Source organism: Lentzea sp. NPDC003310 (genome assembly GCF_040610935.1).
Lineage (GTDB): Bacteria > Actinomycetota > Actinomycetes > Mycobacteriales > Pseudonocardiaceae > Lentzea.
This window is the reverse complement of the sequence record NZ_JBEXNC010000012.1, coordinates 178,385-236,055: the sequence shown is the minus strand read 5'-3', so window position 1 is coordinate 236,055 and position 57,671 is coordinate 178,385. Positions and strand designations below refer to the sequence as shown.

The window sequence follows — 57,671 nt, the reverse complement described above, 5'->3', positions numbered from 1 at the left end:
CCTGGAAGGCGAGTCTGGCCAGCAGGAACTCCCGGACGGCGCCGAGCCGCTCCAGGCAGGCGTCCACCTCGGCGAGCTTGCGCCGGTAGACCTCCCGCGAGTCCGGGCACGAGTCGCCGGACTCGTGGCCCGCGCGCAGGCACGCGACGAACGGGCGGGTGTCCTCCAGGGACAGGCCCACCGCCTGCAGCGACTGGATCTCGCGCACGAGCCGCAGGTGGTGTTCGTCGTACTCGCGGTAGCCGTTGGGCGTGCGCGGCGCGTCGAGGAGCCCTTCGGACTCGTAGAAGCGCAGCGCGCGCGTGGTGGTGCCGGCTCGCTTGGCCAGTTCGCCGATCCTCATGCCCGGAACGCTAAACCTTCACGTGCGCGTCAAGGCAACTCCGGAAAATATTCCCGCTCCCGAAGGGAGTCCCACCCAGTGGCCGCCTCAGCGCGACGACCCGGAACGCCCACAGAATGCGGGGAAACGACGAGGAGGGGGACCTGTGGGAACCCGACTGCACCTGGCCGCCGCGCTGCACGCGACCGGCGAAGAGGCTTTCACCGCAAGGCGTTGGGCGGAGCTCGTGCGCGAGGCCGAACTCGGCACGCTCGACTTCGTGACGTTCGGCGACTCGCTCGGCGGCCGGCCGGGCCTCGACGCGGTGCTCACGGCCGCGCGCGTCGCGCCGCTGACCACGCACGTCGGCCTGGTGCCGACCGCGGTGGTGACGCACACCGAGCCGTTCCACCTGTCCAAGGCGATCGCGACGCTCGACCACGTCGGCAGGGGACGCGCGGGCGTCGAGCTGACCGTCGCGCCCGACGCCGCCGACGCGCGGCACTTCGGGCGCCGCACGGTCGGTCCCGAGCCCGAGCTGTGGGAGGAGGCGCGCGACTACGCCGAGGTCCTGCGCCGGTTGTGGGACAGCTGGGAGGACGACGCGGAGATCCGCGACGAGGCCACCGGGCGGTTCGTCGACCGCGAGAAGCTGCACTACATCGACTTCGAGGGCCGGTGGTTCAAGGTGCGCGGGCCGTCCATCACGCCGCGCCCGCCCCAGGGCCACCCGCTGATCGCGGCCACCGAACCGCTGGGCGACGTCGTGTTCTCCGACGACGCCTCGGCCTCCGACAGGCTCGTGTTCCGAGACGTCGACGCCACCACGTCCGCGGACCAGCTGATCGCCTGGCACGAACAGGGTTTCGCGGGCTTCCGGCTGCACGGCGACCTGCGCCGGATCACCCGCGAACTGGTGCCGGAGCTGCGGGAACGGGGCGTGTTCCGCACCGAGTACGAGCACACGACGTTGCGCGGCCACCTCGGCCTCGCCCGGCCCGCCAACCAGTTCGCCTAGAGGAGCGCGGAGATGACCAAGCAGATCCACCTCGCCGCGCACTTCCCCGGCGTGAACAACACGACCGTGTGGAGCGACCCCCAGGCGGGCAGCCACATCGAGTTCGACTCGTTCGTCCACTTGGCACAGACGGCCGAGCGGGCGAAGTTCGACTTCTTCTTCCTGGCCGAGGGACTGCGGCTGCGCGAGCAGGGCGGGAAGATCTACGACCTGGACGTCGTCGGCCGCCCCGACACGTTCACCGTGCTCGCCGCGCTGGCCGCCGTCACCACGCGCCTGGGCCTCGCGGGCACGATCAACTCCACCTTCAACGAACCGTACGAGGTGGCCCGGCAGTTCGCCTCGCTCGACCATCTGTCCGACGGCCGCGCCGCCTGGAACGTCGTGACCTCGTGGGACGCCTTCACCGGCGAGAACTTCCGGCGCGGCGGATTCCTCGCCCAGGAGGACCGCTACACCCGCGCGGAGTCGTTCCTGCGCACCGCCTGGAAGCTGTTCGACACGGGCGTGGGGCCGTTCGAGCACCGCGACCAGCACTTCGACATCGGCGGCACGTTCGGCGTCCCGCGCTCGCCCCAGGGCCGCCCGGTGATCCTCCAGGCCGGGGACTCCGAGGAGGGCCGCGAGTTCGCCGCCGCCACCGCCGACGCGATCTTCTCCCGGCACGGCACCCTGGAGGCGGGCCAGAAGTTCTACCGCGATGTCAAGGGCAGGCTCGCGAAGTACGGCCGCACGCCCGACCAGCTGAAGGTGCTACCTGCGGCCACGTTCGTGCTGGGCGACACCGACGCGGACGCGCAGGAGAGGGCCGCGGTGGTCCGGCGGCAGCAGGTCAGCGGGGCGACCGCGATCCGGTTCCTGGAGCAGGTGTGGAACCGCGACCTGAGCGGCTACGACCCGAACGGCCCGCTGCCCGACGTCGAGCCGGTGACGGGGGAGAACACGATCGCGCAGGGGCGGGCGAGCGTGCGGATGTTCAAGGACCCGGCGCAGACCGTGCGGGAGTGGCGGGAGAGGGCCGCAGCCAAGAACCTGTCCATCCGGGACCTCGTGATCGACGTGAGCGCGCGGCAGACGTTCATCGGGTCGGCGGACAGCGTCGCCACGCAGATCGACGACCTGGTGCAGCAGGACGCCGCCGACGGCTTCATCCTCGTGCCGCACGTGACACCGGGCGGGCTCGACGAGTTCGCCGACACCGTCGTGCCGCTGCTGCAGGAACGCGGTGTCTTCCGGTCCGAGTACTCAGGTCCGACGTTGAGGGATCATCTCGGTATCCGATAGTTGTTCAACCTTTGGACGTCCTTGCCCGGCAGGTTCTCCGAACCTAACGTGAGCGTCGTTGAGTGAGTGCTCCTCAAGAGCGCAGGGAAGGGAGGACAGGATGACCGCCCTGTCCTCCCGCTGTCTCATCAGCTGTACGAGCTGACTCCGCTCGCTCGTCCCACGTTCCCCGCCGCAGCAAGGACTCGCCATGACCTCTGGCACGCTGACTCCACCGTCCACAAAGGACGACGATCTCTCCGCGTTACCCGTCGTGCCCGCCCGCCACCCGTGGCGCTGGGTCGGCGTCGCGTTCGTGCTGGTGCTCGCCGCGCAGTTCGTGCACGGCCTGGTCACGAACCCCGCCTGGGACTGGCCGACGTTCGCGCGGTACTTCACCGCCGAGTCGATCGTCACCGCCGTTGGCACGACGATCTTCCTGACCGTGTCCGGCACCGCGCTGGGGTTCGCGCTCGGCATCGTCGTCGCGGTGCTGCGGATGTCGAAGAGCCCGTTCCTGAGCGCCGTCGGCTGGACCTACATCTGGGCGTTCCGGTCGATCCCGCTGATCGTGCAGCTGCTGTTCTGGTTCAACATCTCCTACCTGTACCAACGGCTTTCGCTCGGCATCCCGTTCGGGCCGGAGTTCGTGAGCTTCGAGACGATCTCGCTGATCAGTCCGATGGGCGCGGCCGTGCTCGGCCTCGCGCTGCACCAGGCGGCGTACGCGGCGGAGATCGTCCGGTCCGGCGTCATCTCGGTCGACCGCGGCCAGCTCGAAGCCGCCGCCGCACTGGGCATCCCGAGGTTCCGCCAGTTCCGCAGGATCGTGCTGCCGCAGGCGATGCGCTCGATCCTGCCCAACGCCGCCAACGAGGTGATCAGCCTCTTCAAGGGCACGTCGGTCGTCTCCGTGATGGCCATCGGCGAGCTCTTCTACCAGGTGCAGGTCATCTACGGCCGCAACGCCCGCGTCGTCGCGCTGCTGATGGTCGCGACCGTCTGGTACATCATCCTGACCACCCTGCTCTCGATCGGCCAGCACTACGTCGAGCGCTACTTCGCGCGAGGAGACCGCCGGTGATCGAGGTTCTGGGCGTGCACAAGAGCTTCGGGACGCTCGAGGTGCTGCGCGGGGTGTCGCTGGAGGTCGCGGCGGGCGAGGTCGTCGTGGTGCTCGGGCCGTCCGGGTCCGGCAAGTCCACGTTGCTGCGCACCATCAACCACCTGGAGAAGGTCGACCGCGGGTACATCACGATCGACGGCGACCTGATCGGCTACCGGCGTCGTGGCGGGAAGCTCCACGAGCTGAAGGAACGCGAGATCCTCAAGCAGCGCAAGGACATCGGGTTCGTCTTCCAGAACTTCAACCTGTTCCCCCACCTGACCGCGCTGGAGAACATCGCCGAGGTCGCGGACCTCGCCGACGCGCGGCACTTCCTCGGCCGCGTCGGGCTCGCGGACAAGGAGGACGCCTACCCGCGGCAGCTCTCCGGCGGCCAGCAGCAACGCGTCGCCATCGCGCGGGCACTGGCCACCCGCCCCAAGGTCGTGCTGTTCGACGAACCGACCTCCGCGCTTGACCCGGAACTGGTCGGCGAGGTCCTCGACGTCATGCGCGACCTCGCCCGGTCCGGCACCACGATGGTCGTCGTCACGCACGAGATCGGCTTCGCCCGCGAGGTGGCCGACCGGATCGTCTTCATCGACGGCGGCGTGATCGTCGAGCAAGGAGCACCCGACCAGGTGCTCGACCACCCCGTCCAGGAGCGCACCCGCGCCTTCCTGTCCAAGGTCCTGCAGTAAGGAGCTCGTCGTGCGGAAACTACTTCTCGCCGTGCTGGCGTTCGGTCTGGCCGCGTGTGGCACCGCTGGTGGTGAGGAGCAGGCGGGGTCCGACCCGGGCGTCAACCTGACCCCGCAGCAGAACCGCGTCACCGCGACCAAGGACGACAAGATCGCCGCGAAGGTCCCGGAGAAGTTCAGAACCAAGGGGGAGCTGACAATCGGCGGCTCCGCCGGCACCGCACCACCACTGCGGTTCTACGCCACCGACGACAAGACCGTCATCGGCGTCGAGACCGACATCGCCACGCTGGTCGCCGACGTGCTGGGCCTCAAGGCCAAGCTGGAGGTCTCCTCCTGGGAGAACCTCTTCGTGGGCCTCGACAGCGGCGCCTACGACCTCGGCCTGTCCAACATCACGGTCACCGAGGCGCGCAAGGAGAAGTACGACTTCGCCACCTACCGCCTCGACACCCTGGCGTTCGAGGCTAAGAAGGGCGGCACCTGGAAGGTGAAGGAGCCCAAGGACGTGGCGGGCAAGGTGATCGCCGTGACGTCCGGCACCAACCAGGAGAAGATCCTCGTCGACTGGAGCGCGCAGAACGTCGCCGCCGGGCTGCAGGCCACCGACATCAAGTACTTCCAGAACTCCTCGGACTACTACCTCGCGCTGCAGTCCGGCCGCATCGACGCCTACCTCGGCCCGAACCCGCCCGCCGCCTACCACGTGAAGACGTCCGGGCAGACCGAGGTGATCGGCAACTTCTCCGGCGGCGCCACCGTGCAGGGCAAGATCGCCGCGACCACGAAGAAGGACAGCGGGCTCGTCGGCCCCGTCCAGGAGGCGCTCAACCAGCTGATCGCCAACGGCAAGTACGCCGAGGTGCTCCAGCGCTGGGGCCTGTCCGAGGAGGCCGTGCCGACGTCGGAGATCAACCCGCAGGGTCTGCCGAAGAGCTGAGGAGGTGCGTCATGAGGTTCAGCATCACCATCGACACCGACGACGAGGACACCGCGGTGCGGCTGCTCGGCGCGCTCAAGGACGTGGGTCTCGCGCCCGCCCTGGAGGCCACGGTCGAGGAGGTCGACGTCCGGGTCCTGCCCGACACGCGGCAGGTGCTGGTGCACGACCGGCCCGTCGACCTGACGCGGCTCGAGTTCGAGCTCCTGCTGCACCTGTGCTCGCACACCGACCGCGTGCACCGCAGGCGCGAGCTGCTGGCGACGGTGTGGGGCGTGAACGACGACTACAGCGGCGCCCGCACGGTCGACGTGCACGTCCGGCGGGTGCGGCAGAAGCTCGGCGACGCGGCGGAGGTCATCCAGACCGTGCGCGGTGTCGGCTACCTGGTCGCGTCGAGCGCGCGGTGCCGGGTGGAGCGCTCGCCGAACGTGGTGCGGCTCGCGGACCGGCGGGCCGGGTGACCGACGAGGTCCTCTGGACGCGGCCGGACGCCCCCGAGGTCGCCGGGATGATGGCGGAACTGCTGCACGAGTACGTGAGCAGGTACGGCCCGGCGGCCCGGGAGCGGATGGCGCGGTTCCCCGACCACGAGCTGACCGCACCGCACGGCGGCCTGGTGGTGCTGCTGCGGGACGGGAACGCCGTGGCGGGCGGCGCCTTCCGGCGGTACGACGAGCAGACCGCGGAGCTGAAGCGGATCTGGACCTGCTCGTCGCACCGCCGGCAGGGCCTCGCGCGCCGGGTGCTGGAGGTGCTGGAGGCCGAGACGGCCCGCCTCGGCTACCGGCGCCTGTACCTGACCACCGGTCCGCGCCAGCCCGAGGCGCGCGGGCTGTACCTCGCGGCGGGCTTCACCCCGCTGTTCGACGTGGCGGCCGTGCCGACCGGGCCGTTGCCCTTCGAGAAGGCGCTGACCGTGCCGCAGGCGGCCTGAAAACCGATTGCTCGCCCCGAAGCCCCGGTGTTACACAGGACGCCGGACTGGGGAGTTGATCGATGCTCGACGGCGAGACCGCCACGGACGTGTCCCTTGTGGACGAACTGGTCCGCACGCAGTTCCCGCACTGGCACGGGTTACCGGTCACCGAGGTGCGGCACGGCGGCACCAGCCACGCCCTCTACCGCCTGGGCGACGAGCTCGCGGTGCGCCTGCCGCGCCGCGAGTGGGCCAGGGACGAGGCGGCCAAGGAAGCCGACACCGTGCCGCTGGTCGCGCCGCACGTGCCGGTCGCCGTCCCCGAGCCCGTCGCGCTCGGCGAACCCACCGGCGCCTACCCGTACCAGTGGTCCGTCGTGCGCTGGGTGCCCGGCGGGATGCTGCCGTCCGAGGAGGCGGCCGAGGACACCCCGCTGCGCCTCGCCACCCTGATCCGCGCGCTGCAGGAGGTCGACCCGGCCGACCGGCCGTGGAAGGCCGGCCGGGGCCGGCGCGACCACGGCGGCGACGACCGCGACGACGCCGTCCGGGCCTGCATCGAGCAGGTCGGCGGCGACCCGCGGCTCGTCGGGATCTGGGAGGACGCGATCGCCGCCCCGCGCTGGGACCGGCCCGGCCGGTGGGTCCACGCCGACCTGCACGTCGGCAACCTGATCTTCACCGGGACGGCGCTGACCGGCGTGATCGACTGGGGCAGCGCCGGTGTCGGCGATCCCGCGGCCGACCTCATGACGGCCTGGATCTACCTCGACGAACGCGGCCGCAAGGCGTTCCGGGCCGAGATGGGCGAGTACGACGAGGCCGACTGGGCGCGCGCGAAGGGCTGGGCGCTCGACCTCGCCGTGCTCGCGCTGCCGTACTACCGCGACACCAACGAGTTCCTCGCGGGCATCGCGAGCCGCACCCTCGACCAGCTCTGCCCCGGATGGGACTCCTGATGCACAGCTCGCTGGTGGACGAGATGATCCGCGCGCAGTTCCCGCACTGGCACGGGTTGCCGCTGGTCGAACTGGAGCACGGCGGCACCGACCACACCATCTACCGGCTCGGCGACGAGCTCGCCGTCCGGCTGCCGCGCGTCGAGGAGGCCCGCGACCAGGCCGCGCGGGACTTCGAGGTCCTGCCCCGGCTCGCGCCGCACCTCCCGCTCGCCGTCCCGGAACCGGTGGCCCTCGGCGCCCCGACCGAGCGGTACCCGTACCGGTGGTCGGTCGTGCGCTGGCTGCCCGGCGAGGTCTCCACGATCGAGGCGGCGGGCCCGCACACCGGCGCCCGGCTTGCCGAGTTCCTGCTGGCGCTGCAGAAAGCCGACACCACCGGCGAACCGTGGACCACCTACCGCGGCCGCCACGACATCTCCGTCGGCGACGCGGGGGTGCGCTGGGCGATCGCGAAACTCGGCGGCGACCCGGTGTTCACGGCGATCTGGGACGAGGCGGTCGCCGCGCCGCGCTGGCGCGGCCCGCTCACCTGGGTGCACGCCGACCTGCACCGCGGCAACCTGCTCTTCACCGGGGACGAGCTCACCGGCGTGATCGACTGGGGCCGGGCGGCCGCCGGTGATCCCGCGGGCGACCTCATGACCGCGTGGTGGTTCCTCGACGAACGAGGCCGGGCGCAGTTCCGGCGCGAGCTGGACGGGGTCGACGACGCGACCTGGGCCCGCGCCCGCGGCTGGGCGCTGGAGTTCGCCGTGCTCGAACTGGCCCGCCGCGGCGACGGCAACCCGTTCCTCGCCGGCATCGCCCGCCACACCCTCGCTCAACTACGCGCGGAACGCGCCGGGTGACACGCCCGTCTCGCGGACGAAGAACTTCGTGAAGTTCGTGGCCTCGCTGAACCCCAGCCGGTGCCCGATCGCCGCCGACGACAGGTCCGTGTGCACGAGCAGCCGTTTCGCCTCCAGGGCCACGCGGGCGTCGATCAACGCCTTGGCGGACCGGCCCGTGGCGGCCAGGCAGATGCGGTTGAGGCTGCGCGCCGAGTAGCCGATCCGTGCCGCGTACTCGGCGGCGTTGCGGGTGGTCGCGAACGACCGCTCGAGCTCCTGCCGGAAGCGGTCGAACCGCGCGTCCTGCGGGGGAGCGTCGCCGGGCAGCCGGGCGACGCGCAGCAGCAGCGCGCCGAGCAGGTGGCGCAGCAGGTCGACCGGTTCGTCGGTGAGCAGGTTGCGCCGGTACTCCTGCTTCAGCTCGGCGATCGCCCGGCCGAAGACCGATCGCTCGGCCGGAGGCACCGCGTGCGAAACCGGGCCGAACGGGCTGAGCGCCAGCGGCGGGAACGCCGGGGTGAACAGCACCATCGACGCCTCCGCCGAGCCCACCGGCAGGCGGAGCACACGGCCGGGACCGACGTGCAGCAGCGTGCCGGACGAGCACGCGTGGTCCTCGAAATCGACCATGGTGGTGCCGGTGCCCGCGGTGAACAGGAACAGCTGGTGGAAGTCGGTGCGGTGCACCTTGGACAGTGTGTCCTCGCTGAGCCTGCGGCGAAGCACGCCCAGGTCGAGCACTTCGAGGCCCAGCCGCCCGCGGTCGGGGTTGCTGAAGCCGAACTGGGCGACCTGTCCACTTCTGACCATGGTGAGGCGGGATCCTACCTCGATCTGACGCTGTTCGCGGACCACTCTGTGAGCCATGGACAACAAGGGAATCGTGCTCAAGGCCACCGGCGAGCTGTTCGGCGACAAGGACCCGTCCGCAGTGGACCGCTGGGTGGCACCGGACTACCGCCAGCACAGCTCGCTCGTCGCGGACGGGCCGGAGGCGTTGCGCGGCCTCGTCGCGAACCTCCCCGAGGGCTTCCGCTACGAACTGGCGCGCGTGGTCGCGGACGGCGACCTCGTCGCGCTGCACGGCGTCTACCACGGCTTCGGCCCGGAACCGCTGGTCGCGTTCGACCTGTTCCGGGTCGAGGACGGCAAGCTCGCCGAGCACTGGGACGCGCTCACGCCGGTCGTGCCGCGGACCGCGAGTGGACGGTCCCAGGTGGACGGTGCGGCACAGCCCGCCGACGTGGACACCGAAGGAAGCCGGGCGCTCGTCGCGGAGTTCGCGCAGCGGATCCTGCAGGACGCCGACTACTCGGTGCTGACCGACTACATCTCCACCGAGACCTACCTGCAGCACAACCCCGAGGCCGCGGACGGGCTCGACGGGTTCGGCGCGGCGGCCGCCGAATGGGCGCGGCAGGGGCGCAACCTCGTCTACAAGACCGTTCACCGCGTCGTGGCCGAGGGCGACCTCGTGCTGCTGCAGTCCGAAGGCGAGTTCGGCGAACCGGTCGCCTACTGGGACCTGTTCCGCGTGCAGGATGGGCGAATCGTCGAGCACTGGGACGTCATCGCGCCGATCCCGGCCGCCCTGCCGCACGGCAACGGGCTGTTCTGACGTGCTCGCCACCCTGTCCGACTACCGGGACGCGGTCGCGCTGGACGAGCCCTTCCGGCCGCTCGGCGCGCCCGCTCCCGCCGAGCAACTCGACGGGCTCACGACCCTCGCCCTGCGCATGCTGTGCGACGACCCGTGGGTGGGGCGGTTCGACGTGCCCAGGACGCCGTTCGAACGCCGGCGCCTGCTGAGGGCCGTGCTGACGATCCGCGAACCCGCGCCGCTCGACCCGGAGCTGGTGGCCGTGCTCGACGCGGTGCTCGGCGGGGAACGGCTGCGGCGGCCGCTGGTGAGCGCGGAGACGCTGCCCGCGCCGGTCGCGCTCTGGCGCGGGGACATCACCCTGCTGATGGCCGACGCCGTCGTCAACGCCGCCAACGACGCCCTGCTCGGCTGCTTCCAGCCGATGCACGCCTGCGTGGACAACGCCGTCCACCGCATCGCCGGGCCGCGGCTGCGGGCCGACTGCCGGGCGATCATGGCGCTGCAGGGCACGGCCGAGCCGACCGGCACCGCGAAGATCACCCGCGGCTACCACCTGCCCGCGCCGTTCGTGCTGCACACGGTCGGGCCGATCGTGGCCGGTCCGCTGCTGCCCGCCCACGTGAGTGCTCTGGCCGACTCCTACCGGGCGTGCCTCGACCTGGCCGCCGAGGTCCCGCGCATCCGCTCGATCGCGTTCTGCGGGATCAGCACGGGCATCTTCGGCTTCCCGAAGCGGGAGGCCGCGCGCGTCGCGGTCGGCACCGTCCGGGACTGGCTCGCCGCCCGTCCCGGCTGCGTCGACCGGGTGGTCTTCGTGGTGTTCGGCGGCGAGGACGAGACGATCTACCGGGAGCTGCTGTGACGCTCGAACGCTGGCTGGACGAGGCCGACCGGGTGCTGATCGCGGCGGGCGCGGGGCTGTCGGCGGCCGCCGGGTACGACTACTCGGACACCGAGCGGTTCGCGGAGCTGTTCCCGGTCCTGCACCGCAGGGGCCTGTGGGCGCGCTACCAGCTGATCGGGCTGCCGCTGCCGCCCAGGTTGCTGTGGGGTTACTGGTCCGTGCACGTCGACGACGTCCGGTTCGGGGAGGGACCGAACCCCGTGTACACCCGGTTGCGCGAGCTGGTCGGCGCCCGCGACCACTTCGTCGTGACGTCCAATGTGGACGGGTTGTTCGCGCGCAACGGGTTCGCCGAGGACCGGATCTGGACACCGCAGGGGGACTACGGCCGGTACCAGTGCGAGACGCCGTGCACGCGCGAGACGTGGCCGAGCAGGCCGATCGTCGAGGCCGCGCTCGCCACCTACGACGCGGCGACGGGGGAGGTGTCCGCGGTGCCGTCGTGCCCGCGCTGCGGGGGAGCGGTGTTCCTCAACGTGCACAAGGGTCCCGAATACGTGCCCGACCACTACGAACCCGCGGGGATGCGGCTGCGTGAGTGGCTCCGCGACGGCGTGCTCGTGATCGAGATCGGCGCCGGGCACAGCACGCCGGGGGTCGTCCGCGCACCCGTCGAGGCGCTGGTCCGCGCCCTGCCAAGCGCTCGGTTGGTGCGGGTCAACCGCGACCACGCCGAGGTGCCGGCCGATCTTGGTGAACGGGCGGTGTCTGTCCGGGCGGACGCCCTGGAGGTGCTCTCCCGGGCATAGCACACGGCGCTATCCGCGAATCGGAGCAAGACGCCCCGCCATCTGGTGCCATTCGTCAGGTTACGTACGTGAGAAAGTTTCACCACCCTCTCGACGGCGACTCGGGTTTGTGCGTACGGTGAGCGCGCTGTCACCGTACCGGCCAGTAGTAACCCTAGCTGAATTCCTTTCTCCCCACCCTGCCGGGTGAGGAAGTGAGCGCAGTGAACATGCTGTCGGATCGAGAACGGGTGCTGTGCCTGAGTCCCTTCGGCACCCCCAACGCGGCCCTCGTGGTCGCCGCCGAACGAGCGGGCGGGCTCGGTGTGCTCGACCTCGGGCCCCGCGCCGCCGCCGACCTCCGGCGCGTCACCACCCGTCATCCGCGCGCCTTCGGGGTGCGCCTGCGCGGACCGTTGGCGGTGCCCCTGCCGGACGCCGTCGACACCGTCGTGGTCGATCTCGCCCGCTACGCCCCGAACCGCACTGAACTGGGCGAACGCCGCGTCCTGGCGGTGATCACCTCGGTGGCGGAGGCCGTTGCGGCGATCGAGTACGGGGCGACCGGCCTGGTCGCGAAGGGTGCCGAGTCGGGCGGCCGAGTGGGTGGTTCGCCGGCGTTCGTGTTGCTCCAGCAGGTGCTCGCGCTGACCGATCTGCCGGTCTGGGCGGCGGGGTCGATCGGCCCCGACACGGCGGCCGCGGCGATCGCCGGGGGCGCGCGCGGAGTGGTGCTGGAAGGCCAGCTCGCGCTCGTCGCGGAGACCCGAAAACATATTTCCGGTGAAATTGTCAACGCGGTCCGGATGATGGACGGCGCCGACACCGTCGTGAACGACGGGTTACGCGTCCATGTTCGTCAAAACACGCTCGAAATTGGTCAAGAAGGTTCCTTGGCTGATTTCTACCGTAGCTCGTTCGGGACCGTCGGCGGTGTCGTCGGCGCGATTGCCCGGGGCATTCGGGACAATCTCACCCTGGCGGGTGAGCACCGGCCGGTCCGGCCGGGCGGACCGTTCTGCGACCGCGTGCCCGGCCTGCGGTACCCCATCGCGCAGGGCCCGATGACCCGCGTCAGCGACCAGCCGGCGTTCGCCGCGGCCGTCGCGGAGGGCGGCGCGCTGCCGTTCCTCGCGCTCGCGCTGATGGAGGGCCCGGCGGTCCGGACGCTGCTGGAGCAGACCGCCGCGAGGCTCGGCGACCGGCCGTGGGGCGTCGGCCTGCTCGGCTTCGCACCGGCCGAACTGCGCGCGCGGCAGATGGAGGCCGTGCTCGCGGTACGGCCGAAGTACGCGATCGTCGCCGGGGGAACGCCCGCGCAGGCCCGTGAGCTGGAAGACGCCGGCATCGAGGCGTTCCTGCACGTGCCGTCGCCCGCGTTGCTGCGGCGGTTCCTCGACGAGGGTGCGCGCAAGTTCGTCTTCGAGGGCTCGGAGTGCGGCGGGCACACCGGCCCCCGCACCAGCTTCACGTTGTGGCAGCAGCAGATCGACGTGCTGCGCGGCCGGGAGGAGGACGTCGTCGCGCTGTTCGCGGGCGGCATCCACGACGGCCGGTCGGCCGCGATGATCTCGGCCATGACCGCGTCGATCGCGGCGCGGGGCGCGGCCGTCGGCGTGCTCGTCGGCACGGCGTACCTGTTCACCGAGGAGGCCGTGGCGCACGGTGCGATCCAGCCGGTGTTCCAGCAGGTCGCGCTGGAGTGCGAGGACACCGCGCTGCTGGAGACCTCGCCCGGCCACGCCGTCCGCTGCGCGCAGACGTCCTATGTGGACACCTTCGAGCAGGCGCGCGCCGAGCTCGCCGGACTGCCCAAGCAGGAGAGCTGGGAGAAGCTCGAACAACTGAACCTGGGACGGCTCCGGCTCGCCAGCCGCGGTCTGGTCCGCGACGAGGGCGGGCTGAAGGCCGTCGGCGAGGACGAGCAGCGCCGCGAAGGCATGTTCATGATCGGCCAGGTCGCGACGCTGCGCTCCGAACGCACCACGATCGCCCGGCTGCACGAGGACATCGTGTCCGGTGTGCTGCCCGAGACCGCCTCCGAGTCCGCCGAGGCCGCACCGCTCGACGTCGCCATCGTCGGCATGGCCGCGATCATGCCGGGCGCCCGCGACGTCGCCGAGTTCTGGTCGAACGTCCTGGCGGGCACCGACTCCATCACGGAGATCCCGCCGGACCGCTGGTCGCCCGAACGCTACGGCAGCCCGTTCCGCTGGGGCGGCTTCCTCCCGCGCACGGCGTTCGACCCGCTGGCGTACGGGATCCCGCCCGCCTCGCTGACCTCGATCGAACCCGCGCAGCTGCTGGCGCTCGAAGTCTCGGCGCGGGCGCTTCAGGACGCCGGGTACGCGACCCGGGTGTTCGACCGGGAACGCACCTCGGTGATCTTCGGCGCCGAGGCCGGTGCCGACCTCGCGAACGCCTACACGGTCCGCACCGCGCTGCCCGCCCTGGGCGTCCGCGGCCTGGAGGACCACCTGCCCGCGCTGACCGAGGACTCGTTCCCCGGCGTGCTCGGCAACGTGATCGCCGGCCGGGTCGCGAACCGGCTCGACCTCGGCGGCGCGAACTACACGGTCGACGCGGCCTGCGCGTCCAGCCTCGCCGCGCTCGACGTGGCGTGCAAGGAACTCGTCGGCGGCACCAGCGACACGGTGCTGTGCGGCGCGGTCGACCTGCACAACAGCGCGCACGACTACGAGATGTTCGCGTCGGTGAAGGCGTTGTCGGCGCGCGGCCGGTGTGCCACGTTCGACTCGGCCGCCGACGGCATCGCGCTAGGTGAAGGCGTCGCGGCGGTGGTGCTGAAGCGGCTCGCCGACGCCGAACGCGACGGCGACCGCGTCTACGCGGTGATCAAGGGCATCGGCGCGTCCAGCGACGGCCGGTCCCGGGGCCTCACCGCACCCCGTCCGGAAGGCCAGCAACGGGCCCTGCGCCGCGCCTACGCGTCGGCCGGGCTGCCCGTCACCGACGTCAGGCTCGTGGAGGCGCACGGCACCGGCACCGTGGTGGGCGACCGCACCGAGCTCGCGTCGCTGACCGAGATGTTCTCCGGTGTCGAGCCCGGTACCTGCACCATCGGTTCGGTCAAGTCGCAGATCGGCCACACCAAGTGCGCCGCCGGACTCGCGGGCGTGATCAAGGCCGCGCTGGCCGTGCACACCGGTGTGCGGCCGGGGACGCTGCACGTCAAGCAGCCCAACGCCTTCTGGGACGCGGACACGAGCCCGTTCGCGTTCGGCCACCGCACGTGGGCCGCCCGCGACCGCGTGGCCGGCGTGAGCGCGTTCGGGTTCGGCGGCACGAACTTCCACACCGTGCTGACGTCGTACGACGGCGCCGACGAGCCGTGGCACGGCCTGACCGCGTGGCCCGCCGAGCTGTTCCTGATCCGCGGCGACGACCAAACGGCTGCGCAGCGCGAGGCCACTCGCCTCGCCGCCCTGGTCGACGAGCGCACGCCGTTGCGTTCGCTCGCCGCGGCCTGCGGTGAGGGCACCGTGCAGGCGGCGTTCGTGGTGAGCACGCACGCCGCTTTGCTGGAAGCGTTGCAGGACGTCGAGGCCTGGCGTTCGTCGGACGTCGTCTCGCTGCGGACCGGGGAGCGGCCTCGGGTGGCGTTCCTCTACCCAGGCCAGGGCAGCCAGCGGCCGGGCATGCTGCTGGACCTCGTCACCGCTTTCCCGCGCCTGCAGGACTTCCTCGACGCGCGCTACGAGCCGGTGATGTACCCGCCGGCCGCGCTGACCGCCGAGGACGTGGCACGGCAGCGCGCGGAGATCACCGACACCCGCAACGCCCAGCCAACGCTCGGCATCGCCGGGCTCATGGTCACGGCGCTGCTGGAGTCCGTCGGCGTGCGACCGGATCTCGCCGGTGGCCACAGCTACGGCGAACTGGTCGCGCTCTCGGCGGCCGGCGCGTTCGACGCCGCCGAGCTGCTGGACCTCAGCCGTGCCCGCGCCGAGGCGATGCTGGAGGCGGTCGGGGCGGACCCCGGCACGATGGCCGCGGTGAGCGCGCCGTTGGCGGAGGTCGAGGCGCTGCTGCCCGCGGACGTCGTGGTGGCCAACCACAACGCGCCGTCGCAGGTCGTGATCTCCGGCCCCACGGAGGCGGTGCGTGACGCGGTGACGCGGCTGCGCGACGCCGGCCTGACCGTGAAGGACATCCCGGTCGCGGCCGCGTTCCACAGCCCGCTGATGGCCGGAGCCCGCGACCGGTTCGCCCTGCGGCTGGCCGAGGTCCCGTTGGGCGCACTGCGCTTCCCGGTGTGGTCGAACGCTTCCGCCGAGCCGCATGTGGACGTGGCCGAGGGCCTGTCCGCGCAACTCGCGGGCCGCGTGCGGTTCGTGGACCAGGTCGAGTCGATGTACGAGGCCGGCGCGCGGATCTTCGTCGAGGCGGGCCCCGGCGGCGTGCTGACCTCGTTGGTCGGCAAGACCCTGGGCGACCGCCCGCACCAGGCGTTGCGCTGCGACGACCACGTGACGTTCCTGCGCACGCTCGCCGCACTCGCGGTCGCCGGTGTCGAGGTGGACACCGCGCCGCTGTTCGAGGACAGGGCCGAACCCGCCACGGCGGTGCCGCCACGGCCGGGCTGGTACGTGGATGGAGGACTCGTGCGGGACGCGAACGGCGACGCCCTGCCCGGCGGGCTGAGGCCCGCCACGGAGTTCCCGACCCTGAGCGCGGGTTCGGGACTGGGGCGCGACGAGATCATCGAGAAGTTCCTGGACGGCATGCGCGACGCGGTGAGCGCACAGCGCGACGTCCTGCTGAGCTACCTCGGCACCGAACCGGCCGCGGTGCCTCCGCCGCGGCAGGTGATCGAACACCCCGTTGCTGCTGTCGCCGAGGTCGTGGCCGCGCCGCAGGAGGACGTCGGCACGGTGGTGCTGCGGACCATCAGCGCGCGCACCGGCTATCCGGTCGAGATGCTGCAGCCGGGGCTGGACCTGGAAGCGGACCTGTCGATCGACTCGATCAAACGCACCGAGATCGTCGGCGAGCTGGTGGCCGAGCTCGGCGCGGCCGGGTCGGTGGACGAGCTGGCGCAGCTCAAGACGATCGAGGGGATCGTCGGCTGGTTCGGGGAGGTGCCGGTCGCTGCCGTGGGCAAGGACGTGCGGGAGGTGGTGCTGCGGACGATCAGCACCCGCACGGGCTACCCGGTGGAGATGTTGCAGCCGGGGCTGGACCTGGAGGCCGACCTGTCGATCGACTCGATCAAGCGCGCGGAGATCGTGGGCGAGCTGGCCCAGGAGCTCGGCGCGGTGGGGAAGGTCGACGAGCTGGCGCAGCTCAAGACGATCGACGGGATCGTCGCGTGGTTCGGGGAGGCGCCGGCCCTCGCCGCCTCGCCCGCACCCGCCGCCACCGCACCTGCCGCTGTGCTCGCGGCTGCGGGAGCTGACGTGGGTAGCGCCGCGCCGGCCGCCACCGCCACTCCAGTCGTGCCCGCCGCCACCCTCACGACTCCCACTCCGGGCCGCCTCGTCCGCCTCGTCCCCCAGGTGGTCCCGGCCGACCCCGCCGCCCCCGCCGACCTCACCGGCAAGACCGTCCTCGTCATCGACGACAACGGCATCGGCCTCGAACTCGCCGACCTCCTCGAACGCCACGAAGCCCACCCCCGCGTCGAGACCGACTTCCCGGCCGACCTCACCGGCGTCGACATCGTCGTCCGCCTGCACGCGCGCCTTCCGGAGGCGTTCAGCGAGGTCAAGGCCTGCCTCACGAACGGGGTCGCGCTGCTCGTCGTCACCACCGGTGGCGGCACGTTCGGCTTCGACCACCAGCCCGACGAGCTGCCGTCCGACATCGGGCTGCACGGGCTGGTCCGCACGGCCGCGCTCGAGTACCCGGACCTCGTCGTGCGCTCGGTCGACGTCAACCCCAAGGAGAGCCACCGTGACATCGCCACCGCGCTGCTCGCCGAGATCGGGCCCGGGCCGGCCGTCGTCGGGTACCACTCGGGCAGGAGGCAGGTCATCGACACCGTCGAGACCGCACTCGAGCCCCTGGAGCTCGGCCTCGACGAGGACAGCGTCGTGCTGCTCACCGGAGGCGCGCGAGGCATCACCGCGCTCGTGGCCCAGGCGCTCGCCGACCGCACCGGGTGCCACGTCGAGCTGATCGGCCGCACGCCGATCGCGGCCGAGGACCACCGGCTCGCCCACGCCGCCACGCAGCCGGAGCTCGTCAAGGCGTTGTTCGAGCTGGGGGAGACCCAGAACGTTCCGGCCAAGGCGAGCAAGGTGCTGGCCGAGCGCGAGGTCCGCGAGACGTTGGAACGTTTGCGCGACAAGGCGTCCAGCGTGCGGTACCACCAGTGCGACGTCACCGACGCCGACGCCCTGAGCGCAGTGATCGCCGACGTCAAGGCGCGGTTCGGGCGGCTCGACGGCGTGATCCACGGCGCCGGGGTGCTCGACGACAAGCTGATCGAGGCGAAGACGCAGGAGTCGTTCGACCGGGTCTGGGCGACGAAGGTGAACGGTGCCAAGGCGTTCGGGGACGGGTTCCTCGTGTTGTTCGGCAGTGTCAGCGGGGTGTTCGGCAACCGCGGGCAGGCCGACTACTCGGCCGCCAACGACGCGCTCGACCGGATGGCGCGGTTCTGGGGTGCGCAGCGCCGGGTCGTCGCCGTCGACTGGGGTCCCTGGGCCGGGGCGGGCATGGCCGCCGGGCTCGCGGGCGAGTACGCGCGGCGCGGGATCCCGCTGATCCAGCCCGAACAAGGGGTTTCCGCGCTGCTGGACGAGATCGCCGGCGGCCAGGACGTGCAGGTGGTCTACCGATGGGAGGCATAGCTATCGTCGGGATCGGCGCCGTCTTCCCCGGTGCCCCGGACGCGGCGGCGTTCTGGCGCAACATCGCGGGTGGTGTCGACGCCATCGGGCAGATCCCGCCCGGCCGCTGGGACCCGGCCACCTACTACGACCGGGACAGCACGACCGGCGACCGGTTCTACTGCCGCAAGGGCGGGTTCGTCGACGACCTCGCCGAGTTCGACCCGACCCGGTTCGGCATCATGCCGTCCACTGTGGACGGCGCGGAGCCCGACCAGCTGCTCGCCCTCGCCACGGCGGCCGAGGCCATCGCGGACGCGGGCGGCGAGACGGCGCTGCCCAGCAGAGATCGCGTCGGCGTCGTCGTCGGACGCGGCGGGTACCTCACGCCCGGTTGCGCGCGGCTCGACCAGAAGGTGCGGCTCGCCGACGAGGTCGTCCAGGTCGTGCAGGACCTCTTCCCGCACCTCGCGGGCACCGACCTCGCCACCGTCCGCCAGGCCATCCGCGACCGGCTCGGACCCGAGCAGCCCGAGGCGTCGATCGGGCTGGTGCCGAACCTCGCGGCCTCGCGCATCGCCAACCGGTTCGACCTCAAGGGCACCGCCTACACGGTCGACGCGGCGTGCGCGTCCGGGCTGGTCGCCGTCGAGCACGCCGTCCGCGAGCTCCAGGAGGACCGCGCGGACGCCATGCTCGCCGGCGCCGTCCACGTCTGCCACCACCCGACGCTGTGGAGCGTCTTCACCCAGCTCAGGGCGTTGAGCCCGACCGAGCGCATCCGGCCGTTCGACGAGGCGGCCGACGGCACGCTGCTGTCCGAGGGCGTTGGCATGGTCGTGCTCAAGCGCCTCGAGGACGTCCGTGACGAGCGCGTCTACGCGGTGATCCGCGGCATCGGCAGTGCGAGCGACGGCCGCGCCACCAGCATGATGACGCCCAACCCGGACGGCCAGCTCCTCGCCGTGCAGCGGGCCTGGGACCACGCCGGCCTGGACCCCCGCACGAACCCACCGGCGCTGATCGAGGCGCACGGCACGGCCACGCCCGCCGGCGACGCCGCCGAGCTGCGCACGATGATCAGCGCGTTCGGCGAGCACGGCGACGAGATCGGCATCGGCACGGTGAAGTCGATGATCGGGCACGCGATGCCGGCCGCCGGCATGGCCGGGCTGATCAAGGCCGCGCTCGCCCTGCACCACCACACGCTCCCGCCGACCCTGCACGTCGACAACCCGCACACCAGCCTGACCGGCACCAGGTTCACGCCCGTGACGAGTGCTCGCGAGTGGACCGGACGGCACCGCGCGGTCGTCAACGCGTTCGGGTTCGGCGGGATCAACGCCCACGCGGTGCTCGACGGCCACACGATCGCCCAGCCGCGCAAGCCGGTGCTGACGTTCGCCGCCGACACCGCCGAGGAACTGGCGCAACACCTGAAGGAACGCCGCACCTCCAGCGCGGACCGGGCGTTCCGGCTCGCCATCGGCAACCCCGACGACCGCAAGCTCAAGCTCGCCGAACGCGTGCTGGCACAGGGCAAGGCCTGGCCCGGCCGCCACGACATCTGGTTCTCCCCGCAGCCGCTGCTGACCGGCACCGACCAGGTCGCGTTCGTGTTCCCCGGCTTCGAACGCGAGTTCACCGGCGAGGTCGTCGACCACGCCGTGGCGCTGCTGCAGGACGGCCGCAAGCAGGCCCGCGAGCTCATGGCGCTCGGCATCACGCCGGGTGCGCTCGCCGGGCACAGCATGGGCGAGTGGACCGCGATGGTCGTCGGCGGCATCTACCCGACGATCGACGAGTTCGTCGCGGCACTCGGCCCCGGCGCGGTCGCGGTCGTCGACATCGCCTACGCCGCACTGGGGTGCTCGGCCGACACCGCCGAGCGGTACCTGGTCGACGGCGTCACGGTCAGCCACGACAACTGCCCGCACCAGTCGGTGATCTGCGGCCCGATCGACCGCCTCGAAGAGGTGCTCACCACCCTCAAGGCGAACGGCGTGATGGCGCAGCTGATGCCGTTCCGCACCGGCTTCCACACCCCGGCGCTCGCCCCGTACCTGGGCCGGGCCAGGGAGATGCTCGACCAGCTGCCGGTCCGCACGCCGGAGGTCCCCGTGTGGTCGGCGAACTCCCTCGCGCCCATGGAGGCGGGCGAGGTCCGCGACCTCGTGCTGCGCCACCTGGTCGAGCCCGTCCGGTTCCGGCCGCTGCTGGAACGCCTGCACGGCGCGGGTTTCCGGGCGTTCGTCCAAATCGGACAGGGCAGCCTGCCGGGGTTCGTCGGAGACACGCTGGGCGACCGGCCGCACCTCGCCGTGAACGCGGACATCGCGCCGGAGGCGTTGTGGGCCTTCGGGCTCAAGCGCGGCACCGCCCACGGCGTCAAGCTCCGGCTCGGCACGCCGAAGATCAAGCTCGACGCGCTCGGCACCGCACCCGTGCTCGTCGCCGACGACAGCCCCGTGTCGGCCGCGGTCACCAAGCTCCTCGCCCACACCAACGCCGTGGCGCGCGAGGTCGCCGGCGCGCTGCGGCCGAACGAGGCGGGCTTCACCCGCGAGTTCTCCCTGCGCACGATGCCGGAACTCGTCGACCACTCGGTGTTCCCGCAGGCGCCCGGCTGGCCGGATCTCGCGGACGGGTTCCCGATCGTGCCCGCGACCGGCCTGCTGGAGGTGTTCGCGGACGCCGCCCGCCGCCTCACCGGCGGCACGGTGCACGGGTTCGCGCGGGTCAGGGCCAAGCGCTGGCTCACGGCGCTGCCCGCGACGACCGTGAAGGTCTCCGCCCGCGCGGAGGGGCCGGACCGGGTCGTCGTCAAGGTCGGCGACTACGCCGAGGGCGTCGTGTTGATGTCGCCGCAAACCCTTGAACGCGTCGGGAAGCAGCTCGAAGGCGTGCGCGAGGCACCGGTCACGGCCGCCGAGCTGTACCGGGACAACTGGATGTTCCACGGACCGGCGTTCGCGGGCGTCACGAGGATCGACTGCCTGGCGGACAACGGGATCGCGGGCGTGCTCACGCCGTTGCCCGCGCCCGGAGCGCTGCTCGACAGCGCCGGGCAGCTGATCGGCCACTGGATGCAGGTCTGCCGGACGGTCGACCAGACCGTGCTGCCGACCGGCATCGAGTCGGTGACGTTCCACGGCCCCGCGCCGACCGGCGACGTCCAGTGCACCGCGTGGATCCGCGAGGTCACGCCGCAGACGATGGTCGCGGACGCCGAACTGGTCGTCGACGGCGCGCTGTGGTGCCGGATCACCGGCTGGACCACCCGCCGCTTCACCACCGACGACCGGATCTGGCAGGTCAAGCTCAGGCCCGGCACCGAGCTGCTGTCCACACCGGACGGTGAGTGGCTGGGCGTCGCGGAGAACTGGTCCGACAGCGCGACGCGCGACCTGATCATGCGCCGCTACCTGAACTCCGCCGAGCGGCGCCACTACGGCGACCTCGACGTCCCGGCCCAGCGCGAGTGGCTGCTGCGGGTGATCGCGGTGAAGGACGCCGTGCGCACGTGGCTGTGGGGCCGCGGGGCGGGGCCGGTCTACCCGGCGGAGCTGACCGTGACCGCCGACGGACGGGTGCGCGGGGCCTTCGCCGTCCCGCGCGTCGAAGTGACGAGCGAACCAGGGCGAGCCGCGGCCCGCGTGCGAACGGAGATCTGATGGACGAGGTGCTGCAGCAGGTCGCCAAGCTGATCACCGAGGTGGTCGGGCCGGACTTCCTGCTGGGCGTGGAGATCACCCGCGACACCACGTTCAGCGACGACCTGGGCCTGGAGTCGATCGAGTTCGTCGCGCTCGCGGACAAGCTCAACGCCCACTACGGCGTGGATCTCGTGGCCTTCCTGGCGGACATGGACATCGACGAGATCATGGCGATGTCCGTCGGCCGGCTCGTCGACCACATCACGGCCCGTGTCTGACGTCCACGCCCGAGGGCTGCGGTTCCACGTGCAGCAGCTGGGCCGAACACCAGGAGAAACAGGCACAGCACCGACCGTCGTGTTCGTACACGGCCTGGTCATGGACAACCTGTCGAGCTTCTACTACACGCTCGCCGCGCCGCTGGCCCAGGCCGGGTTCGGCACCGTGCTGTTCGACCTGCGCGGCCACGGCCTGTCCGAACGACCGCCGACCGGGTACACGCCGGAGGAGAGCGCGCTCGACCTGGTCGCGGTGCTGGACGAGATCGGCGTGACCGAACCGGTCTACCTGCTGGGCAACAGCTACGGCGGGGTCGTCGCGATGCACGCGGCCGTCCAGGCACCGGACCGGGTCGGCGGTGTCGTGCTGGTCGAGTCGGCGGTCGGGGGAGTGGTCGGCGACGCGTGGTTCGAGGACATCACCAACACCCTGACCGTCGCCGCGCTCGGACTGGAGTTCGACCGCACGCAGGACCAGCTGATGGCGCTGGGGCAACGCAAGATCGCCAAGCTCGCCGTGAACGCGAACGCGTTGCTCAACGGCACGACGTTGATCGACGACCTCGGCTCCGGCGCGAAACTCGACCTGAGCGACGTGCGCTGCCCGGTGCTCGGCGTCTACGGCGCCGAGTCCGAGCTCATCGGGGCCGCCGCCGAACTGCGCGAGCGCATCCCGTCCTGCCGGCTGCACGTGGTGCCCGGCCTGGGCCACACGGTCCTGCGCGAGGCCACCGCCGAACTGCTCGACGTGCTCCTCGACTGGCTGCCGTCATGAGCCGGTTCCTCTTCGTCGTGCCGCCGCTGACCGGCCACGTCAACCCGACCGCCTCCGTGGGCGGCGAGCTGCTCGCGCGCGGGCACGAGGTGGCGTGGGTCGGGCACCCCGGCACGCTCGCGCCGCTGCTGCCCGAGCACGCGCGGATCCTCCCGGCGATCGACGACGCCCTGGAGGCCGACATCCGCGCGAAGCGGGAGCGCTGGCTCGCGTTGCGCGGCATGGCGGTGCTGAAGTTCTTCTGGGAGGAGTTCCTGATCCCGCTGGGCCACTCGATGGTTCCCGGGGTCGAGGCGGCGGTGCGCGCCTTCGGGCCGGACGTGGTGGTCGCGGACCAGCAGGCGCTGGCGGGGCCACTGGTGGCGCGGGAGGCCGGACTTCCCTGGGCGACCTCGGCGTCGACGTCCGCCGAGCTGGTGAATCCCCTGAGGACGATGCCGAAGGTCGACGCCTGGGTGCGGGACCTGCTGCACGACTTCGCGGGCGGCGACATCCGGTTCTCCGAGCGGCTGGTGCTGGTCTACAGCTCGAAAGCGTTGGTGGCGGGGGAGTTCGGCGACGAGGTGGCGTTCGTCGGACCTGCCCTGAGCCACCGGGTGGAACGCGGGACCTTCCCGTGGGACTGGCTGGTCGGACCGGGTGACCAGGCGGCTGGAGCGTTCGGAAGTGCGGCGGGGCAGCGGTGCGTCCTGGTCTCCCTCGGCACCCTCAACGGCCCCGCCGGCGAGCGTTTCCTCGGCCAGGCCATGGAAGCGGTCGCCGACCTCCCGGTGAAGGTCGTCATGGTCGCCGAACCGCGACCCGCGCCGACCAACGTCCTGATCCTCCCGTCCGTCCCGCAACTCGCGCTCATGCCGCACCTGGACGCCGTCGTCACGCACGGCGGCCACAACACGGTCTGCGAGGCGCTGGCCCACGGACTCCCGCTGGTCGTGGCCCCGATCCGGGACGACCAGCCCACGGTCGCCGCCCAGGTCGTGGCGGCCGGAGCAGGTGTCCGGCTCACGTACTCGCGGGCCAGGGCGGCAGACATCCGCAGCGCACTCACCTCGGTGCTGGACGAGCCGGAGTACGCGGCCGCCGCCGGAGCGGTGCGCGACTCGTTCCTGGCGGCGGGCGGCGCGGCCGCCGCGGCCGACCGACTCGAAAAGGTGGTGGCCGGGTGATTCTCAGCGTGGTTGTCGTGCTGGTCGTCCTGCTGGACGTCCTGCGCCTGCGGTCCCGCGCGTCCAAGCTGCGCGTGCTCGCCCAGGGCGCGAGTGAGCACACGCTGCTCACCGCCACCGGGGTCCGTCCGGAAGGCTCGTGGGAGACCGACGACGACCTGGTCGACCTGATGCCGCGGGACCTGCCGACGGTGGCGGCGCTCGACCTGCTCGGCGCCGTCGACCCCGGCAAGTACCGCGACGACCAGTGGGCGCGCGGGATCAGCGCGTCCCAGGCCGTGCTGGTGCGGGAGAAGTACGCGGAGCGGATCGACGCCGACGACCCCACGGAGTTCGTGGCGTTCGTGCGGCGGGTCAAGGACCACGTGCACGCTAAGGTCGACATCGCCGTGGCGCCGGGGTTGACAGCCGGGCCGTACGACCTCGGCTACCGGGCGGCGACGTTGCGGCAGCTGGGCAAGCGGCCGTCGCTGTGGATCGCGGGCTCGGTCCTCGGGTACGCGGCCGTCATCGGCGCGCTGGTCACCGACTGGCGGTGGGGACTCGCCGCGCTCGCGGCCTACTGGGCGCACCCGGTCCTGGTGTTCGCCGGCACTCCTCTCAAGCCGCGTGACCTGTGGGTGCCGCGCGTCCTGCGCACGCCGTACCTGTGGTTCAAGACGTCCGGCGGCAAGAAGTCCACCTCCGAGAAGCGCCAGGCCGAGCTCCTCGACGAGGCCGCTCCCTGGTACGAGGAGAACCGCGGCAAGAACTTCCACGAGGCGCCACGCGCCGACTGCCCGTCGTGCGGCAGCACCGACCTGCGCCGCTGGGTCACGGCGGCCGACCTGGTGCAGCGCAAGCCCGGCACGTTCACCATGGACCGCTGTGTCCGATGTGGACACGTCTGGCAGAACCCGCGCCTGACCGGGGAAGGACTCGGCTTCTACTACCGCGACTTCTACGACGGCCTCGGCGCGGCGTCGGCGGAGGCGGTGTTCTCCGGCAAGACCGAGCCGTACTACGGCCGGGCGCGCATGGTCGAGCCGTTCACCGAGCCCGAACGGTGGCTGGACGTCGGCTCCGGGCACGCGCACTTCTGCCTCGGCGCGAAGGAAGTGTTGCCGCACACCAAGTTCGACGGCCTCGACCAGGGCGCGGCCATCGAGGAGGCGGCCCGGTACGGTCGGATCGAGCAGTCCTACCGGGGCAGCTTCAAGGACTTCGCGGGCGAGCTCAAGGGCCGCTACGACGTGATCAGCATGCACCACTACCTGGAACACGTGCGCGATCCGTGGGAGGAGCTCGACATCGCGGCGGACGTGCTGCCGCAGGGCGGGTACCTGCTGATCGAGCTGCCGGACCCGGAGTGGCGGCTCGGCCGGTTGTTCGGCCAGTACTGGATGCCGTGGTTCCAGCCGCAGCACCAGCACATGATGCCGATCGGCAACCTGGAGCACGCGCTCGCCGATCGGGGGATGGTCACGGTGGCCACCGAGCGCAAGGAAGCCCACCTCTGCAACGACTTCACGCTCGCGCTGCTGTTGTGGCTGGGCGACAAGGCCCCGCGCACACCCGCGCCGTGGCGGCCGGGGAGGGTCCGGCTCCGCCGCACCCGCAGCTTCCTCGTGTGGACGCTCGGCATCCCGGCGTTCTTCGTCGCGCTGGCGCTGGACCAGACCGTCAACCGGTTCGTCGCCGCCCGCACCGGCAACGGCAACGCCTACCGCCTGCTGGCGCGCAAGTCATGACGGACATCGCGGACCGGCCGGAGATCGCGCCGGAGCTCCGGCTCGTCCCGCACGCGTTCCGGCGCACGTTCGGCAGGCCCGCCGAAGGGGTCTGGTACGCGCCGGGCGTGCTGAACCTGCTGGGCGGCGCGGTGCGGGTGCACGCCCGGTGGGGCGCGATCGTCGCGGGCGACCGGCGCGACGACGGGGTCCTCGAACTGGTGTCGGTGAACCGGCCCGCCGAACGCGCCGTGCTGCCGTCCGACGACGTTCCGGCCTGGGCCCGTGGCGTGCGCGCGAGGGGCGGCGCCACGTTGATGTGCAGCGTGGACCTCCCGCGCGGCAGCGGGTTGTCCGCGAGCGAGGCGCTCAACTCGGCGATCGAACTCGCGCTCGACGAGAGCGAGCGGCCGGACCCCGACCCCCTCGACCTGCCGGGCCAGCGCCTGCTGGTGATCGACACGAGGATCCGGCGCGACGAACCGCAGGTGGAACGGCCTTACACGCGCGAGGCCGAGGACCTCGGCGTGGCGCTGACCGCCTACCACCGCGCCCAGGACCCGGATCCCGAACAGGACGCCGTGGTCGAGGCGGCGCTCGCGGCCGGCGCGCGCGGTGCGAGCATGCTGATCGACCCGCCGGGCAGGCCCGCGGTCGCGCTGGTCGACGCGGACCTGGTCCCGGCGGTGCGGAAGGCGATCACGAAGGCGGTGGAGGTCCCTCCCCGCTACCTCACGATCGCCCCCGGTCCCTTCAAGGCAACGGCTTTACGGTGAACTCGGCCCGGCGCAGCTCCTTCGAGCTCGGACCCACGAGCAGGACGAACTCGCCGGGCTCCACCACCCGCAGGCCGGCCGCGTCGACGATCGTGCAGTCCGACACCGGGAGCTCCAGGTCGACCTTCACGGTCTCGCCGGGCGCCACGTCGACCTGCGTGAACGTCTTGAGCTCCTTGTCCGCCCAGCTCACGGACGTCACGGCGTCGCTCACGTAGACCTGCACGGTCTCGCGCGAGGGCCGGGACCCGGTGTTGGTCAGGGTGATCGACGCCTTGACCGTCTCGTCCGGCCGCAGCACGGCCGTCTCCACGTGCAGGTCGCCGTACTCGACCGTGGTGTACGACAGGCCCTCGCCGAACGCGAACGCGGGCTCCTGCGTCAGGTCGGCGTAGCGCGTGCCGTGCTGGCCGCGGATCTGGTTGTAGTACGTCGGCTGCTGGCCCGCGTGCGCCGCGAACGAGATCGGCAGGCGGCCGCTCGGCTCGACCAGGCCGTGCAGCACCTCGGCGATCGCGCGGCCGCCCTGCATGCCGGGGTTCGCCACCCACAGCAGCGCGGCGGCGTTGCGCGCCGAGGCGGGCAGCACCAGCGGCTTCGAGGCGAGCAGCACCACGATCAGCGGCGTGCCGGTCTCGGCCAGCGCGTCGAGCAGGGCGATCTGGCCGCCGATCAGGTCGAGCGTGGCGGTGGACCGGCCCTCGCCGACCAGTTCGATCTGGTCACCGACGACCGCGACCACGAAGTCCGCGTCCCGCGCGGCGGCCACGGCCTCGGCGATCAGGTCCGCGTCCGGTGCGCACGGCTGGACGATCTTCGGACGCGGCTGGCCGTCCGGGAACGTGTCGCCCTCGGGGTCCGGCTCCAGCGTGAGGATGTCGGCGCCGCGGGCGTAGGTGACCTCGCCCGAGGACAGCTCGCGCAGCCCGTCGAGAACGGTCGTGATCATCTCGCGCGGGTGGCCGTTCGGCAGCCAGTCGGCCTGGCCGGACGAGCCCGCCCAGTCGCCGAGCTGCGTCTGCGCGTCGTCGGCGAGGGGACCGACGACCGCGATCTTGGCCTTGCCGGGCTGGAACGGCAGCACGCCGTCGTTGCGCAGCAGGACCAGCGAACGGCGCGCGACCTGCAGGTTCAGCGCCACGTGGTCGTCGTGGTTGATCATCGTGCGCTGGCGCTCGGCATCGGGCCTGCGCGGGTTCTCGAACAGCCCGAGGTCGAACTTGAGCGTCAGGATGCGGGTGACCGCGCGGTCCAGGTCGGACTCGGCCAGCAGGCCCTCCTCGACGGCCTGCAGCGCGCCGTCGAAGAACTGCGGGGTCGTCATGATCATGTCGTTGCCGGCCTTCACGGCGGCCGCGGCGGCGTGCGCGTAGTCGGGCTGCAGCTTCTGCTCCCAGACCATGCGGCCGACGTTGTCCCAGTCGGTGATGAGGGTGCCCTGGTAGCCCCACTCGCCGCGCAGTACCTCGTCGAGCAGCCACGAGTTGACCGTGATCGGAACGCCGTCGGTGGTCTGGTAGCCCAGCATGAACGTGGCGCAGCCCTCGCGCGCGACCTTCTCGAACGGCGGCAGGAACCACGACCGCAGCTTGCGCCGCGACAGGTCCGCCTCGCTCGCGTCCCGGCCGCCCTGGGTCTCCGAGTACCCGGCGAAGTGCTTCGCGGTCGCGAGGATCGCCGTCTCGTCGGTCAGGCCGTCGCCCTGGTAACCGCGCACCATCGCGGCCGCGAGCTCGCCGATCAGCACCGGGTCCTCGCCGAACGTCTCGTCGACGCGGCCCCAGCGCAGGTCCCGGGAGATGCACAGGACCGGTGAGAACGTCCAGTGCACGCCGGTCGCGGCGGCCTCGACGGCGGTCACGCGGGCGACCTGCTCGACGAGCGCCGGGTCCCAGGAGGCGGCCATGCCGAGCTGGGTCGGGAAGATCGTGGCGCCCTCGTAGAACGAGTGGCCGTGGATGCAGTCCTCGGCGATCAGCAGGGGGACGCGCAGCCGTGTCCGGACGGTGAGGTCCTGCGCGCGCAGCACTCGTTCCGGCGAGGTGTGCAGGATCGAGCCGACGTGCTTGCGCAGCACGTGGTCGTCCAGGTCCTCCCTCGAGTCCAGCTGCATCATCTGACCGACCTTCTCGGCCAGCGTCATGCGGCCTAGGAGGTCGGCGACCCGCTCTGCGGTGGGCAGCGTGGCGTCGAGGTAGGGCACGTCGTCGCGATCCATGTGGTCTCCGAGAGGGCTCGTGCGGCGGCAGCGTCTATGGGAGCGCTCTCACAGTTGATACCTGAAACCGGTTCCGCGCGAAACCGGTTTCGGGATTTCCGGTACAAACGAATCGTTCGAGTAACCCGAACGCGACAAACCGGCAACCCGTCGGGGGCTGCCGGTTCCGGTGGGTGCCGTGGGCGTCACACGGCGCTGTGGAGCTGCTCCAGGTTACTTCGCGGCTTTCGTCCCGCTTGGGGAGATCGCGAACCACTTGTCGTCCACGCCGTGCCCGGTCGTGTCGCCCCCCTGCTCGTCGTCGACGTAGCGGTAGACGGGCTTGCCGGCGATCGTGACCTGCTCCAGCCCGTCCGGGCGCTTCGTCGTGCCGAGCAGGGCCTGGTCGAAGCCCGGTGCGTCGAACTTCCCGCCCTGGGCGAGCAGCGGCGGCCACACCAGCGTGCACTCGGCCTCGAGGCAGGTCGGCCGGGACGGGCCGTCCGCCGTGGTGAAGTACAGGGTGTAGCGCTCGCGGTCGGCGACGACGGGGCCGACCGCGGGCGACTCCTCGACCCGCAGCTTCGCGATGTCGTTCGGCAGCACCTGTGCGACCGGACCGGCAGCGGCCTCCGGTTCGGTCGGCGCGGTCTCCTCCTCCGGCGGCGCGGAGCAGGCACCCAGGCACACGAGCAGCGCGAGAACGGCGAATCGGCTCACAAGGGTGATTACGGACAGCGGCACCTCATCGGTTCAGCGCGTCCCGCACGGTCTCCGCCAGCCTGCCCTCGACCCGGTCCCACGGCACGACCTGGGGCGCCGTCCAGCCGCTCGCGACGACCACCCCGGCGTCGAACAGGTACACCGCGGCGCCGCGCCTGCGGTGCAGCAGCAGCCCGGCGACCAGGACCGGCAGCGCCAGGAGGACGAACGGCGCCGCGCTGAGCGCCAGCAGCAGGAGGGCCAGCCCGGTGAACGCCCCCACGCCCAGGGCGGTCGACGCCGTCAGCGGCAGGCGAAGCCGGCGGGTGCACGGGCCGAGGCCGCGTTCGGCCGCGAGGTGGGCCAGCGGCGGCGGGAGCTCGACCATGACCGCACCGTACGAGCCCGGCGGCGGGTCTGCTGCCGTTTCGGGGGTGAACACCCCTACGGGCGGGTGATGGCCGCCAGCATCAGCTCACGGATCTCCGCCGCGATCTCGTCCACGGAGAGCGGCGGCTGGTGCGCCTGCCACTCGCGCAGCAGGCCCGTGACGGCCCCCACGAGCGCGATCGCGGTGAGCCGGTAGGACCGCTGCGGCGCCACCCCCGCGGCCGCCGCCCGCAGCGCCTCCGCCTCGATGAACTCCGCCCAGGTGTTCACCCAGCGCACGTGCTGCTGCTCGATCTCCGCGCTCACGCCGACGGCCTCGACGTAGTTCAGGCGCGGCGCGCGCGGGTCGGCGGTGACGCTGCCGACGAACACGTCGAGCAGCGTGGTGACGCGGGTGGCGACGTCGGCCGTGCCCAGTTCGTCGAGCGCGGCGCGGACCCGGGCGAACGCCGTCGCGTTGATCAGGTCGTGCAGGTCGCGCAGCAGGTCTTCCTTCGAGGAGAACTCCTCGTAGAAGTTGCGCGTGGAGACACCGGCCTCGGTGCACAACCCGGAGATCTTCGTGGCCGCGAACCCCGTGCTGGTGAAGAGCTCCAGACCCGCCTGCAGCAGCCTCGCCCGGCGCTCCGCCCTGCGCTGCTCGGGTGAGATGCCGCCGTAGGCACGGGCCACGGTGGTGCTCCGATCTGGTAACTGGGCTTGTCAGATTACGGCGACGCAACCCCGTGCGCACCCCAGGCGTCTAGACCTTTGCGCGGGGGTCAGCTGCCCGTCGCGCTGGGGATCAGGGCGGGGCACCCTCCGGTGGGATAGCCGGAGTTGTACTCGAAATGCCACTGCTCGTTTTCGTAACGGCGGCACCAGCCGAGGGTGCTGCCGTTTTTCTCGACCCATTGTGCCGATTCGATCGGCTGGATGTCGACCGCGAATCCGATCACGTGCATCGACCGGTCCGGCGGATTCAGCACGTACTTCGACGCGAGTTCTTCGGTGCCGAACTTCTTCACCGCCTCGTCGAACTCGGCCTGCTGCTGCCCGCGGCTGCGCTTGCCGTCGTTCAGGCAGAGCACGACGCCCTGCTCAGAGGCCTTCTGGCGGAGCTGCAGCCACGCCTGCAGCACCTCGGGACGCAGGCCCCGCGGCTCCTCGTCGAAGTACCGGGCGTCGATGCGGCACGGCGGCCCGTCGACCGGTCCGGGCACTTCCTCGAATATCGCGAGCGGCTTTCCGGGCTGGCGGTCGAACACGAGCGTCAATCTGCCCAGGTAACCCAGCGCGCCGCCGGTGGAAACCACGAGTGTGACGATCAGCAGCACGCCGAACACGGCGCGTCTGGAGGTCTTGGACATGATTCGGATAATACGTCGGCGGGCAAGGTCTTCTGTCAGCAACCCGTAACAGTCCGTCGGCAGCTGTGTCGCGGTGAACGTGTCGCGCGACACATCCGTTCGGCCCAACCACGCTTTTGGTGGAGCGCGCAGATGTGATCGGTGAACGATTGCTGGCCCCTTTCGCGGCTGCGAAACATGATGGCAACATCTTCGTCGGCCGAGAACCGGCCCGTTTTAATGAGGTCTCAGGAGGACCGTTTTCATGTCCGGCCGCATTTGTGCGTTCGTTGCTCTGTTCGTGTCGCTCTTCGCCTTCGCCGGCACCGCGCAGGCCGCCCCCTCCCGGGGAGGCACCGCGCTCGTGCTCACCACCCAGTACTCGGAGTTCGACGGCAACGCCTTCAAGGCGACCGTCCTGACCTGCGAACGAGGTGACCAGCACCCGCGCAGGGCCCTCGCCTGCGCGACGCTGGCCTCGGCGGGCACCGATCTGGGGACCAGGCAGGCGGACGGCAGGGCGTGCACGTTCCACTACGCCCCGGTCGAGGTGGCGATGTTCGGTTACTGGCGCGGTGAGCTCGTCAACGAGGTGCACACCTACCCGAACTCGTGCGTCATGCTGGCGCACACCGGTGCCCTCTTCGATTTCTAGGAATCGATCACGGCACCACCAGATAAATGTGGGGCGGGGCGCGGCAGGGGCGCTCCGCTCCACATTTGTCGTACCGGAAATGGGTGCTCCGTCGAATGGCGGACGACCCTCCGGGTGTGCGAAGGTTGGATCATGGCCGCCGCCCCGCGCTTCCCGCTGCTCCACTGGACGACCATCACCCCCGTGCTCGGCATGGTCCTGCTCGCGCTGACCTGGGGGCGCGACCTCGGGGGCGTGCTCGTCGCCCTCGTCGCCGTCGTGCTCGCGGCGACCGTCCTCGCCGCCGTGCACCACGCCGAGGTCGTCGCGCTGCGGGTGGGGGAGCCGTTCGGATCGCTGGTGCTCGCGGTGGCGGTGACGATCATCGAGGTCGCCCTGATCGTCACGCTGATGGTGTCCGGCGGCCCCGAAGCGGCGTCACTGGCCCGCGACACGGTGTTCGCCGCGGTGATGATCACCACGAACGGCATCATCGGCATCGCGCTGCTGCTCGGCGCCCTGAAGCACCACACGATCCTGTTCAACGCGGAGGGCAGCGGCGGCGCGCTCGCCACGGTGATCACGCTCGCGACCCTCACCCTGGTCCTGCCGACCTTCACCACGAGCCAGCCCGGCCCGGAGTTCTCCGGCCCGCAGCTCGCGTTCGCCGCGTTCGCCTCGCTCGGCCTGTACGCGATGTTCGTCTTCACCCAGACCGTCCGGCACCGCGACTTCTTCCTGCCCGTCACCGAGGACGGCGTCGTGGAGGCCGACGACCACGCCGATGCGCCCACCGGCAGGGCCGCGCTGATCTCGCTCGTCTTCCTGCTGGTCGCGCTGGTCGCCGTGGTCGGCCTGGCGAAGATCGAGTCGCCCGCGATCGAGGCGGGCGTGCGCGCGGCCGGCTTCCCTCAGTCGTTCGTCGGTGTCGTCATCGCCATGCTGGTGCTGCTGCCCGAGACGATCGCCGCGGCCCGCGCCGCGTTGCGCGACCGGATCCAGACCAGCATCAACCTCGGCTACGGCTCGGCCATCGCGAGCATCGGCCTCACCATCCCGACCATCGCGCTCGCGACGATCTGGCTGGACGGGCCGCTGATGCTCGGCCTCGGCTCGACCCAGATGATCCTGCTGCTGCTCACGGTCCTGGTGAGCGTGCTGACCGTGGTGCCGGGACGGGCGACGCGCCTGCAGGGCGGCGTGCACCTGGTCCTGCTGGCGGCGTTCCTGTTCCTGGCCGTGAACCCGTAGCGCCGCGCCGGGTTCCGTCCCGGTCCCGTGATCCGTTGTGCCCCGGTTTGCCCGACTCCTACGTTCGAGCCATGTTGCGTCGCAGGGCACTACTGCACACGGCCGCACTCGGAGCCGTGTCGGCACTGGTCGGCAGGTCGACGGCGGACGTCCAGCTGATCAGACCCGGTGACGCGGCGTACGGCGACGCGAAGCTCGGCTACTTCCGGCACTACGACGCCCAACGCCCGAGCGCGATCGCACGGGTCGCGTCGCCCGCGGACGTCCAGCGGTGCATCGAGATCGCGCGCACCGAGAAGACCCGGATCGCCGCGCGGTGCGGTGGCCACAGCTACCCGGGCTACTCCACGGCGAACGGCGCGCTGATCGTCGACGTGCGCGGGCTCAACCGGATCGACGTCCGCCCGGACGGCACGGTCGAGGTCGGCGCGGGCGTGCTGCTGATGGACCTCTACGTCGCGCTCGCGAACGCCGGCCGGATGATGCCCGCCGGCACGTGCGCGACCGTCGGCATCTCCGGGCTCACGCTGGGCGGCGGCATCGGCGTGACCGCCCGCCAGTTCGGCCTCACCAGCGACCGGCTGGTCAGCGCGCGGATCGTGACGCCCGACGGCGTGCACCGGACGGCGTCGGCCACCGAGCACCCCGACCTGTTCTGGGCGTTGCGCGGCGGGGGCGGCGGCAACTTCGGCATCGTCACCTCGTTCGTCTTCCGCACCGAACCCGCCCGCACCCTCACGACCTTCACCCTCACGTTCCCCTCGGCGGCGCTGCCGTCGTTGCTCGGCGTTTGGCCGGACTGGCAGGGCAAAGCGCCCGACGCGCTCACCTCGACCGTCGGCGTTGGCAACGGCGCGAACCCGTACGTCGAGGTCGGCGGGTGTTTCTTGGGCACGCCCGCGAACCTCAAGCCGTTGCTGGACGACCTGGTGCGCCGCGTCGGCTCGCAGCCGGCCTCCCGGCGCGAGACCGAGCAGGGCTTCCTGGCCGCGATGGAGCGGTTCGCGTGGTGCAGGGTCAGCGACGGCTCGTGCCGGCCGAGCTGGAACGGGGGCGGCGGCAGCCAGCAGCGCGGCGCGTACGTCGCGACGTCGCGGATGCTCACCCGGCCGATCACCGACCCGCAGAAGCTCGCGGACATCTTCAAGAACACGCCCAACTCGTACAACATGATCGACGCCCTGGGCGGCGCGGTCGGCCGGGGACCGGACACCGCCTTCCCGCACCGCGCCGCCCTCGCGAGCATCCAGGTCGAGGTGACGCTGGCGGCCGGCGAGGCGAACGCGCGGCGGGCGATGGGCGTGGCGCGGGACGAGCTCGGCCGGATGTTCGGCGCCACCGGGTACGTGAACTACCTCGACCCGCAGATGCCGGACTGGGCGAACGTCTACTACGGCCCGTCGCTCACGAGGCTCCGCGAGGTGGCGCGCCGGTACGACCCGGACCGCGTCTTCGCGTTCGCCCAAGGGATCTCGTGAATCCATAAAGCCGAACGGACTATTGTCCGGCTGCGGCGTTCGGCCCTACATTGCGGTAACGCCGGTTACCACAAAGGGGTCCACCGATGCAGCTCCGTGCCGTGCTCGCCGCCGTCCTCCTCTTGTTCACCCTGGTCACGCCCGCTTCGGCGGCCGCGCCGGGGGAGCTGGTCAGCAGCAGGGAGGTGGCGTGGCACCCGGAGCCGCTGCGGCTGCTCCCCGCCCCCGTGAAGGCCTACGACATCCGCTACACCTCGACGTCCGCGACGGGCGCGAGCACCGTCGTGTCCGGCATGGTCCTCGTGTCACCGCTGCCGTGGACCACCGGGCCGCGGCCGATCGTGGCGTACGCGATGGGCACGCAGGGGATGGGCGACCAGTGCGCGCCGTCGCGGCAGCTGCAGAACGGCACCGAGGTCGAGATCGCGTTCCTCGCGCAGGCGATGTTCAAGGGCTGGGCGGTCGCCGTGACCGACTACGAAGGCCTTGGCACGCCAGGGGATCACACGTACGCGGTGTCCCGTTCGGAGGGACGCGCGCTGCTCGACGTGGCACGGGCGGCCGCAGGTGTGCCCGGGTTGTCCGCGGCCGCGCCGGTGGGTGTCTTCGGCTACTCGCAAGGAGGTCAGGCCGCGTCGTCCGCCGCCGAGCAGTGGAAGTCCTACGCGCCCGAGGTGAACGTCGTCGGCGTCGCGGCGGGTGGCGTGCCGGCGGACCTGAACGCGGTCGCGCAGTTCAACGACGGCAACGCGGGCTCGGGCCTGGTGTTCGCGGCCGCCGCCGGGTACGCCGCCGCCTACCCGGAGTTGCCGCTGTCGTCGGTGCTGAACGCCCGCGGCAAGCAGGTCGTCGACAAGATCCGCGAGTCGTGCGTCGCCGAAATCGCCTTGGTGGCACCGTTCACGCGCCTCAACTCGTTGACCACTACCCCGGACGTCATCCAGAACCCGTTGTGGCAGAAGCGGTTGGCGGAGAACACGCTCGGCTCGGTCAAGCCCGCCGCGCCCGTCTACCTCTACCACGGCACGCTCGACGAGCTGATCCCGTTCGGTGTCGGGCAGAAGCTGCGCTCGCGGTGGTGCTCGCTCGGCGCCGACGTGCAGTGGACCGCGCTGCCGCTGCTCGGTCACGTCACGGCCGTCAGCGCGTGGGGCACGAACGCGATGAACTGGCTGGGCGACCGCTTCGCCGGGAAGGGCACGCGCCCTAACTGCTGATCACCGCGGCGGCGAGGGCCGGGAACCAGGCCACTGGCGCGAGCAGTGCGTGCGCCAGTGGCACCGGCCGTTTCATCATCTGCTTGCACGCCTGGAAGTAGGCGATGCCCTTGGCGTTGGGGTTGTGCTTGCGCCAGCCGCGCACCATCAGGGTGTCGCCGAACGCGTTGTGCACCGTCAGGACCGCGAACCCGGTCCACGCCAGGAGGGCCGATCCCGTGGCGGTGAAGGCGATCCAGATGCCGAGCCCGACCACAGCGGTGACCAGGTGGTAGTAGGCCAGGGACGGCACGTGTCTTCGTGCGCGGAGCAGGCGCCAGAGCAACACCAGCCCCACCGCGGTGTTGAGCACCCACCCGACGAGGGCGATGGTCGTGGTCATGGACCGAAGGTACTACGTTCGTAGTGTCCAGTCACTACGTTTATAGTGATCGGGTGACCTCGAACCGGGAACGCGTCCTCGCCGCCGCAGTGGAGCTGCTCGGCACCGAGGGGTTGCGCGGCCTGACCCACGCGCGCGTCGACGACAGGGCGGGCCTGCCCAAGGGCTCGACGTCGAACTACTTCCGCAGCCGTGCCGCCCTGCTCGACGGCGTGGCGGACTGGATGATGCGCCAGGAGACGCCGACGATCGAGGCCACGTTGAAGCCGTCCTCACCGGAGGACCTGGTCGACGAGCTGTGCCGGCTCTACGAGTTCATGACCGGGCCGAACGTCGTCACGGTCAAGGCGCGCATGGTGCTGTGGGTCGAGGCCGCCACGAACCCGCAGGTGCGCCGGGCGTTGCTGCGCGGCCGCGCCACGATGAGCGCGATGCTCGTCCCGGCGGTCGCGAGCCTCGGCGTGCGCGACCCGCTGGCCGTCTCCGACGCGATCGGGATGTGCGCCCAGGGCCTGTTCCTGCAGCAGTTCGCCCGGGACGAGCCGATCGACCCCCGCCCGCTGCTGGAGGTCATCGTCCGGGGGGCGCTGGCGCCGGGAACCGCTTCCGGAACGTGAACGCCTCCGCCGTAGGCCCCTGCTTCACGAGCTCCAGCCTCGCGAGCCCCTCCTCGGTCGTCGGCCGGTGCCCGGCGGGCACCCACCACAGGACGTCGAACGCGCTCTCCGGCTCGAACCACTGCCGGGTGCGCTTGAGCGCCTCCAGGTGCACACCGCTGAACGCGAAGGCCCACAGCGACTCGACCGACTCCCACACGCTGAGGTTGAACGCCTCCCACATCGGGTCGCGGCCGAGCCGCAGCATGTCGTTCGTCATCCGCTCGGACGTCGGCCGCCACACGAACCCGGGAGCCTGCTGCGCCAGGTCGTTGATCGCGTCGACCCGGCTCGTGAACCCGCGCATGCGCCAGTGGTCGAACGCCCACCGGCCGGTCGTGATGTTGGCCTGGGCCAGGTGGAAGGTCCCCATGCGCCTACTCTGACATGATCGGCCCATGCGGTGTGTGGTGCTCGACGACTACCAGGGCGTGGCCCTCGCGAACGCGGACTGGTCCGGCCTCGACGTGACGGTGCAGCGCGAGCACCTGGACGATCCGGCCGCGGAGCTGGTCGACGCCGAGTGCGTCGTGATCATGCGCGAACGCACCCCGTTCGACGCCGCGCTCTTCGCACGGCTGCCGAAGCTGCGGCTGCTGATCACCAGCGGCATGCGCAACGCCGCGATCGACCTCGCCGCCGCCCGCGAGCACGGCGTGACGGTGTGCGGCACCGGCAGCGCCAAGACCCCGCCGACCGAGCTGACGTGGGCGTTGATCCTCGGTCTCGCCCGCCACCTCGCCGTCGAGAACGCGGCCTTCCACGCGGGCGGCCGCTGGCAGAGCACCGTCGGCGTCGACCTGGCCGGCCGCACGCTGGGCCTGCTCGGCTTCGGCCACCTGGGCAAGGCGGTCGCACGGGTGGGCAAGGCGTTCGGCATGGACGTCGTGGCGTGGAGCCAGAACCTGACCGCCGACCGGGTGGAGGCGGAGGGCGTGCGGCTCGCGTCCGGACTGCACGACCTGTTGGCGCAGAGCGACTTCGCGTCCATCCACCTGGTCCTGAGCGACCGCACCCGAGGGCTGGTCGACGCCGCCGCGCTCGCCTGCCTCAAGCCCACGGCGTTCCTCGTCAACACCTCCCGCGCGGCCGTCGTGGACCCGGTCGCACTGCTGGAGGTGCTGCGGGAGAAGAAGATCGCGGGCGCGGGCCTCGACGTGTTCGAGGTGGAGCCGCTGCCGCTGACCGACTCGTTGCGCGGCCTGCCGAACGTCCTCGCCACCCCGCACCTCGGCTACGTGACCGAGTCGAACTACCGCACGTACTTCACCGAGGCCGTGGAGGACGTCCACGCGTTCCTGCGCGGCGAACCGGTTCGCGTCCTGACGTAACCGGCGGGCCGTCCCGGCGATACACAGCCATGGACGACACCCCGCTGATCGTGGTCACGGGTGCGACCGGACGCCAGGGCGGCTCGGTCGCACGGCACCTGCTGGCGGCCGGCGCGCGGGTGCGCGCGCTCACCCGCGCCCCGGCGTCCGTCCGGGCCAGACTGCTCGCCTCGGCCGGCGCCGAGGTCCTGCGGGCGGACCTGGGGTCCTTCCAGTCGCTGCGGACCGCCTTCGCGGGTGCTCACGGCGTGTTCAGCGTGCAGAACCCGATGACCAGCGGCCTGGACGAGGAGGTCCACCAGGGCCGGACGGTCGGCGACGCCGCGGCGGCCGCGGGCGTGGCCCACGTCGTGTACGCCTCGGCCGGACCGGGTGTCGCCGGCACCGGCGTGCGCCAGTGGGAGAACAAGCTGGTGGTGCGGGCACACCTGGAGTCGCTCGGCCTGCCGCTCACCGTCCTGCGGCCGATGGCGTTCATGGAACTGATGACGGACAAGGACTTCTACCCGCCGGTGTCGATGTGGCACCTCATGCCGAAGCTCATCGGCGCCGACCGGCCGCTCCTCTGGTTCTCGGCCGCGGACGTCGGCGCCGTGGCCGCGAGGGCCTTCGCGGAACCGGGCACGTTCGTCGGCGCCGACCTCCCGCTCTGCGCCGACGTGCGCAGCGTCGACGAGTGCCGCGCGCTGTGGACCTCGTCGCGCGGCCGCCCGCCGCGGAGCTTCCCGATGCCGCAGTGGCTCTTCCACCGGTTCGTCGGCGAGGACCTGACGAGGATGTGGTGCTGGCTGCGGACCAACCCGGTGCCGTTCGACGTCGCGGCGACGAGGGCGGTCGTGCCGTCCGCGCGCACCGTCCGGGAGTACCTGGCGTCCTGAACCTACTAGCAGTAAGTTCAGGTCCATGACCCCGGACGCCTCCGCGCACATCGACGTCGCCGCCTCGCCGCAGCGGGTGTTCGACCTGGTCAGCGACCTGCGTGGGCTGAGCACGTGCGCCGAGGAGTACGCGGGCGGGAAGTGGCTGAACGCCGCCGGCCCGGCGGTCGGGGCGCGGTTCCGGGGCGTCAACCGGCGCGGCTGGCGCGTCTGGCCGACGACCTCGACGGTGACCGACTGCTCCGCGACGAGGTTCGCGTTCGAGGTGCGGTCGCTGGGCCTCGCCGTGTCGCGCTGGCAGTACGACATCGAGGAGACCGGCGAGGGGTGCCGGGTCACCGAGTCGACGTGGGACCGCAGGCCCCGCTGGTACGTGCCGATCACGCGGGTGGCGACCGGGGTGCGCGACCGCGCCGTGACGAACCAGCGCAACATCGAGGCGACGCTGCGCCGGCTGAAGCAGGTCGCCGAGTCCGCTTGATCGGTCTTGTCCACTTGCCGTCAACCGGACAGAAACACTCACAGCTTCACTCACAGTCAAACATGCCCGCACAGCACCACGCAGGGCCGGTGAGCTGCAAACATCGGAGGACCGGAACGAGATCCGGTCGCGCTCGCCCGTTGAAAACGCTCTCAAACCCGTGAGACGGTGGCCGAACGACCGTTGACATGGTCGTAACGCCTGCGTTCAATGCTCGTCAAATATCCTATAGGATCAGAGATCCGAGGAGTTGGCGTGGCGAAGGTCGTGCGAGCCGAGGCGTTCCAGGTCGATGTACCGGTCGAGACGGTGCGCACCGACGCGGTCCAGCGGTTCATCAAGCAGGAGACCGTGTTCGTCGAGGTCACGACGGACGACGGGCTCATCGGGCTCGGCTACTCCTACACGATCGGCACGGGCGGCAGCTCGATCCTCGCCCTCCTGCGGGACCACCTGCTGCCCCGCCTCGAGGGCGCGGACAGCCGCCGGATCGAGCGGATCTGGCACGACCTCTTCGCGTCCACGCGTTCGACGACGGTCGGGGCGATCACCTCGCTCGCCCTGGCGGCCGTGGACACCGCGCTGTGGGACCTGCGGTGCCTGCGTGCCCGGGAACCGTTGTGGCGCACCGCGGGTGGCTTCCGGCAGGAGGTGCCGCTGTACGACACCGAGGGCGGGTGGCTGCACCTGAGCACCGAGGAGCTCGTCGCGGGCGCCAAGGAGACGGCCGCGCAGGGCTGGCAGGGCGTCAAGGTGAAGGTCGGCAAGCCCGACCTGACCGAGGACGTCGAACGGCTCGAGGCCGTCCGGGCGGCGGTGGGCGAGCGGTTCGCGATCATGGTCGACGCCAACCAGTCGATGACGGCGGCCGAGGCGATCCGGCGCGCGGACGCGTTCCGGGGAGTTGGCCTCACCTGGCTCGAGGAGCCGCTGCCGGCGGACGACGTGAGCGGGCACGAACGGCTCGCGAGGACGACGCCGATCCCCGTCGCGGTGGGGGAGTCGCTGTACTCCGTGGCGCAGTTCCGCGAGTACCTCGAACGCGGGGCGGCCTCGATCGTCCAGGTCGACGCGGCGCGGATCGGTGGCATCACGCCGTTCCTCAAGGTCGCGCACGTCGCCGAGGCGTTCAACGCTGACGTCTGCCCGCACTTCCTGATGGAGCTGCACGTGAGCCTCGCGGCCGCGTTGCCCAACGGCAGGTTCGTCGAGCACATCCCGCAGCTGCGCGGGATCACCCAGAGCGAGCTGACCATCCACAACGGACACGCGCTCGCCCCCGACACACCGGGTCTCGGCATCGACTGGGACCGCGACGCGATGGACGACCTCCGGGTCGCCTGAAACACCGCCGGACAATCAAAGGGAGTGGTCTTGAGAGCGTTAGGTGTCGTTGCCGGCCTGCTCGCGTCGCTGATCGCGGTTCCAGCGGCCCAGGCCCAAGCACCCGCAGCACAGCAGCAGACCGCCGCGAAGGCGGAGAAGCCCTACATGGGCTGGAGCAGCTGGACGTTGCAGGCGACCAACTACCCCGGGGTCAACCCGGACGGTCCCGCGAGCTGGCTGAACGAGAAGAACGTGCTGGCCCAGGCCGACGTGCTCGCGGCGCGGTTCAAGAAGGCGGGCTACGACCACGTCAACGTCGACGCGGGCTGGCTCGGCTCGTTCGACGAGTACGGGCGTCCGGTCGTGGACGCGAAGAAGTTCCCGCGCGGCTTCAAGTGGCTCGGCGACTACATCCACGGCAAGGGCCTGAAGTTCGGCTCGTACCTCGCGGTGGGCCTCGACCCCAAGGCGTACAACGACGGCAAGACGCCGATCTTCAACGCTCCCGGCTGCACCACCAAGGACGTCGTCTACCCGGACCTGCGCAAGACCAACGGGTGGGACTCGTCGTACAAGATGGACTTCGCGAACCCGTGCTCGCAGAAGTACATCGACTCGCTCGCGCAGACCCTCGCGGGCTGGGGCGTCGACTTCCTCAAGCTCGACGGCGTCGGTCCCGGCAGCTTCCGCGGCGGTGAGCGCTACGACAACACCACCGACGTGAAGGCGTGGAACTCCGCGCTCAAGAGCACCGGCCGTCCCATCGAGTTCCTCATCTCGTGGGCGCTGAGCCACCGCTACGCCGACGTGTGGAAGGCCAACACCAACGGCTGGCGCGTCGACACCGACGTCGAGTGCTACTGCGACACGCTGGTCACCTGGAACAACTCGGTGAAGCAGCGCTGGAACGACGTCGTGCAGTGGATCGACGACGCGGGTCCCGGGCACTGGAACAACCTCGACAGCGTCGCGGTCGGCAACGGCCGGATGGACGGCCTGACCGAGGCCGAGCGGCAGAGCTACATGACGCTGTGGTCGATCTCGTCCTCGCCGCTCTACATCGGTGACGACCTCACCAAGATCGACGACTACGGCTACCGGTTGTTGACCAACAACGAGGTCATCGCGATCAACCAGGCGGGCGTCCCGGCCCGTCCGGTCGACCAGTTCACCGACCAGCAGGTCTGGTACGCGCGCAACAAGGACGGCAGCTACACCGTGGCGCTGTTCAACCTCGGCTCCCGGCCCGCGTCCGTCACCGCGGACTTCGCGAAGCTCGGCATCCAGGGCGGTGCCAAGGTCCGCGACGTGTGGGCGCGCAAGGACGTCGGCCAGCGCTCCGGCTCCATCACGGAAGACCTGCCGGTGCACGGCTCGAAGCTCTTCACGATCACGCCGCGCGGCTCGGTCGCCCCGGCGAACGTGCAGGGCACCGCGGCCACGCCGACCAGCGTCTCGCTGCAGTGGTACGGCAAGACCGGCGTCCGTTACGACGTCTACCAGGGCAACCGGAAGGTCGCCACGACCACGGACACCAAGGCGACCGTCAGTGGCCTCACCCCGGCGACGGCCTACGAGTTCACCGTCGTGCAGAACGGCGCCCGCTCGAAGCCGGTCAGCTTCGTGACGCCGCAGGAGACCGTGACGTACGAGGCGGAGAAGGGCAGCCCTGGTGGCGGCGCGACCGTCTACGGCTGCGCGTGCTCGGGCGGCAGCAAGGTCGGCTACATCGGCGGTAGCGGCACCCTCACGATGCCGACCATCGTCGCGCCGCGCGAGGGCACGTACCTCGTCGAGCTGGCCTACATCTCCGCCGACGCCAGCAGGACCGGCATCGTCACGGTGAACGGCACCAGCTTCAAGCTGCCCGTCGCCGGCTCCAACGACGACGACTGGAACACCCCGCAGAAGGTGACCGTGCCCGTCTACCTGTTGAAGGGCAACAACACCATCCGCATCGGCAACCCGGACGACTCCGTGTTCGACGTCGACAGCATCCGCATCTAGGACCAGGAGGTGCCGTGGTGACAACCGTGCAAGACACAAGCGCCCAGGTCGTGCGTGGACCTGCCACCACGGCGCCTCCGCCCCGCCCACGCCGGGGACCCGCCTCCCGCCGCAACGACACCTGGATCGCGTGGCTCCTCGTCGCCCCCGCGCTGCTCGGGTTCGGCACGTTCTTCGCCTACCCGATGCTGCGGGGTGTCTACCTCAGCTTCACCGAGTTCCACATCCTCAGCCCACCGGTCTGGACGGGCCTCGAGAACATCCGGGAACTGTTCGGCGACACCAGGTTCTGGCACTCGCTCGGCGTCACGGTCTACTTCGTCGCGCTGTCGGTGGTGCTGGGCATCGGCGTCTCGCTGCTCACCGCCGTCGTGTTGCACCGACTGGGGGTCGGCACGACGGTGCGCGGGCTGATGATCCTGCCGTTCCTCATCTCCGGCGTCGTCACGGCGCTGGTGTGGACGTGGATGCTCGACCCGCAGCTCGGCATCGTGAACCAGCTGGTCACCTGGGTCACCGGCGAGCCGATCATGTTCTTCGCGTCGAACGACTGGGCGGTGCCCACGCTGGCCGCGCTGAACGTGTGGAAGACCACGGGCTACAACGCGGTCCTCATCTTCGCGGGCCTGCAGACCATCCCCGCGACGATCTACGAGGCCGGGCGGATCGACGGCGCGTCGGAGTGGCAGATGTTCCGCTCGCTCACGCTGCCGTTGCTGCGGCCGATCCTGGTGATGGTCGTGATCCTGAACGTGATCGGCTCCACCCAGATCTTCGACATCGTCCAGGTCAGCACCAAGGGCGGTCCGGCGGACGCGTCGCTGGTGCTGCAGATGTACATCTACGACAAGGCTTTCGGCCAGTTCGACTTCGGCTACGCCGCGACCATGTCGCTCGCCCTGTTCCTGCTGCTCGTCGCGGTCACCTTCACGCAGCTGCGGATGGCCAGGGCGAGCGAGTCCGACACGAACTAAGGAGGCTCGGTGAACCTCTCGATGAAGCTCGGCAGGGGCGTCGCCTGGGGCTACCTGGTCGTCGTCCTGCTGATCACGATCTTCCCGTTCTACTGGATGCTGCGCACCGCGCTGTCCAACAACTTCGCGATGTCGACCGACCCGTCGTCGCTGCTGCCGGTGCACTTCACGTGGGGTCCGTTCCAGCGCGCGCTCGGCCTCGCGACCCCTGCCGAGGCGGCAGCGGAAGGAGGGTCGGGCGCCAGCATCGATCTTGCTTTGGCGCTGTGGAACTCCGTTGTGTACGCGGGGGTCCTGACGATCCTCACGGTCGGGCTTTCGGCGCTCGCCGCCTACGCGTTCGCCCGGTTGCGGTGGAAGGGACGCGACGTCGTCTTCGGCGTGCTGCTGACCGCGTTGATGGTGCCTTCGGTGTTCACGTTGCTGCCGAACTTCGTGCTGATGAAGGACCTGGGACTGCTCAACACGTTCGGCGGCATGATCCTCCCGCAGGCCCTGTTCTCCGCGTTCAACATCTTCTTCCTGCGGCAGTTCATGCTCGGGCTCTCGCACGAGATCGAGGAAGCGGCGATCATCGACGGCGCCGGGCCGTTGCGGGTGTGCTTCCGGATCGTGTTGCCGATGAGCATCGCGCCGATGGCGACGCTGACGCTGCTGCAGTTCATCACCACCTGGAACGACTACTTCTGGCCGTTGCTCGTCACCAACGACGAGTCGGTCCGCCCGCTCACCCTCGCGCTCGCGGTGTTCAAGCAGTCCTCACCGCAGGCGTCGCTGGACTGGGCCGGGCTGATGGCGGCGACGCTGGTCGCGGCGCTGCCCATGCTGCTGCTGTTCGTGGTCTTCGGACGGCGGCTCGTCAACTCCATCGGCTTCACGGGGATCAAGTGAGACTGCACTGGCCGTCTGCAGCGGCGGAGTGGACCGAGGCGCTGCCCGTGGGCAACGGACGTCTCGGCGCGATGGTGTTCGGCGGGACCGGGCGGTCCCGCGTGCAGGTCAACGACGCGACGGTGTGGTCGGGCACGGCGGATGGACCGGCGGCCGCGCTGGCGGACGTGCTGGCCTCCGGCGCCGGTCCGCAGCGGCTCGCGCAGGTGCGGGAGGCGGTCTTCGGCGGCGACCTCGGACGCGCCACCGAGCTGCTGATGTCGTTCGAGGGCCCGTACAGCCAGACGTTCCTGCCGTACGTCGACCTGTGGATCACGCTGCCGGACGGCGAGTCGCACGGCCGCACGCTCGACCTGGCCACGGGTGTGGTCACCGAGCGGATGACGATCGCCGGCACAGAGGTCGTGCGGCGGGTCTGGGCCTCGGAAACCGCTCTGTGCGTGGAGATCACCGGCGCGGTGCCCGTCGCGGTCGAGATCTCCACGCCGTTGCGGGAGGTCTCGCGCGACGGCCTGGACCTAGTCGTCGAGATCCCGGTGGACTCGGCACCCCGGCACGAACCGCAGGTCGACGCGCCCGTCTACGGCGACGGCGAACGGGGAACCGTGACGGTGAAGGTGACCGAGGGCGAGCGCTGGCTGCTCACGCTCACCAGCAGCACCACCACCGAGTCGCGGTGGACCGGCAGGCGGCACGGCAACCACATGACGCTGATGGACGCCTGCGACGTGCGGTTCGGGGACGTGCCCGAGCTCGTCGACGTACCGGAGCTGCTGACCGGCAAGGACGAGGAGCTCATCGCGTCCGTGCTGTTCGCGTACGGCCGCTACCTGCTGGTGTCGTCGTCGCGGCCCGGCACGCCGCCCGCGAACCTCCAGGGCATCTGGAACGGCGAGCTGCGCCCGGCCTGGTCCTCCAACTACACGATCAACATCAACACCCAGATGAACTACTGGGCGGCCGAGGTGACCGGTCTCGCCGAGTGCCACGACCCGTTGCTGGAGCTGCTGGAGAAGCTCGCGGTGACGGGCACGGAAGTGGCCCGCGAGCTGTACGGGGCGCGCGGCTGGGTGGCGCACCACAACACCGACGCCTGGGGCTGGTCCTTGCCGGTCGGCCTGGGCCACGGCGCGCCGTCGTGGGCGATCTGGCAGATGGGCGGCGCCTGGCTCGTCCAGCACGCCTGGGACCACTACGACTTCGCCCGCACCTGGTCCACTTTGGAGCGTGCCTGGCCGCTGCTGCGCGGCTGCGCGGAGTTCTGCCTCGACTGGCTCGTCGAGGGTCCCGACGGCCACCTCGACACGTGCCCGTCCACGTCGCCGGAGAACTGGTTCCTCGACGAGGACGGCACACCGCAGGCCCTGACGTGGTCCGCGACGATGGACGTGGTGCTGGTCCGCGCCGTGTTCGAACGGACCCTGGCGCTCGCACTGGCGTCCGGCCGGGCCGACCCGCTGCTCGCCGAGATCTCGGCCGCGCTGCCCCGCCTGCGGCCCGTGCCGGTGGTCGACGGGCGGCTGGGGGAGTGGGTCGCCGACTTCCCCGAGGAGGACCCGGCGCACCGCCACCTGTCGCACCTGGTGGCGGTCCACCCGCTCGGCCAGATCGTCGCGGACACGCCGCTCGGGGACGCCGCTGCGGCGTCGCTGGACCGGCGCGGCAACGGCGCGATGGGCTGGTCGTGGGCCTGGAAGATGGCGCTGCGGGCCCGGCTCGGCGACGGCGAGACCGTGCGGTCGCTGCTGTCCGAGGCCTCGCAGCCCTTCACCGGCGACCGGCACCGCGACGCGCCGTTCGACGGCTCGGAGTGGGGCGGCCTGCTGCCGAACCTCTTCAGCACCCACCCACCGTTCCAGATCGACGGCAACTACGGCTTCACCGCCGCGCTGGCGGAGGTCGTTGTGCAGAGCCACGCCGGCGTGGTCGACGTGCTGCCCGCGCTCCCGCCCGGCTGGACGAGTGGCTCGGCGCGCGGCCTGCGCTGCCGCGGCGGGCTCTCCGTCGACGTCACCTGGCTCGACGGCGACGTGGTGGCGCGGGTGCGGCGGGTGTCCGGGGACGCCTCGGAGGTCGTGCCGGTGCGCATCGGTGGCGAGGTCACCGAGGTCGTCGTGAGTGATGTCGTCGAGGTGCGCGGGAGGATCCCTTGCTGACCGATCTGGACCTGGAAGCGCTGTGGCGGTACCGCAGCACCTATTCGAAGCCGGCCGACTTCGACTCGTTCTGGGACGCGACCCTGGCCGAGGCCCGGTCGTTCGCCCTGGACGTCGAGGCGGTGCCGGTCGACACACCGTTGCGCACGCTCGACGTGCACGACGTGTCGTTCGCGGGCTTCGGCGGCGACCGGATCCGCGCGTGGCTGCGCACCCCGCGCGGCGCCTCGGGCCTGCCCGCCGTCGTGCAGTACCACGGCTACGGCGGCAACCGCGGCAGCGCGGTCGAGAACCTGACGTGGGCCAGCGCCGGGTTCGCGCACCTGCAGGTCGAGGTGCGCGACCAGCGCGGCGGCACCGGGTTCATGACCCGCGGCATCGCCGACCCCGCCACCTACTTCTACCGGCGGGTGTACGTGGACGCGGTGCGCGCGGTGGAAGCCGTGCGCGCCTTGGGTTCCGCCGACGTAGCGGTGATCGGCAACAGCCAGGGCGGCGGCGTCGCGCTGGCGGTGGCGGGCCTGGTCCCGGACCTGGCCGCCGTGCACGCGCAGGCCCCGTTCCTCTGCGACTTCCGCCGCGCCCTGAACGTCTGCGGCCGTCCGCCGTTCACCGAGCTCACCACCTACCTCGCCGAGAACCGGCGAGCCGACGTCTTCCCGGCACTGTCCTACTTCGACGGTGTGGGGTTCGCAGGTCGCGCCATGGCACCCGCGTGGTTCTCGATCGGCCTGATGGACGACATCGTGCCGCCGTCCACGGTGTTCGGCGCCTACCACGCCTACGCCGGCCCCAAGGAGATCAGCGTCTGGCAGCACAGCGCCCACGAGGCGGGTGGCTCCGACGACCTCGACATCGCACTCGACGCCTTCCGTTCCCGTCTCTTCCAGGAGAAGCCATGAAATTCGCCGCCGCTGCCCTCGCCGCAGCAACAGCCCTGGTGGTCGCCGGCTGCGGGAGCTCCGACGCGGGCTCTGGCAGCAACACCGTGAACTGGTGGACGTGGGACGACAAGCAGGCGGTCGCCTACGGCGAGTGCGAGAAGGCGTTCGAGGCCGCCAACCCCGGCACCGACGTGAAGATCACCCGCTACAACGTCGACGACTACTTCACCAAGCTCACCGCCGGTTTCGTGGCGGGCACCGCCCCGGACGCGTTCCAGAACTCCGTGCAGTTCCTGCAGGCCTACGCCTCCCAGCACCAGCTGATGCTGCTCGACGACCTCATCACGAAGTCCTCGCTGGACATGAAGAAGTACTCGGTCGGCGTCGACACCTGGAAGTTCACCGACGGCAAGCAGTACGCCCTCCCGCTCGACTGGGCCGCCTCCGCCCTCTACTACAACGCCGACATGCTGGCGAAGGCCGGCGTCGCCGAGGCCGACGTCCAGAAGCTCACCTGGAACCCCGACGACGGCGGCACGTTCGACAAGGTCGTCGCCCGCCTGACGATCGACAAGAACGGAAAGCACGGCGACGAACCGGGCTTCGACAAGACCCAGATCGCCACCTACGGCATCGGCGCCATGGCGGGCCGCAGCTTCATCGGCGAGACGAGCTGGGCGCCGTTCGTCAACACCCTGGGCTGGCGCATGGGCGACAAGGACCAGTGGCCCACGAAGTTCAACTACACCGACCCGCGCTTCACCAAGACGATGAAGTGGGTCCTGTCCCTCACAGACCGCGGCTTCTCCCCGAAGCTCGGCACGTTCACCACCGGCAACCAGTCCACGATCTCCGACGTCGACCTGATCGGCTCCGGCAAGGTCGCCATGACCATGGGCGGCTCCTGGTCCGCGGGCGGCTTCGGCAAGATCCCGGGCGTGCGGGTGGGCATCGCCCCGACGGTCCTCGGCCCGGACGGCAAGCGCTCCGTGCTTTCCAACTCGAACGGCAACAACATCTGGGCGGGCACCAAGAGCCCGGACCTGACCTGGAAGTGGGTCAGCTACATGGGCGGCGAGGAGTGCCAGACCAAGGCGGGCGCCACCGGCACGTTCTTCCCGTCGATTCCCGCCGCCATGGACAGCACGGTGACGTCCATGAAGTCCCAGGGCGTCGACCTCACCGTCTTCAACCAGTACGTGAAGGACGACGTCCTCTTCCCGTCGACCGCCTACGCCAACGGCTCCGCGATCCAGTCCGCCGAACAGCCCCTCTTCGAGGCGTACTTCGCGGGCCAGCGCTCCGACGACGTGTTCCCCGAGATGGAACGCGTCTCGCAGGAGATACTGGCCAAGAACTAGACGGGAGCACAGGAGTGGTGTTGCGGGTACCGACGAGGCGCGTGCTGGCGGATGACGTCTACGAGCAGATCCGCGCCCTGATCATGAGCGACGGCATGAAGCCGGGCGCGAGGGTCAACATCGACGAACTGGCACGACAGCTCGACGTCTCCCCGACACCGGTCCGCGAAGCCCTGGCACGCCTGGAATCCGAAGAACTGGTCAGCAGGCTCCCGTTGCGCGGCTACAGCGTGACGGACCTGCTGAACCGCAAACAGGTGGCCGATCTCTACGCCCTCCGCCTCCTCCTCGAACCCCCGTCCGCGGCCCTGGCCGCCACCAACATGACCCCGGAGTTCGTCCAGCAGATCGAGGACGAACTGTCCACCTGCCCGGCGGCCCCGGCCGACGACGCGTACGACGACTACAAGAACCTCACCGCCCACGACCAGCGCCTGCACGAACTCATCCTCCGCATCGCGGGCAACGACGCGGTACTCCAATCCTTCTCGAAAACGCACTGCCACCTGCACCTCTTCCGCCTGAACTTCCAACAACCGTTCGGCGTGCAGACCATCACCGAACACAGAGCCATCGTGGACGCCCTCATAGCCGGAAACCCAGCAGCGGCAAGCGAAGCAATGACAGCACACCTGGAAATCGCACGCTCAAGACTGCTGGACCGCATGTAGAGCAAGCAACGCCGAAGGCGAGCGCCACCCCGCTCCAACGCCTCAACGCAATGCCGAAGGCGAGGCGTACCTACCTCTGCCGCCCTCGTCAGCGGTAACGGTGACGTCCGGTGTCAACGCAACCACGCACGATTGGCGATTGGGGCTTGACTTTGGGTGCGAGACGCTACCCTCGCACGGATCGGCCGGGCTCTTTTCAGCCCGGCTTTTGAAAGGCCGACCAGCGTCTCGCAAGGGCCCCGAAGTCAAGCCCCAATCGCTATCGTCGCGCAGCGGCGATGAAATGACCCGGCTCGTGATGGTCTGCGCAACCACGACGCAAAGGTGACAGGCCGCAAAGGCAGGCGCCCACCCTCGCAAGGTGACAGGACGCAAGGCACTCGACCACCCCGCTGGAACGCAATGCGGCAACGCAAGCCGACCCCAGGTCAAAGGCGCCCAGCACCTTAAAAGCATTTAAAACCAAACATGGTCTGAACCTCGTCCGTGACCTCCCCGTAGTCATCGGTACAACCCCCGATCGACCCCCGAGGAGACACAGAATGGGCGCTCGACACCGCAAGCCCGCCATGATCGGCGCGGGCGCCGTGCTGGCGGTCGCTGCTGTCGCCGGTGGCATCTTCGCCTTCAGCGGCACCAACTCGAACGCGGCTGAGGACTGCGGCGGCCTGGACACCGCCCTGCAGAACAACCTGAACTTCATCGCGGGCCAGCAGGCCAACCCCGACGCCCAGTCGGACGCGCGCATCCAGAACCGCCAGCAGGTGGTCAACCTCATCAACCAGCGGCGCGCGGCGGCCGGGTGCGGCAACAACGTCCAGGCCAAGCCCGAAGCGGGCCAGGCCGCGACGTCCGGTGAGGACTGCGGCGGCCTGGACAAGGCGCTGCAGAACAACCTGACGTTCATCGCGGGCCAGAAGTCCAACCCGGACGCGCAGTCCGAGGCGCGCATCGCGAACCGCCAGGCCGTGGTCGACCTCATCCAGCAGCGGCGCAAGGCGGCGGGCTGCCAGGGTGACGGTGGCGCGGCGAACGCGGGCAACAACGCGGGCAACCAGGGCAACGCGGGCCAGGGCAACAACAACCAGGCCCAGCCGCCCGCCGCCCAGCCGCCCGCGGCCCAGCCTCCGGCGAACGACGGCGGCGCCACGGGCCAGCAGGTCTGCAACGGCTCCACCGTCACGCTCTCCGGTGAGGGCGGCGCCCCCGCGGCCTCCAGCGGCACGTTCCCGATCGGCACCACCCTCAAGGTCACGAACCTGGACAACAACAAGTCCACGACCGTCAAGGTGGCGTCGGTGTCCGGCAGTTGCGCGCTGCTGAACAACGCGGCCTTCGAACAGGTCCGCGAGCCCGGCAAGTTCCTCATTCGCAACGCGCGGATCGAGAAGATCGGCTGATCTGTCCACAACAGACAGCACGGTGGACGGGTGTTCCCGGCAAGGCGCGGGGGAACACCCGTCTGCCGTGCTGCCTGCGAAGGCACGGGGACGCACCCGTCTGCCGCGTTGTTGCGCCGTCGCGGGGAATAGCCGTGCGGAGGTGGTCAGCCACCCGTCACGGATGAGATCTTGGACGTCGTGACGGAGAAGGCAACGGCACCATCTGTCCTGCGGAACACGGCATTCCTGCGTCTGTGGACCGGTACGACCGCGTCGGGGTTCGCGATGTGGGCCCTTCCGTTCGTGCTCGGCCTGGCGGTGCTCGAGAGGTCCATCACCGCCGTCGAGCTCGGTGTCGTCCTTGCCGCCAGAACCGCGGGGTTCCTGGTGGCGGTGCCCGTGGCCGGCGTGCTCGCCGACCGCCACGCCCGGCGCAGGGTCGTGTTCTGGTCGTGCCTCGTCGGCGCCGTCATGACGCCGGTGATCGCGCTCGGCATGGGGAAGTCGTTGCTGCTCATGGCTGTCGCGGCGGCGGTCGTCGGCGCGGGCCAGGGTGGCTGCCGGCCCGCGTTCCAGGCGCTGGTGGCCGAGGTGGTGCCGGAGTCCGGGCGGCAGCAGGCCAACGCGCTGACCACGCTCTCCCTGCGGGTGACCACGCTGGTGGCGCCGAGCGTCACCGCCCTCGCCGCTCTCGTGACGAACGCCGGGACGCTGCTGGTCGTCACCGCCGCGCTCTGGCTGATCGCCGCACTGGTGCCGCCCCGGGGCAACCCGGCGCCGGCCCGCGCCGGCGAGCGCGCGGGGTTCGCGGCGGAGTTCGCCGAGGGGCTGCACGAGGCCCGCCGCCACCCCTGGCTGGTCGCCGGGCTCGGCGCGCTGACCACGATGGTCGCCCTGGGGTACTCCGCGACGGCCGTGCTGCTGCCGGTGGTGAGCCGCGACCGCTACGACACCGAGGCGGTGCTGGCGGCCGCCACGACCGCCTACACCGCCGGCGCGCTGGTGGGCGCCGCGCTGATGGCCCGCTGGCGTCCCCGCACGCCGGGCTGGGTCGCGCTGGCCGGCATGGCCGTCTACAGCCTGGTGCCGCTCGCGCTGCTGCTGCCGGTGCACCCCGTCGTGCTGATCGCCGTGTACGTGCTGGGCGGCGCCGGGATGGAGCTCTTCAACGTCCCGTGGTTCACGGCGGTCCAGCGGGAGGTCGAGCCGGGCAAGCTCGCGCGCGTCTCCTCGCTCGACTTCCTGCTGTCGTTCGGCCTCGCACCGGTCGGGCTCGCCTTCATCGCCCCGGCGGTCGAGCAGTTCGGCAGCGGGGTGGTGCTGGGCGCCTGCGCCCTCGCGTGCCTCGCCGCACCGGCGGCCGCCGCGCTGGTGCCGTCCTCGAAGGGGTTCACCAGGTCCAGCTGAAGCCGCGCGCCCCCGGCCGCACGTCCAGGGCCACGTCCAGCAGCGTGCGTGCGGGTGAGACGGGGGAGCCGTCCGCGAGCTGCACCACCGCGCCGGGCACGTCGCCCTCGAACGTCACCTCCAGCACGTACTCCCGCGTCGGCAGCCGGAACTTGCGCTCGTAGTTCGTCGCGAGTGGACACGGGTCCTGGTTGACGAGCTCGTGCTCGATCACGACGCTCTCGCCCTTGAGCAGCGGCCGTTCGAACAGCAGCTCGGCGACCAGCAGCCCGTCCTCCGGCTCGGTCACCACGCGGCCCACCGAGCAGTTCTTCAGGGCGTTGACCTGCGGCAACGGGCGGTCGTGGGTGTCGATGTGCATGATCACGACCCACCGGTCGGGTCCGTTCATCGACGCCGACAGCACCTGCCGCGACCGGAACGCCCGCTCGGTGCGGTCCGCCCCGATCGTCACGAAGTCCTGCTGGCTCACCCTGAGCAGCTGGTCGTCCCACTGCGTGTCGAGACCGAGCAGCGCGTGCTCGACGGGCGAGGGGGAGGGCCAGAACGCGGACATCGGCGCGGGAGCGTGCCGCAGCCAGCGGCCGCGCGGACGGGGCGGTCCCAGCAGCTCCGAGAGGTGGCCGGGCGGCACCCGCAGGATGTGTTCCAAGTGGACGACGGCCTGCAGCGACTTCTGCCGCTCCGGGCGGCTGCGGCCCGTCTGCCAGTAGCTCAGCGTCGCCATCGACACCGAGACGCCGTTCTGGGACAGGTGTTCGCGCAGGCGCTCCAGACCGAGACCGCGATTCGTGATCGCCGTCCGGAGAGCCTGCGCGAACTCGTCCACGCTGGTCACGCTAATGCATCTGCGCGTCCAGCTGCACCCCTCCCGGCGGCTGGAACGGCCGGTAGGTGACCTGGTTGCCGTCGAGGACCAGCTCGACCTCGACGGTGTCGGGGAACGGCGGGCCGAGCGGCTGCAGCAGCACCGGCGCGTGGCCAGCCTGGTGGATCCGGACGTTGATGCCCTGCTGCGTGGCGATCAGGTGTCCGAGCAGGTCACGCGAGTTCTGCCAGCCGGTGTTCTCGGCCGTCTCGGTGTGCATCCGCCAGTTCTGGTTCTCCACCAACGCCCCGTAGAGGTGGCCCTGGTGCATCGGCCGGCCGACGGAGTAGTCCGCCACCGCCCTGGTCACCTTCTGGTGGGTGGCCGCCAGGCTCACGACGTCCCGGCGCAACGTCACCGGGTCGACCCCGCGGGCCTGACCGACGACGGCGTACAGGCCGTTGACGGTCACCGACGGCGCCGGCTGGCGGACCAGCACGTCCTCGTTGAGGAACCGCAGCTGCCGCTGCGCGGTGCTCACGTGGTCGGACGCCACCAGCCCGTGGGCCGCGACGACCTTCTGGTCCTTCTGGATGCCCGCCTGCAACTGCTCGAACGGCGCGGGCATCGGCGCGGACACCGCCGGGTTCATCCGGTTCTTCTGCGGCGCGCCGAGCTGCGTCTCCACCTTGCGCGGCGGGTTCCACTCGTGCCTGGTCTCCCCGTCGGCGGGAGGCAGGAACGGCTCGACGACCGAGTGCTCGCCGGTGGCGAGGCGCTCGCGTTCGTCGGCGAATTTCGTGCCCGCCTTGGCGGACTTGCCGTCGAGGAACCGCTCCGACACGTTCGGCAGCGCGGTGTGCGACTGCGGCAGCTTGCCGTCCTTGATCAGCCCGTAGGCGATCCGGGACAGGTCGGTGCCGGTGTCACCCGCCACGAAGTCGGTCGTGAAGGCCTGGCCGCGCACCGGGTGCCGGTTGTTCTGGACGTCCACTTTGGCGCGTTCGGTGGCGGCGGCCAGGTCGGAGTCGTCGGCCGGGGTGTGCAGCCGGGCGAGTTCCGCCGCGTAGAAGCGGTTGAGCGACTGGCCGAGCTGACCGAACTCCGCCTGCCCCTCGCCGAACCGCACCTTCGGCTCCACCAGCGGCACGAGGCCGTCGACGAACAGGTTCGGCTCCGGCGTGTACGGCAGCAGCGGGTGGATGCCCTGCTGCGTCCGGCGCGCGTGCATGTCCGCGTCGATCACCTGCGTGAACCGCTCGTGGAAGCCGAGCTCCGCGAGCTTGTCCCGCAGCACCTGCTTCTGCGCGTCGGAGGTCTTCGAGTCGCCGTCGATGCGGGCGAGGACGTCGGCGTGCAGCTGCTCCGGCGTCACCGCCACGCGGTAGCCGCCGCCGATCATCAACGGCCGCGACGGGTCACCGGCGTCGTCGCCGACCGTGCCGTCGGTCAGTCGCGTGACGTGGTCGAAGACGTGCGCGCCGTCGCGGGTCGTGCGGTCGCCCGCGTCGAAGTCCATGACCGCCACGTACGGGTGCGTCCCGGTGGCCGCCAGGGCGGTCACCGCGAATACGTGCGCGTCGCTGTCCAGCGTGGCGTTGCGCGTCTCGCCGAACTTGAAGCCCTTCGGCCCGTGCGGAACGCTGACCAGCGCGACCGGCTCAGCCCGGCCGCCGACCGACGGGGTCGCGGCCGCGATCGCGGCGTCGATCTCGTCCTGCGTCGCGGCGTTGACGCCGAGCACGAACGCCACGCGGCCGTCCACGTCGTGCGCGCCCGCCATGACGCCGTCGATCACGCTGTCGAGCTGGCCGAGCTCGCTCGCCCGCACGATCATGCTGACCACGAACGACGGCTTCTCGCCGGCGGCGATGCCGTCCTGCGTCCGCCGCAGGTAGTTCTCGGCCGTGATCTGCGTGAGCTCGTGGCCCCGAGCCAGGTTCTCGTACGCGACGTTGTGCACGCCGTGCTCGTTGAACGGCGACTCCACCGGGGCGTCCATGTCGACGTCCTGGTCGGGAGCACCGTCCTCGATGGACAGTTCGGCGAGGTCCTCGCGGGTCCTCTTGACGGCGTCCCCGGCCGGGTCGGACGGCAGGTGCTCGTTGCCCCGCTTCGGCATGTTCGGCGGCGGCAGCTCGGACCGCTCCGCCGGGTCGTGCCGCGGCGGGTTGTGCGTCTGCAACGCCGCCATCCGGCCGGCGACCAGCTCGAGGTGACGCGGCTTCAACCGGGCGTCCGCCTTGTCGATGCCCGCCGTCATGGGGGAGTCGTCGTTGACGACGCGCCCCTTGCCGTCCTGGTGCTGGAAGATCGGCTTCACGGCGCCGGTCTCCAGGTACTCGTCGCGCAGCCCGAGGAAGTGCCCGACCTCGTGCGCGAGGCGCCGCGAGTCGGTGTGCGCGGGCCAGGTGAGCTGGTTCGCGCGTCCCTCCGGGTCGTCGGTGACGTCGATCGTCGCGTGCGCGTCGGCCGGGTCGTCGGTGAACTCCACGGTGACGTGGAACTGCTCACCGCTCGGCAACCGGTAACCCTGGTTGTACAGCTCCTCGACGCCCGCGCGGGTGCGATCCTGGACGTCGGGGGTGCCGTTGTCCAGGTGCAGCCGGACGGTGAGGTCGCGGACCGGGACACCGTCGACGTCCAGCACGCGGCTGTCGTACGCGATCGGGCCGCGCCAGGCCCGCATGCTGATGCCGTGCGGGCCGACCTTCGTCGAGTCGAGCACGCCGCCGTCCTCACCGCGCACCCAGCTCGTGGCCGGGGTCGTGGCGCGGGCCTCGGCGATCGCCTGCGATGACACCGGGTCCCGCGGGTCGAACCAGTCCGCGCTGGACTCCGTGCTGTGCAACGGGTTCCGGACGTCGGACGCGGGGGCGTCGACCGGGGGAGCGGACGGCTCCGGGGCGACCGAGGTGTCGTCCTGCGGCGTGGCCGTCGTGTCGGCGACCTCCTCGGTGGTGATCACCTCGGGAGCGACCTCGACCGCGACCTCGTCGGGCGCGACCTCCTCGGTCACCTCCGGAGCGACCTCGACCTCGTCCGCCACCTCCGTCGCCGGAGCCTCGGCCTGGACGTCCACATCGGACGGAGCGACCTCCGGGTCGTCGGCGACCATGCCGTCACCCTGTAGGTGCGCCTTCAGCTCGGCGACGAACGCGGGCGTCACCTCGACGCGGAGCGCCCCGCCGAGCAGCTCGGCGTTGTCCGTGGCCGCCCGGGTGAACGCCTCGGGGCTCACGATCTCGTCGGACGGGATGATCCCCGCGTCGCCGAGCACCTTCTGCACCCACAGCGCCTGGCTGTACGAGTCGGTGCCGTACTGCCGGGTGCTGACGACGAGCTCGCTCAGCGGCGGCTTGCCGACCAGGTCCGCGAACGCCGCCTCCTGGGCGAAGTTCGTGCCCCGGTTGTAGCCCTTGTCGTGGTTGAAGACGTCGGCCGCGAGCTTCTCCGGGTTCGCGGTGTGCGACGGCGTGCTGCCGATCGTGTCCCACATCCGGTGCGCCCAGCCGTCGAACGCGGTCCGGCTCTCCGGCGTGCTCAGGTCACCGAACTGCGCGATCTGCGCGGTCTCGATGATCGGGCGGCCGAACTCCCGGCGGAACGCCCGCGCCACCTGCTCGGCGCCGTGCCGCTGGATCAGCGTGGCGACGTCGTCGGCCCTGCGGTCGAGCAGGACCGAGGCGCGCAGCAGGTCGAGACCCGCCTGCGCCTGCACGTACCGGCCGGAGTTCGCGCTCAGCGCCGTGCCCACCTGCTGGGCCAGCGGTGAGGCGTCGGCCATCGCCTCGGTGGTGAGCGCCTTGACGTGGCTCTCCACGACGAGGTCCGGGACGCTGGTCGGCGCCTGGTTCTCGGCGTCCGCGGCGGTGCCGGTGGTCGACGGCGCGTTCGGCGGCTGCGGTGCCTGGCGCGTCTCGGGGACCGAGACCATGCCCTGCTCCTGCAACTCCGCCCGGATCTCGCCGATCTTCGCGTCGGTGAGCGTCACGCCGAGCGCGTTCCCGAGGGCCACGCGGTGGGCACCGGCGGCCTGGGTGAACACGTCCGGGGTGACGACCTTGCCCGCCGGGATGATCTGCGCCTTCCCGAGGACCGTCTGCACCCACATCGACTGGTCGTCGAGGTCGGTGCCCCACGGCGGGGTGGTGGCGATCGCGTCGGTGAGCGCGGGCGGCGGCAGCATCGCGGTGAGCGCTGCCTCCTGGACCATGTTGAAGCCGCGGTTGTAGCCCTTGTCGTGGTTGAAGAGGTCCGCCAGCTTGTCGGGATCGGCCTGCAGCCCCTCGGACCCGCGGACCGTGTCCCACAGCTGGTGGGCCCACTCGTCGAACTTCGCGCGGCTGGCCGGGTCGGTCAGGTCGGCGAACTGCGCGAGCTGCGCGCCCTCGATGTAGGGCCGCTCGAACGCCTTGTTGAACGAC

Annotated in this window: 48 protein-coding genes (2 of these 48 running past the window's edge); 37 read left to right on the top strand and 11 right to left on the bottom strand. The window is 71.0% G+C overall.

Going from position 1 to position 57,671, the window contains the following annotated elements; all coding sequences use genetic code 11:
* Positions 1 to 343: the 5' portion of a MerR family transcriptional regulator gene (locus ABZX02_RS25785; RefSeq protein ID WP_355301434.1), read on the bottom strand. The gene continues 47 nt to the left of window position 1, outside the view; 343 of the gene's 390 nt are visible here — the first part of the coding sequence; the start codon lies at positions 341 to 343; its stop codon lies off the left edge, out of view.
* A 145-nt stretch (positions 344 to 488) separates the two neighbouring features.
* On the opposite strand from ABZX02_RS25785, the gene ABZX02_RS25780 reads away from it, so the two are divergent.
* The 9 genes from ABZX02_RS25780 (at position 489) to ABZX02_RS25740 (ending at position 8,078) form a co-directional block, all read left to right on the top strand.
* Positions 489 to 1,340 (top strand): LLM class flavin-dependent oxidoreductase, encoded by an 852-nt coding sequence (locus ABZX02_RS25780; RefSeq protein WP_355301432.1) that lies wholly within the window; start codon positions 489 to 491, stop codon positions 1,338 to 1,340.
* Between the two features lie 12 nt (positions 1,341 to 1,352).
* Positions 1,353 to 2,624: an LLM class flavin-dependent oxidoreductase gene (locus ABZX02_RS25775; RefSeq protein WP_355301430.1), complete on the top strand. Its 1,272-nt coding sequence runs from the start codon at positions 1,353 to 1,355 to the stop codon at positions 2,622 to 2,624.
* Between the two features lie 190 nt (positions 2,625 to 2,814).
* Entirely contained in the window at positions 2,815 to 3,687 is an 873-nt protein-coding gene (locus ABZX02_RS25770) for an amino acid ABC transporter permease (protein ID WP_355301428.1), read from the top strand.
* Positions 3,684 to 4,409, top strand: a complete 726-nt coding sequence (locus ABZX02_RS25765) for an amino acid ABC transporter ATP-binding protein (RefSeq protein WP_355301426.1) — start codon at positions 3,684 to 3,686, stop codon at positions 4,407 to 4,409. Before ABZX02_RS25770 ends, ABZX02_RS25765 begins: the two co-directional genes overlap by 4 nt.
* A gap of 10 nt (positions 4,410 to 4,419) precedes the next feature.
* Positions 4,420 to 5,349, top strand: coding sequence for an ABC transporter substrate-binding protein (locus tag ABZX02_RS25760; RefSeq protein ID WP_355301424.1), 930 nt, complete (start codon positions 4,420 to 4,422; stop codon positions 5,347 to 5,349).
* A gap of 11 nt (positions 5,350 to 5,360) precedes the next feature.
* Positions 5,361 to 5,813 carry a winged helix-turn-helix domain-containing protein gene (locus ABZX02_RS25755; RefSeq protein ID WP_355301422.1) on the top strand — a complete coding sequence of 151 codons (453 nt, stop codon included), beginning with the start codon at positions 5,361 to 5,363 and terminating at the stop codon, positions 5,811 to 5,813.
* The gene (locus tag ABZX02_RS25750) at positions 5,810 to 6,286 is read left to right on the top strand and encodes a GNAT family N-acetyltransferase (RefSeq protein ID WP_355301420.1); all 477 of its coding nucleotides are present in this window, start codon (positions 5,810 to 5,812) and stop codon (positions 6,284 to 6,286) included. The genes ABZX02_RS25755 and ABZX02_RS25750 overlap by 4 nt, the downstream gene beginning before the upstream one ends.
* Positions 6,287 to 6,348: 62 nt before the next feature.
* A complete protein-coding gene (locus ABZX02_RS25745; protein WP_355301418.1) occupies positions 6,349 to 7,227 on the top strand; it encodes an aminoglycoside phosphotransferase family protein in 879 nt (292 codons plus the stop codon).
* Positions 7,227 to 8,078 (top strand): aminoglycoside phosphotransferase family protein, encoded by an 852-nt coding sequence (locus ABZX02_RS25740; RefSeq protein ID WP_355301416.1) that lies wholly within the window; start codon positions 7,227 to 7,229, stop codon positions 8,076 to 8,078. Before ABZX02_RS25745 ends, ABZX02_RS25740 begins: the two co-directional genes overlap by 1 nt.
* On the opposite strand, the gene ABZX02_RS25735 is transcribed toward ABZX02_RS25740, so the two are convergent.
* Positions 8,055 to 8,927, bottom strand: coding sequence for a helix-turn-helix transcriptional regulator (locus tag ABZX02_RS25735; RefSeq protein ID WP_355301414.1), 873 nt, complete (start codon positions 8,925 to 8,927; stop codon positions 8,055 to 8,057). The two genes, ABZX02_RS25740 and ABZX02_RS25735, sit on opposite strands and share 24 nt — an antisense overlap.
* On the opposite strand from ABZX02_RS25735, the gene ABZX02_RS25730 reads away from it, so the two are divergent.
* The 10 genes from ABZX02_RS25730 (at position 8,926) to ABZX02_RS25685 (ending at position 26,452) form a co-directional block, all read left to right on the top strand.
* Positions 8,926 to 9,678 (top strand): nuclear transport factor 2 family protein, encoded by a 753-nt coding sequence (locus ABZX02_RS25730; RefSeq protein ID WP_355301412.1) that lies wholly within the window; start codon positions 8,926 to 8,928, stop codon positions 9,676 to 9,678. The two genes, ABZX02_RS25735 and ABZX02_RS25730, sit on opposite strands and share 2 nt — an antisense overlap.
* A gap of 1 nt (position 9,679) precedes the next feature.
* A complete protein-coding gene (locus tag ABZX02_RS25725; protein ID WP_355301410.1) occupies positions 9,680 to 10,525 on the top strand; it encodes a protein-ADP-ribose hydrolase in 846 nt (281 codons plus the stop codon).
* A complete protein-coding gene (locus tag ABZX02_RS25720) occupies positions 10,522 to 11,316 on the top strand; it encodes a hypothetical protein (RefSeq protein WP_355301408.1) in 795 nt (264 codons plus the stop codon). The genes ABZX02_RS25725 and ABZX02_RS25720 overlap by 4 nt, the downstream gene beginning before the upstream one ends.
* Positions 11,317 to 11,510: 194 nt before the next feature.
* Positions 11,511 to 18,113, top strand: a complete 6,603-nt coding sequence (locus ABZX02_RS25715; protein ID WP_355301406.1) for an SDR family NAD(P)-dependent oxidoreductase — start codon at positions 11,511 to 11,513, stop codon at positions 18,111 to 18,113.
* A complete protein-coding gene (locus tag ABZX02_RS25710; RefSeq protein WP_355301404.1) occupies positions 18,101 to 21,766 on the top strand; it encodes a beta-ketoacyl synthase N-terminal-like domain-containing protein in 3,666 nt (1,221 codons plus the stop codon). The genes ABZX02_RS25715 and ABZX02_RS25710 overlap by 13 nt, the downstream gene beginning before the upstream one ends.
* Positions 21,766 to 22,026, top strand: a complete 261-nt coding sequence (locus ABZX02_RS25705) for a phosphopantetheine-binding protein (protein ID WP_036014077.1) — start codon at positions 21,766 to 21,768, stop codon at positions 22,024 to 22,026. The genes ABZX02_RS25710 and ABZX02_RS25705 overlap by 1 nt, the downstream gene beginning before the upstream one ends.
* Before the next feature lie 79 nt (positions 22,027 to 22,105).
* Entirely contained in the window at positions 22,106 to 22,801 is a 696-nt protein-coding gene (locus ABZX02_RS25700; RefSeq protein ID WP_355301402.1) for an alpha/beta hydrolase, read from the top strand.
* Complete coding sequence (locus ABZX02_RS25695; RefSeq protein WP_355301400.1) at positions 22,798 to 23,967, top strand: glycosyltransferase; 1,170 nt, start codon at positions 22,798 to 22,800, stop codon at positions 23,965 to 23,967. Before ABZX02_RS25700 ends, ABZX02_RS25695 begins: the two co-directional genes overlap by 4 nt.
* Positions 23,964 to 25,697, top strand: a complete 1,734-nt coding sequence (locus ABZX02_RS25690) for a methyltransferase domain-containing protein (protein WP_355301398.1) — start codon at positions 23,964 to 23,966, stop codon at positions 25,695 to 25,697. The genes ABZX02_RS25695 and ABZX02_RS25690 overlap by 4 nt, the downstream gene beginning before the upstream one ends.
* Positions 25,694 to 26,452, top strand: coding sequence for a hypothetical protein (locus ABZX02_RS25685; RefSeq protein WP_355301396.1), 759 nt, complete (start codon positions 25,694 to 25,696; stop codon positions 26,450 to 26,452). Before ABZX02_RS25690 ends, ABZX02_RS25685 begins: the two co-directional genes overlap by 4 nt.
* On the opposite strand, the gene ABZX02_RS25680 is transcribed toward ABZX02_RS25685, so the two are convergent.
* The 5 genes from ABZX02_RS25680 to ABZX02_RS25660 all read right to left on the bottom strand — a co-directional run bounded on the left by ABZX02_RS25680 (position 26,430) and on the right by ABZX02_RS25660 (position 31,090).
* Positions 26,430 to 28,670, bottom strand: coding sequence for a glycoside hydrolase family 3 N-terminal domain-containing protein (locus tag ABZX02_RS25680; protein ID WP_355301394.1), 2,241 nt, complete (start codon positions 28,668 to 28,670; stop codon positions 26,430 to 26,432). The two genes, ABZX02_RS25685 and ABZX02_RS25680, sit on opposite strands and share 23 nt — an antisense overlap.
* 213 nt (positions 28,671 to 28,883) lie before the next feature.
* On the bottom strand, positions 28,884 to 29,369 hold the full coding sequence (locus tag ABZX02_RS25675) for a hypothetical protein (RefSeq protein ID WP_355301392.1): 486 nt from the start codon (positions 29,367 to 29,369) through the stop codon (positions 28,884 to 28,886).
* Positions 29,370 to 29,394: 25 nt separating this feature from the next.
* Positions 29,395 to 29,739, bottom strand: a complete 345-nt coding sequence (locus tag ABZX02_RS25670) for a hypothetical protein (protein ID WP_355301390.1) — start codon at positions 29,737 to 29,739, stop codon at positions 29,395 to 29,397.
* 56 nt (positions 29,740 to 29,795) lie between these two features.
* Positions 29,796 to 30,413, bottom strand: a complete 618-nt coding sequence (locus ABZX02_RS25665) for a TetR/AcrR family transcriptional regulator (protein WP_355301388.1) — start codon at positions 30,411 to 30,413, stop codon at positions 29,796 to 29,798.
* 89 nt (positions 30,414 to 30,502) lie between these two features.
* Complete coding sequence (locus tag ABZX02_RS25660; protein WP_355301386.1) at positions 30,503 to 31,090, bottom strand: D-alanyl-D-alanine carboxypeptidase family protein; 588 nt, start codon at positions 31,088 to 31,090, stop codon at positions 30,503 to 30,505.
* A 244-nt stretch (positions 31,091 to 31,334) separates the two neighbouring features.
* Between ABZX02_RS25660 and ABZX02_RS25655 the strand changes: the two genes are divergently transcribed.
* The 4 genes from ABZX02_RS25655 to ABZX02_RS25640 all read left to right on the top strand — a co-directional run bounded on the left by ABZX02_RS25655 (position 31,335) and on the right by ABZX02_RS25640 (position 35,649).
* A complete protein-coding gene (locus tag ABZX02_RS25655; protein WP_355301384.1) occupies positions 31,335 to 31,724 on the top strand; it encodes an SSI family serine proteinase inhibitor in 390 nt (129 codons plus the stop codon).
* Between the two features lie 132 nt (positions 31,725 to 31,856).
* Positions 31,857 to 32,954: an ionic transporter y4hA gene (locus ABZX02_RS25650; protein ID WP_355301382.1), complete on the top strand. Its 1,098-nt coding sequence runs from the start codon at positions 31,857 to 31,859 to the stop codon at positions 32,952 to 32,954.
* A 71-nt stretch (positions 32,955 to 33,025) separates the two neighbouring features.
* A complete protein-coding gene (locus tag ABZX02_RS25645) occupies positions 33,026 to 34,432 on the top strand; it encodes an FAD-binding oxidoreductase (RefSeq protein ID WP_355301380.1) in 1,407 nt (468 codons plus the stop codon).
* An 86-nt stretch (positions 34,433 to 34,518) separates the two neighbouring features.
* Positions 34,519 to 35,649, top strand: coding sequence for a lipase family protein (locus ABZX02_RS25640; protein ID WP_355301378.1), 1,131 nt, complete (start codon positions 34,519 to 34,521; stop codon positions 35,647 to 35,649).
* On the opposite strand, the gene ABZX02_RS25635 is transcribed toward ABZX02_RS25640, so the two are convergent.
* Positions 35,639 to 36,031 (bottom strand): hypothetical protein, encoded by a 393-nt coding sequence (locus ABZX02_RS25635; protein ID WP_355301376.1) that lies wholly within the window; start codon positions 36,029 to 36,031, stop codon positions 35,639 to 35,641. The genes ABZX02_RS25640 and ABZX02_RS25635 overlap by 11 nt on opposite strands.
* Positions 36,032 to 36,084: 53 nt before the next feature.
* Here ABZX02_RS25635 and ABZX02_RS25630 point away from each other — a divergent pair, with 53 nt between their 5' ends.
* On the top strand, positions 36,085 to 36,648 hold the full coding sequence (locus tag ABZX02_RS25630) for a TetR/AcrR family transcriptional regulator (RefSeq protein ID WP_355301374.1): 564 nt from the start codon (positions 36,085 to 36,087) through the stop codon (positions 36,646 to 36,648).
* Here ABZX02_RS25630 and ABZX02_RS25625 read toward each other — a convergent pair.
* Complete coding sequence (locus tag ABZX02_RS25625; protein WP_355301372.1) at positions 36,602 to 37,060, bottom strand: DUF3291 domain-containing protein; 459 nt, start codon at positions 37,058 to 37,060, stop codon at positions 36,602 to 36,604. The two genes, ABZX02_RS25630 and ABZX02_RS25625, sit on opposite strands and share 47 nt — an antisense overlap.
* Positions 37,061 to 37,085: 25 nt before the next feature.
* Between ABZX02_RS25625 and ABZX02_RS25620 the strand changes: the two genes are divergently transcribed.
* The 13 genes from ABZX02_RS25620 (at position 37,086) to ABZX02_RS25560 (ending at position 52,436) form a co-directional block, all read left to right on the top strand.
* Positions 37,086 to 38,018, top strand: a complete 933-nt coding sequence (locus ABZX02_RS25620; RefSeq protein WP_355301370.1) for a D-2-hydroxyacid dehydrogenase family protein — start codon at positions 37,086 to 37,088, stop codon at positions 38,016 to 38,018.
* Positions 38,019 to 38,047: 29 nt separating this feature from the next.
* The gene (locus tag ABZX02_RS25615) at positions 38,048 to 38,896 is read left to right on the top strand and encodes an NmrA family NAD(P)-binding protein (RefSeq protein ID WP_355301368.1); all 849 of its coding nucleotides are present in this window, start codon (positions 38,048 to 38,050) and stop codon (positions 38,894 to 38,896) included.
* Between the two features lie 25 nt (positions 38,897 to 38,921).
* Complete coding sequence (locus ABZX02_RS25610; RefSeq protein ID WP_355301366.1) at positions 38,922 to 39,377, top strand: SRPBCC family protein; 456 nt, start codon at positions 38,922 to 38,924, stop codon at positions 39,375 to 39,377.
* A 255-nt stretch (positions 39,378 to 39,632) separates the two neighbouring features.
* Positions 39,633 to 40,721 (top strand): mandelate racemase/muconate lactonizing enzyme family protein, encoded by a 1,089-nt coding sequence (locus ABZX02_RS25605; RefSeq protein ID WP_355301364.1) that lies wholly within the window; start codon positions 39,633 to 39,635, stop codon positions 40,719 to 40,721.
* Between the two features lie 30 nt (positions 40,722 to 40,751).
* Entirely contained in the window at positions 40,752 to 42,710 is a 1,959-nt protein-coding gene (locus tag ABZX02_RS25600) for a hypothetical protein (protein ID WP_355301362.1), read from the top strand.
* A 26-nt stretch (positions 42,711 to 42,736) separates the two neighbouring features.
* Entirely contained in the window at positions 42,737 to 43,684 is a 948-nt protein-coding gene (locus tag ABZX02_RS25595) for a sugar ABC transporter permease (protein ID WP_355301360.1), read from the top strand.
* A 9-nt stretch (positions 43,685 to 43,693) separates the two neighbouring features.
* Entirely contained in the window at positions 43,694 to 44,575 is an 882-nt protein-coding gene (locus tag ABZX02_RS25590; RefSeq protein WP_355301358.1) for a carbohydrate ABC transporter permease, read from the top strand.
* Positions 44,572 to 46,731, top strand: coding sequence for a glycoside hydrolase N-terminal domain-containing protein (locus tag ABZX02_RS25585; protein WP_355301356.1), 2,160 nt, complete (start codon positions 44,572 to 44,574; stop codon positions 46,729 to 46,731). The genes ABZX02_RS25590 and ABZX02_RS25585 overlap by 4 nt, the downstream gene beginning before the upstream one ends.
* Positions 46,725 to 47,633 carry an acetylxylan esterase gene (locus tag ABZX02_RS25580; protein ID WP_355301354.1) on the top strand — a complete coding sequence of 303 codons (909 nt, stop codon included), beginning with the start codon at positions 46,725 to 46,727 and terminating at the stop codon, positions 47,631 to 47,633. Before ABZX02_RS25585 ends, ABZX02_RS25580 begins: the two co-directional genes overlap by 7 nt.
* Complete coding sequence (locus ABZX02_RS25575; RefSeq protein ID WP_355301352.1) at positions 47,630 to 48,976, top strand: sugar ABC transporter substrate-binding protein; 1,347 nt, start codon at positions 47,630 to 47,632, stop codon at positions 48,974 to 48,976. The genes ABZX02_RS25580 and ABZX02_RS25575 overlap by 4 nt, the downstream gene beginning before the upstream one ends.
* A gap of 41 nt (positions 48,977 to 49,017) precedes the next feature.
* Positions 49,018 to 49,647: a GntR family transcriptional regulator gene (locus ABZX02_RS25570; RefSeq protein ID WP_355301350.1), complete on the top strand. Its 630-nt coding sequence runs from the start codon at positions 49,018 to 49,020 to the stop codon at positions 49,645 to 49,647.
* 542 nt (positions 49,648 to 50,189) lie between these two features.
* On the top strand, positions 50,190 to 51,047 hold the full coding sequence (locus ABZX02_RS25565) for a hypothetical protein (protein ID WP_355301348.1): 858 nt from the start codon (positions 50,190 to 50,192) through the stop codon (positions 51,045 to 51,047).
* Between the two features lie 180 nt (positions 51,048 to 51,227).
* Positions 51,228 to 52,436, top strand: a complete 1,209-nt coding sequence (locus tag ABZX02_RS25560; protein WP_355301346.1) for an MFS transporter — start codon at positions 51,228 to 51,230, stop codon at positions 52,434 to 52,436.
* On the opposite strand, the gene ABZX02_RS25555 is transcribed toward ABZX02_RS25560, so the two are convergent.
* Positions 52,420 to 53,265: an XRE family transcriptional regulator gene (locus ABZX02_RS25555; RefSeq protein ID WP_355301344.1), complete on the bottom strand. Its 846-nt coding sequence runs from the start codon at positions 53,263 to 53,265 to the stop codon at positions 52,420 to 52,422. The genes ABZX02_RS25560 and ABZX02_RS25555 overlap by 17 nt on opposite strands.
* A 10-nt stretch (positions 53,266 to 53,275) precedes the next feature.
* Positions 53,276 to 57,671: the end of a hypothetical protein gene (locus tag ABZX02_RS25550; protein ID WP_355301343.1), read on the bottom strand. Its footprint extends 24,914 nt past the window's final position; 4,396 of the gene's 29,310 nt are visible here — the last part of the coding sequence; its start codon lies beyond the right edge, outside the window — the gene reads right to left on this strand; it ends in the stop codon at positions 53,276 to 53,278.

Bases quoted from the DNA above. Each gene is read 5' to 3' on its own strand.
- ABZX02_RS25775 (WP_355301430.1), top strand. From the start codon at position 1,353: ATGACCAAGCAGATCCACCTCGCCGCGCACTTCCCCGGCGTGAACAAC.
- ABZX02_RS25770 (WP_355301428.1), top strand. From the start codon at position 2,815: ATGACCTCTGGCACGCTGACTCCACCGTCCACAAAGGACGACGATCTC.
- ABZX02_RS25755 (WP_355301422.1), top strand. From the start codon at position 5,361: ATGAGGTTCAGCATCACCATCGACACCGACGACGAGGACACCGCGGTG.
- ABZX02_RS25745 (WP_355301418.1), top strand. From the start codon at position 6,349: ATGCTCGACGGCGAGACCGCCACGGACGTGTCCCTTGTGGACGAACTG.
- ABZX02_RS25740 (WP_355301416.1), top strand. From the start codon at position 7,227: ATGCACAGCTCGCTGGTGGACGAGATGATCCGCGCGCAGTTCCCGCAC.
- ABZX02_RS25730 (WP_355301412.1), top strand. From the start codon at position 8,926: ATGGACAACAAGGGAATCGTGCTCAAGGCCACCGGCGAGCTGTTCGGC.
- ABZX02_RS25735 (WP_355301414.1), bottom strand. From the start codon at position 8,927: ATGGCTCACAGAGTGGTCCGCGAACAGCGTCAGATCGAGGTAGGATCC.
- ABZX02_RS25710 (WP_355301404.1), top strand. From the start codon at position 18,101: ATGGGAGGCATAGCTATCGTCGGGATCGGCGCCGTCTTCCCCGGTGCC.
- ABZX02_RS25705 (WP_036014077.1), top strand. From the start codon at position 21,766: ATGGACGAGGTGCTGCAGCAGGTCGCCAAGCTGATCACCGAGGTGGTC.
- ABZX02_RS25695 (WP_355301400.1), top strand. From the start codon at position 22,798: ATGAGCCGGTTCCTCTTCGTCGTGCCGCCGCTGACCGGCCACGTCAAC.
- ABZX02_RS25685 (WP_355301396.1), top strand. From the start codon at position 25,694: ATGACGGACATCGCGGACCGGCCGGAGATCGCGCCGGAGCTCCGGCTC.
- ABZX02_RS25680 (WP_355301394.1), bottom strand. From the start codon at position 28,670: ATGGATCGCGACGACGTGCCCTACCTCGACGCCACGCTGCCCACCGCA.
- ABZX02_RS25670 (WP_355301390.1), bottom strand. From the start codon at position 29,739: ATGGTCGAGCTCCCGCCGCCGCTGGCCCACCTCGCGGCCGAACGCGGC.
- ABZX02_RS25660 (WP_355301386.1), bottom strand. From the start codon at position 31,090: ATGTCCAAGACCTCCAGACGCGCCGTGTTCGGCGTGCTGCTGATCGTC.
- ABZX02_RS25655 (WP_355301384.1), top strand. From the start codon at position 31,335: ATGTCCGGCCGCATTTGTGCGTTCGTTGCTCTGTTCGTGTCGCTCTTC.
- ABZX02_RS25650 (WP_355301382.1), top strand. From the start codon at position 31,857: ATGGCCGCCGCCCCGCGCTTCCCGCTGCTCCACTGGACGACCATCACC.
- ABZX02_RS25645 (WP_355301380.1), top strand. From the start codon at position 33,026: ATGTTGCGTCGCAGGGCACTACTGCACACGGCCGCACTCGGAGCCGTG.
- ABZX02_RS25640 (WP_355301378.1), top strand. From the start codon at position 34,519: ATGCAGCTCCGTGCCGTGCTCGCCGCCGTCCTCCTCTTGTTCACCCTG.
- ABZX02_RS25635 (WP_355301376.1), bottom strand. From the start codon at position 36,031: ATGACCACGACCATCGCCCTCGTCGGGTGGGTGCTCAACACCGCGGTG.
- ABZX02_RS25625 (WP_355301372.1), bottom strand. From the start codon at position 37,060: ATGGGGACCTTCCACCTGGCCCAGGCCAACATCACGACCGGCCGGTGG.
- ABZX02_RS25620 (WP_355301370.1), top strand. From the start codon at position 37,086: ATGCGGTGTGTGGTGCTCGACGACTACCAGGGCGTGGCCCTCGCGAAC.
- ABZX02_RS25615 (WP_355301368.1), top strand. From the start codon at position 38,048: ATGGACGACACCCCGCTGATCGTGGTCACGGGTGCGACCGGACGCCAG.
- ABZX02_RS25610 (WP_355301366.1), top strand. From the start codon at position 38,922: ATGACCCCGGACGCCTCCGCGCACATCGACGTCGCCGCCTCGCCGCAG.
- ABZX02_RS25575 (WP_355301352.1), top strand. From the start codon at position 47,630: ATGAAATTCGCCGCCGCTGCCCTCGCCGCAGCAACAGCCCTGGTGGTC.
- ABZX02_RS25565 (WP_355301348.1), top strand. From the start codon at position 50,190: ATGGGCGCTCGACACCGCAAGCCCGCCATGATCGGCGCGGGCGCCGTG.